This window comes from Psychrobacter pulmonis, from assembly GCF_904846465.1.
Lineage (GTDB): Bacteria > Pseudomonadota > Gammaproteobacteria > Pseudomonadales > Moraxellaceae > Psychrobacter > Psychrobacter faecalis.
In genome coordinates this window covers 1-57,671 of the sequence record NZ_CAJHAT010000006.1, presented here as the reverse complement: position 1 = coordinate 57,671, position 57,671 = coordinate 1, and the positions used below count along the sequence as shown (strand labels likewise).

The following is a 57,671-nucleotide window of genomic DNA, read 5'->3' as shown; positions in this document are numbered from 1 at the left end:
CCCGCCCATGGTTGGCGTACCGGTTTTGACCAAATGCGACTGCGGGCCATCATTACGAATCGCCTGACCGTATTTGAGCGCACGCAGGCGATTGATGACGCGACTGCCAAACACCATACTGAACGCCAGCGCAGTAATAACCGCCAACAACGCCCGTAGCGTCAACGAAGAAACCGCAGAAAACGGCGTATAATACTGACCAAGCCAGCCAAACAACCAAACTAACACCGCCTACTCCTCGACTAGCGCATTGATAAGGGTTTCCATTTCCATGGAACGTGAGCCTTTAAACAGCACCGTACAAGGCTGCGCCTGCTGTGCTTGTAAATAAGACTGCAAATAGGCCAATAAACTGTCTTTATCAGCAAAGGCATGGGCATTGATAGCAGAAATCTCTTGCGCGCCCGCCACCGTATAGGGCGCATATTGACCAACGCACAACAGCACATTGATGCCAGTGGTCGCAATGGTACGACCTAAGCTTTGGTGCTCACTGATCGCCGCCTCTCCTAGCTCGCCAATATCCCCAAGTACCATCACCTGCGTACCCGTTTGCGCCGCCAGCACTTTAGCAGCTGCGCGCACCGAATGCGGATTGGCGTTATACGTATCATCAATCAAGCGATGCATACCAAGGAGCTGACTATTCAAACGCCCTTTTGCAGGACGTGCGTTTTCAAGCCCGACGACGATATCGCTAATATCGATATTTAGCGCATGGGCACAAGCAGCAGCCGCCAACGCATTATTGACATTATGCTCGCCTGCTAACGGCAAATTAATATCATGGACTTGGCTACCAATATGCAGCTTAAACTCACTGCGCTCAGGCTCAACATCTAAATGACTGGCACTCACATCGGTATTACCAAAGCCTATAACGTTTGGGGTATGCTTTTCAGCGATACGGCGCAATTGATTGGTAAAATCATCTTTATCAGGAACTATGGCAAATTGGTTATCATGTAAGGTATGGTAAATTTCAGCTTTGGTTTGGCAAATGCCTTCGCGGCTGCCAAATTCTCCCAAATGCGCGGTACCAATATTTAAGATACATGCCACGTCAGGCTGCACAATCTCAGCAGTATAAGCAATCTCACCGATATGGTTTGCGCCCAGCTCCAAAATGGCATAGCGATGATGATCGGATAATTCGAGCAACATCATCGGCACGCCTAAGTCATTATTGAGGTTGCCACGGGTAATCAGTGTTGGTGCTAAGCGACCAAAGATACTACCGAGCATCTCTTTACAGGTGGTTTTGCCGCTTGAGCCCGTAATGGCAATGACGGTCAAATCTTTGTGCTGCTGCCGACGATAAGCCGCCAATTGACCGAGCGCCAAACGCGTATCATCGACAACCAATTGCGCAATATCAGCAGCAATCGGACGTGAAACGATAGCCGCAACCGCACCTTTTTCTATAGCAATATCAAGATAATCATGTCCGTTAAAATTATCACCGGTTAATGCTAAAAAGATATCACCCGCTTTTATAGTGCGAGTATCGGTAGCGATACGCGTACTACTAATGGGTTTGTTTGCGTCATTGTTCGACTCTACAGGTACTGCCCCAAATTGCCAATGGCCAGCGAGAGTTTTGGTTGCCGCAAGCAGATTGTCTGCTTGCCAAACATACAGCCCTTGCGACTGAATGCTGTTATCGTTGTCGGCTGTCATAATGATTACCTTATATATGATGACTACTTATCTTTGATATTTTTAAGTATAGGTTTTTTAAAACGTACAAAAAATGAATGGCAGGCGCTATTACTTCGCTATAAATACTATAAACGTCCGGCTTGCTTAAGGGCATGTTGCAAAATAACGCTATCGTCAAAATCATAACGCACGTGGTTAATCTCTTGATAGGTTTCATGACCTTTGCCCGCGATAACGACAATATCAGCAGGCGCTGCTTGCTTGACTGCATACTCGATAGCAGTTTGGCGCGCAGGTTCAATATGAGTGCGCTCGTACTGTGCGCGGGTCATGCCTGCTTGCATATCTTGCAAGATTAAATTAGGGTCTTCGGTACGCGGATTGTCCGCCGTCAATACCACTTTATCAGCGCCCGCCAATCCAGCCTGCGCCATCAATGGACGCTTGCCGGCATCACGATCACCGCCGCAACCAAATACTGCCCACAGCTGACCTTTACAATGGGTTTTTAGACTGGCAAGTACTTGGCTTAATGCATCGGGCGTATGGGCATAATCGACGATAAAACAGCCATTAGCAGATGGCACACGCTGCATGCGCCCTACCGCGCCTTGTAGCTGCGGGATAACATTAGCAATACGCTCAAGGCTAATTCCTAAAGCTACAGCAGTGGCGATAGCAGCCAGTAAATTGGCAACGTTAAAACGCCCGAGTAATGGGCTAATGATATTAATGCTCTTGGTTTCTTTATTTTTAAAATCCGTACGCAGTGCAATCTCAACTCCTTGCAAGCTTGGCTTGATATCAGCGGCAACAAAGGTTGCAGATTTCGCTGGGTCTAAACTATAGCTCCAAACGGTCAAACCACTGGCATGCGCCGTATCAAGCATAATCTGGGCATGCTCGTCATCGATATTGATAATGGCGTGGGTTAACTCGGGGAAATTCGCTTTATCAAACAGCTTGGCTTTTGCCGCCGCATATTCTGCCATATCAGCATGATAATCGAGGTGGTCACGGCTCAAATTGGTATAAATCGCCACCGACACCGGCATACCTTGTAAACGCTGCTGATCGAGACCGTGCGAGCTCGCTTCTAAGGCCAATAATTGCGCCTTCTCGAGACCCATTTGATATAAGAACTGCTGTACCGCTAAGGCATCGCCGGTGGTATGGCTGGCTTGCACTAACGCGCCAAGCCTACCGTTACCTGCCGTGCCCATCACCGCGCTACTCATACCCGTCAATTGCGTCAATTGTGCCACCAATTGGCTGATGGTGGTTTTGCCATTGGTACCAGTCACCGCAACGACCGTCGGTAAGGTCACAGGCTGCTGATGCTGTAAGCGCGCTTGAATCAAGTCACCTAAAAAATCACGAATATTTGGTACGTATACTACTGGACAAGGCAGTGCTGCTAATTGCTGCTGCGCTTTAGAGCGATCACTATCGTTTGTGAAGGAAGTATTGGCGTGTGGCGGCACACTAGCGGTAGACAGCAAAGCGATTGGGTCAATTTCCGACAGGATAAACGCCGCCTGCTCAGCGGCTTGATATAAGTAGTCACGACTTTTTTGGCAATTTGGTGTCTGACTTTTTAATAACACAAAGACATCGTTTGCTACTAACTGACGGCTGTCTAGACGGAACTGCTCAAAGGGAATATGAGCAATCGAAGTTTTTGCTTTCGGTAGTTGACTGCTATATGTGCTTATCAGCGTTGTTAATGCTTGCGTTAAGCTATGGCTTTGCCTATCTCTATCGTTGCCACTGGTTTCAATCAGCTGTTGTAAGGTGACTGCGGTATTGCTTTTTGGCGAGGTAGACAGAGACATTGGCAAATCCTAAACGGTTAAAACGCATCAAATAGTTAACAGCTGAAACATGGAGCTTAGTCATGAAGCTTAGTCATGAAAATTGGTCATAAAACTCAAGCATGGAATTTACTTTTTTAGCTACGGCTCTTCAGTTTTCAATGGTTTATCTAAAGGCACATTATATAAACGTAGCGCCTCTTTCATAACATTATGAAAGACAGGGGCTACCGTTAAGCCAGCATAAATCTGACCACGCGGGTCTTCGATAAGCATCACCCCGACCAGCTTAGGATTGGACGCGGGCGCCATACCGGCAAAGACGTTTCGGTACTGGTCGCTATAGTAACCACCTTTGGGGTTAATACGGCGTGAGGTACCTGTTTTACCCGCCACACGATAGCCATCAATAGCCGCGGCTTTGGCGGTACCGCCCGGCTCGGTGACACTTTCTAGCATCTGTACGATAGACATGGCTTGTTCGTGCGCCATGATACGTTTGCTAGGCTGTTTTTTGTCATCTTTAATCAAGGTTAATGGGTGCATTACCCCACCAGCGGCAAGCGCCGAATACGCCTGTGCGACCTGAGCTAAGGTGACTTGTAGGCCATAACCATAACTGACCGTTGCTCGTCTTGACGTTTCTTTTTCTTTTGGCGTAACGACAAGACCACTGCCCTCGCCGGGGAATTGCAGCGGAGTTTTTGCCCCAAAGCCAAACTGTCTTTGCATATTGGTAATGGCATCAGGCGGCAAGGATAACGCAATCTTGGTTGAGGCGACGTTACTAGATTTTTGTAGTAATGTCGCAAGCGTAATGCGTCCCAGATTATTGTGGTCGCGAATGGTATAACCGCGCACACGAATAGAGCCAGGATTGGTATCAATCAAAGACGTGGTGGTATATTTACCTGAATCCAATGCTGCTGCCACGGTAAATGGCTTCATGACCGAACCCGGCTCAAAGACGTCGAGCAGCGCACGGTTACGCTGGTTTTCACCCGTCATCTCGTTCAGATTATTAGAGTTAAAGGATGGCCACGTCGATAGCGCTAGCACTTCGCCCGTTTGTACATCAACAATCATACCAGTCGACCAGCGCGCTTTTTGCAGGCGACCGGCTTTTTCAAGCTCTTTATAGAGCAGATACTGTAAGCGCGAATCAATCGTTAAGGCGACATCTTTACCCGGTACTTCTGGCTCGACTTGCTTGATTTCTTTTAAGCTATTTTGCTTGGCGTCTTTTAATACCAGCACCTTACCATCTTCACCCGCTAGCTCCGTTTCATACTGACGCTCAATACCAGCACGGCCTTCATAACCGCCTTCAGGATCATTGGCGTTTTGCCCCATGAACCCTAATAACTGTGAGTTTGGTTGCGGCTGCGGATAATAGCGCTGAAAGAAGTTTTTCTCATAGACACCCGGAAAATCAAGCGAGCTGACACTTTGGGCGATCTCAGGCGTGACTTTATTAAGAAGCGGCAGATAATGTGAACCTGCGCCCGATGGTAGCGCCGCTTTCACCGCTTCTTCATCGGTGACATCAATACTGTCATCGATAGCCGTGACTTTTTTCAGCTCAGTAACTGAGATATTGGCCGCTGCTGCAAGCGTGGTTAAATCCATATTATCTAAACGCTTTTGCATACGCGCGACAAGCTGAGGACTATCAGGGTTGGTCAAGATAATACGCTTCAGCTCATAATATTCGCGCGCATAATCGTGCGGGCTAAACGACACGGTCGCAAGCGGCGCACTGACAGCTAAAGGCAAATCATTACGATCGGTAATCATACCGCGATAGGATTTTTGCGTACGCACGCTGGTAATCAGCTCATTGCCTTTATCTTGATAAAACTGCGCATTGGCGACTTGTATATAATAAGCACGGCCAATTAATAAGCCTAAAATCACTAACGATATTGCCCAAATGGTACGAAAGCGGTTTTTATCCTGCTCGACACCGCCGCGCGACGACGCCCCAGAGGCTTTACCCAAAAAGGCTCTTTTGCTTTTTTGGGTTTTTACACTGGTATAAGCGCCCTGCACTTCGTTCTTTTTTAGGCGGCTAAATAGCTTAGCTTTGCGGTTATCGGCCGCTTTATTGTCAGCTTTGCCGCTTGTTTGTCCAGATTTGGCAACACTGGCACGGCGTAGCGGCTTAGTGACTTTGCCGCTGGCGGATTTTTTGCTGTTATTTTTGGCGGCTTTATCGTTTTTGGCGGTGGGCTTTTTATCAGTCATCGTCCTGCCTCCGCAGCGTTAGCATCCGCCTCAAAAAAATCTGTTTCATTGGCAGCAGCAGCATCTGTGCCATCGTCCTCGAGCACTGGCGCGACGGCAACTGCCGCTCCCGGCTGAATAATCAGCTTGTCTTTAAGGGTTGGCGAAAACATACCCAATTCAGCAACGGCGCGACTGGCAATTTGCGGGGTCGCACTAAAGGTTTGCTGCTCGATAAGCAAACGCTGGTGTTCTACCTGTAGCTTGCGCTCTTGTTTTTTCATATCTTGCAAGGTTTTATAATCCTGATGATATTGCTGCACGCCTTCTGCCGTCTTGATGCCGCTCCAGACAATAGCCGCCGCCAGTAACACTAATATGACCACGTAAATACTGACCACGTTAAATCGGCGCACGAATAATTCGCCAACATCAGTATTAGCAGGCATTGCGGCGCGGCGGTTTACAGGTTTGTCAGATATTGCCATGACGATCTCAAAAAAGTGAACTTCAAAATAAAAAAAGCGCTAAGATTTGCGAGTGAACACACCCTCATGAGCCATCAGCACCATCAATAAAAATAACTATCAAAAAACACATAACCAAGCAAAAAGTAACTGCTGAGCCTAGCAGAGAATGTTTACAGCTTTTTAACAGCCGCGTAATCATTAAAACATTCAGTCATATTTTACCCACATAACTGAATAGCAAGTTTTAAGACTTAGCTTAAGAATTATCATCTGCTTTATAATCCGTATCGCTCCGGGTCGCCATGCGTAGCCACGCACTACGCGCGCGCGGATTATTGCTTATTTCAGCCTGACTGGGGCCGACGCGTTTTGGCTTACTAAAATAACGCGGACGCTTGGGCGGCATCGGTAAGTTTTCATCTTCTGGATACTGACCTTTACTATGGCGCTGCAAAAATTGCTTGATACGGCGATCTTCTAACGAATGAAAGCTAATCACTGCCAGCTGACCGCCCGACTTTAAAATCGGAATACTTTGTTCCAAAAAGTCATCGACATCGCCAAGCTCATTATTGATAAAAATACGCATGGCCTGAAAACTTTGCGTCGCTGGGTGCTTACCACGCTGCCAATTTGGATGCGCTGCTTTTATCACTTCTGCCAGCGCAAGCGTGGACTCATAGCTGTCCATCTGCTTAATCGCACGGGCAATACGGCGGCTGTGACGCTCTTCGCCAAACTCATAAAGCACATCGGCCAAGGTTTCATCGTCGACTGTCTCGAGCCACTCGGCAACCGACTGCCCGCGACTGGTATCCATGCGCATATCGACCGCGCCATCGCGCATAAAACTAAAACCACGCCTACCGTCATCAATCTGCGGCGAGGAAATACCCAAGTCCGCCATCAGACCGTCCACTTTCGTGATACCCATCGCCGCTAGGCTATCGGTCAAGGTTGCAAAGCTATCATGCACCACTTTGACGCGGCTATCAGATTTTGCCAATTCTTGCGCAACGCTAATCGCTGTTGGGTCTTTATCAAACACAATTAAGGTTGCATCATCAGCAAGCTGACTTAATAGCAGGCGGCTATGCCCACCGCGCCCAAAAGTTGCATCCACATAAATGCCACTTTTTTGTAAGCTGTTTTGACGGCTGTCATCTGTTTGTTTGGGCAGCGTTTTGACACCCAATACCGCCGCCACCGTTTCTTGTAGTAGCACGGCGTCATGGACAAAACTTAATTCACTAGAACCCGCTTGCTGTATGACGGGCTCTTGAGCAGAATCATTTTCAACAGTAGACGAATTGACCTCTGACTCAGAACTATCAATGACTGAAGAAGGGGGTTCTTTAGAATTTAACGTGTTTTTTGACTTTGGATTCGATATGGACACAAACGACTCAGTAGATGATGACCTTTTTGGCCAGTAATAGTAAAAAATCAGATGAAAATAAACAAGTTATGACTCACCTAGCATTATTATCGCAAGGATATACGGCGAGTCAAGCGCTAGAGAGGCTTTTCGTTAAAAATATCTCAGCTCTCTGTTATACTAGCGCTATATTTTACGCTATTTTTCTACTGTGACGGCGACTGTTTCACCCGTATTTTGACTCAATTTCTCTATTCGCCTTGAACTTTAACTTTTCTCGCCATTTTATTCATTCACCAGCATATTCTGAGATTTTTATGACCCAAACATCATCCCAAGCCAACCTTGATAGCAAGCGCTCTATTCGTACGCGTATTGCGCCATCTCCAACTGGTTTTCCGCATGTCGGCACCGCTTATATCGCCCTATTTAATTTAGCCTTTGCCAAAGCCCATGGCGGCGAGTTTATTTTGCGTATTGAGGACACCGATCAAACACGCTCAACCGAGCAATCTGAACAAATGATTTTGGATGCGCTGCGTTGGGTCGGTCTTGACTGGGCGGAAGGACCAGATATCGGCGGTCCGCACGCACCTTATCGTCAGAGTGAACGTAGTGATATTTATAAAAAACATGCCGAGCAGCTGATAGAAAATGACCATGCGTTCCGCTGTTTTTGTACCCCTGAAGAGCTTGATACCATGCGCGCTGAGCAAATGGCCAATGGCGAAACGCCGCGCTATGACGGTCGCTGCGCACATTTAGCGCCAGAAAAAACCGCGCAATTGGTCGCTGAAGACAAGCCTTACGTTATTCGTATGCGTGTGCCAACCGAAGGCGTCTGCCAGATACATGACATGCTACGCGGTACGGTTGAGATTCCTTGGACGCAAGTCGATATGCAAGTGCTGCTAAAAACTGATGGCATGCCAACGTATCATCTCGCCAACGTCGTCGACGACCATTTGATGGAAATCAGTCATGTCATGCGCGGTGAAGAATGGCTCAACTCGGCACCGAAGCATCAGCTGCTTTATGAGTATTTTGGTTGGGAGATGCCCGTTCTTTGCCATATGCCGCTACTGCGTAACCCTGATAAATCAAAGCTATCAAAACGTAAAAACCCAACCTCTATCACTTACTATCGTGATGCTGGCGTGCTACCTGAAGCCCTGCTAAATTATCTCGGTCGTATGGGCTACTCAATGCCAGATGAAGCGGAGAAATTCACCTTAGAGGAAATGATTACCAGCTTTGATATTCAACGTGTATCGCTTGGCGGCCCTATTTTCGATATCGAAAAACTCAACTGGCTAAATGCGGAATGGCTACGTGCGCTTACCCCTGAACAGCTTAAAAACAAAATCCTTGAGTGGGCAAGTGATAGCGATAAACTGACCGCGATTGCCGCGGCGATTCAACCACGTATTGAACTGCTGTCTGATGCGGTTAACTGGGGCGGCTTTTATTTCCAAAATCTGCCTGCTATCACCGCTGAGAGCTTTACCCATAAATCGCTGACGCCTGAGCAAATTACCGAGATGCTACAACTGGCGCTTTGGCAGCTAGAAACCTTGCCGACGTGGACGGAAGAAAACATCTATGCCACCCTAAAAGGTCTTGCCGCGCATCTTGATATCAAGATGCGTGACTTTATGGCGCCGTTCTTTATCGCTATCGCTGGTAGCACCTCATCGACGCCCGTCATGAACTCGATGGCGATTATCGGCGCTGATATGACCCTGACCCGTTTACGCCATGCGGTTGATGTACTGGGCGGTCTAGGTAAAAAGAAACTGAAAAAACTTGAGAAACAAGCGGCAGAGTTGCCAGATTTTTTGGCTGCTGAATAGCTCAAACAGTACAGTATTAATATAAGAAAAAGTGGATTTTGCGATGTCAAAATCCACTTTTTTTATTTTTTAAGTGCTGAGCCTTTTAATAAAACTAGAATCTTGTAAACTATGCAATTAGTGAGTTAGCCAATTTAATAAATTTGGAGATGATCGATTTGAGTATTATAAAATTCTTAGCACCTATCTTTATAAGCGGTATTTTGATCATGCCTAGTCATTCGACAGGCTTCCAAACACCTTTTTCATGGTCACAGCGTGACAACGGAAGTGCAGCAGTTATATATACAAGTGACTATAGCGATGATGCTAAATATTTTGAATCAGAAATAAGCCACTCAAAGTCAGGTAGTCAGAGACTTTACTTTGATGACTATTATATTTCAAACCTTAACACCTGTAACTATCAAACCACTGTACCTGATAACACAACTATAGTATTTAACGGTCAAGCGGTTAAGATGTTACGTTGGTGCAAAAAATTTGGAGATGCAGATAAATATTATTATAGCTTAACGCCTGAAACAGATCGTGGTCACAGCTATGTCGTTAATTTATTCAAAGTAGCCTCGTCAAGTATCAAAATCCAATATAATAATGATACCTTATACTTTCCAGTAACAGGCTTTACTAAGGCTTGGAATAGTGCTGGTGGCAATGCTATTTAGTAAGTTAGTACAGATGATATAATAGTAAAAACTGCAGTCTTTAATTTAAAGCTGGTAAAACAGAGGGGTCAGGCTATTACTGGCCCTTTTTTTATATTCATCTCCGTACTAAAGTGCCCATAATTAGCCATTTAAATACTTTTACTAACTTTTTTTGCATTATTTTGCATTATTTTTAAAATAGCGGTTGACAAGACTGCTGGTCTTACCTAAAATACGCACACTCTTAGCGAGGGGCTATAGCTCAGTTGGTAGAGCACTTGCATGGCATGCAAGGGGTCAACGGTTCGACTCCGTTTAGCTCCACCATACTATTTATCGCAACGTTCAGTTTACTGACACTTTGATAAATACTCGCTAGTAGGACGATATCAGCACCTAGGCAAGGCTTGCTCTATTAATAGATAAGCACTCTGATATTGTGAAGTACCGTTGTAATGCTATTGTAAAATAGTGGTTATGACACTCTATGCGTCCCCATCGTCTAGAGGCCTAGGACACCGCCCTTTCACGGCGGTAACGGGGGTTCGAATCCCCCTGGGGACGCCACTATTCGGCGTCAATGATTAGCACTTTTGCTTAGCGCCTTTAAGCATCAGATTAGACTAATAAGCGCACAATAAAAAATCCCAGTCATCATACGGTGACTGGGATTTTTTATGTCTGTGATTTATTATAGACGTTTAATGCTATCACAAGGAAATATTGGCTATGTTTGGTATCGAGAATTACCTAGGGTTTGTCTTGGCGGCTATCTTGTTAAACCTGACCCCTGGCAGCGATAGCATGTATATCATCACCCGCAGTATTTCACAGGGACAAACGGCGGGGTTTTATTCCGTGCTTGGTATTATCTCAGGGATTTTAATACATACATTATTGGCGGCGCTGGGCTTATCCGTTTTACTGGCCAACTCTCCTACCGCATTTATGATTGTTAAATATATAGGTGCTAGCTATTTGTGCTATCTAGGCGTCAAAATGCTTATGAGTAAACAGCAGCCCTTACTTGCCAGTAATTTGCTTGATGACGAAAAAAAGGCGACTGCTCGACAGTTAGACAGATGGCAAATATATAAGCAAGGTATGCTCACCAATACCTTTAATCCAAAAGTCGCGCTATTCTTTTTGGCTTTCTTTCCGCAATTTATCAATCCTAACTATGCGAATAGCACCTTGTCCTTTTTACTTTTGGGACTAACCTTTGCCGTCACTGGTTTTATATGGTGTTTATGTTTGGCATTACTGGCGTCAAAATTCAGTGAAAAGCTGCGAGAGAATCCAGCTATCGAATCTATTTTAAATAAAATTAGTGGAGTGGTGTTTATTGGCTTAGGTATTAAGCTATTGACTGAGAAGGGTTAAAGGTAAAAATAACGAATTAAAAAGTATTGCGCATAAAAAAGCCCAATCATCACGACCGGGCTTTTCTTATTCTCACTTTAATTAAATATTACGCTGCGTTTTTACTTTCAGCTGCCAATTGACGTAGTACATAGTGCAATACGCCGCCATGACGCACGTATTCGCGCTCTTTTGGCGTCTGTAGCATGACGTTTACCTCAAAGGTTTCAGTTGAACCATCAGCACGGGTCGCCGTCACTGTTGCGGTTTTACTCTCACCATTATCAAGGCCTGTGATACTTAGCACTTCAGAACCGTCTAGGTGATAAGTATCGGCGTTTTCATCATCTTTAAAGGTTAATGGCAACACGCCCATACCAACTAAGTTTGAGCGGTGAATACGCTCAAACGAGCTGGTCAATACCGCTTTTACGCCGAGCAAAATCGTACCCTTCGCTGCCCAGTCACGGCTTGATCCAGACCCATATTCTGCACCGCCAAGTACCACAAGTGGGCGCTGATCTTCTTTATACTTCATTGCCGCATCATAGATGGCCATTTCTTCGCCGTCTTGGAGTGTGGCGTTGTCACCTTTAAAGTAGTAAGTATAGCCACCCTCTTTACCGCCCATCATCTGGTTTTTGATACGGATATTGGCAAAAGTACCGCGGGTCATGACCGCATCGTTACCACGACGTGAGCCATAACTATTAAAGTCGGCTGGCATCACACCACGCTCTTGTAAGTACTTACCCGCAGGAGAATTTGCATCGATATTACCGGCTGGCGAGATATGGTCAGTGGTGATTGAATCGCCAAATAAACCCAAGATACGCGCGCCTTCGATATCAGGGATACCTTCTGGCTCCATGGTCATGCCATCAAAGAACGGTGGGTTTTTGATATAAGTAGACTTTTCGCTCCATGGATACAGCTGACTATCGGCTGAGCTGATGGCGTTCCATGCGGCACTACCGTCAAACACTTCGCCGTAGTTTTTACGGAACATATCGGCGTCGATATTATTGGCAATTAGTTCATTAATTTCATCGGACGTTGGCCAAATGTCTTTTAAGAACACATCGTTGCCGTCTTGGTCTTGGCCTAGCGGATGCGTGGTCAAGTCAATATCAACCGTCCCTGCCAACGCATAAGCAACCACCAGCGGTGGCGACGCCAAGTAACTGGCCTTGACGTGCGAGTGAATACGCCCTTCAAAGTTACGGTTACCCGATAACACCGCAGCGGCAACCAAGTCGTTTTCTTTGATACCTCGTTCAATCGACTCTAAGAGCGGACCTGAGTTACCGATACAGGTGGTACAACCATAACCAACCAAATAGAAGCCTGTTTTCTCTAGCTCATCCATCAGTTTGGTTTTTTCAAGATAATCGGTAACGACTTTTGAGCCTGGTGCCAATGAGGTTTTTACCCAAGGCTTAGCTTTTAAACCTTTGGCAGCGGCTTTTTTCGCCACCAAACCAGCGCCAATCATCACCGCAGGGTTTGAGGTGTTGGTACAAGAGGTAATCGCGGCGATAACCACTGAACCATCACGCAGTTTGTGGCTCTTATCATCGATATTAACGTCAGAGAAGACATTAGGCTTGGCATACAGTCTATCGGCTTGCTCTTGCTGCGCACCTTCTTGATCAAAGCGCACTTTACCATCGACTTCTGACTTACGGTCTTTGGTCATTTTCTCTAGCGTTTCGCCAAATTTTTCATGCATATCAGATAAATTGATACGCTGCTGTGGCAAGTTCGGACCGGCAAGGGCTGGTTTCACCGATGATAAGTCCAGCTCAAGCTTACTTGAATACGTCGCCGCTGGCGTATCGGCATCATGCCATAAACCTTGTGCTTTGGCATATTTTTCAACCAGCTCAATCTGGCTTTCTTCACGACCTGACAGACGCAGATAATCAATCGCCATTTGGTCAATCGGGAAAATACCGCAAGTCGCACCGTATTCTGGTGACATATTAGCAATGGTTGCACGGTCAGCGAGTGGCATACTGTGTAAACCTTCGCCGTAAAATTCGACAAATTTACCAACCACACCATGAGCGCGTAACATCTCAACCACACGTAGTACCAAATCCGTTGCGGTCACGCCTTCGGTCAATTTGCCTTTGAGCTCAAAACCGACCACTTGTGGAATGAGCATTGAGGACGGCTGTCCAAGCATCGCCGCTTCCGCTTCGATACCGCCAACACCCCAACCGAGTACGCCGATACCATTAATCATCGTCGTGTGACTGTCTGTACCAAATACCGTATCTGGATACGCGGTCAGCTCTCCGTCTACTTCAGCAGCCATTACTACACGCGCTAAATATTCTAAGTTAACCTGATGCACGATACCGGTTGCTGGTGGCACAACGACAAAGTTTTTAAAGGCGTTTTTGCCCCAATGCAAAAACTCATAACGCTCGTTATTACGCTTAAACTCAATTTTCTCGTTTAAGTCTAGCGCATCTTCGCGGCCATAAGCGTCGACCTGTACTGAGTGGTCAACCACCAACTCACTTGGAATAAAGGGGTTAATTTGCTCGGCACGACCGCCAAGCTCGACGACCGCATCACGCATCGCTGCCAAATCCACCACTGATGGTACACCAGTGAAATCCTGTAGGACCACACGCGCTGGCATAAAGGCGATTTCTTTTGACGCTTCTGCGCCAGCATCCCAATTGGCAACGGCTTCGATATGGTTTTTGCCGACAGATTGACCGTCGTCTTCATTACGCAGTAGGTTTTCTAAGACGATTTTCATGCAAAATGGCAATTTGCTAATGTTCTCGTAAGTGTCAGTCAGCTTTGGCAAGCTATAATAAGCATGCTCCTTGCCAGCGACTGCAATCGTGTCTTTTACATTAAAAATATCACTCATGGTAGCTTCCTTATCGTTGTTATAGATCCTAAGCATAAATCCTTATGCCATTAATACGATTGTGAATGCATGGCAATTTATGCTGATAACTGGTGGCTTATTTCTTCTTAATTTAAATGAATGTGCTTAAATCGAATGGCGACAACTATTTTTTAATAAACGCTCGTTTTTAACAAGTGCTAAGTACAATAGTTAGCGGTGCTTTTATTTGAATAAATGTTTATTGATAACGGTGAGGTGAACAAAATCGCCGTTAACAAAAGATATATGCATCTGTTTAGCGTTTAACTGTAACGTCCTTTTACCATAACAAATAAGCAGCACTTTGTTAACGACTAGATGGTGTTGAATCGTGGCACAATCGTAACCACGACAATGCTTTAGCAGTTAAAATTCAACGTTTACCGGACAAGGTGTGCCCGTATCTTTTAACCTTGACTACGACGACCGCTCCGAAAGACGTGACTATCATCATAAAAGCTCGAATTAGCATTTTCTGCCCAATAGTATGGCACGCCCAAAATGGGCAATGGCGACAGTTTGCGCGGGGACACATCTGGCTCTGATAATAACGCATCCATATAATCGGCCACTTTTTGATCCAAATGATTGATACGCTCAGATAGCGATAGGGCAAAAAATTCTTGCGTGACATTTATCACGATACTATGGGCGCATAATGCTTTGCGTGGGTACAGTAGCTTTTCTAACAGTGCATGACCAAAAATATAAACTGCTGCTTGAGCTTGTTTATTAAGTTGCTTTGGCTCGTCCCATTTGTCACGCGGTGCAACCAAACTTTCCTGCCAATCGAAATCAACCAACGCCTTACCGATACTAGACTCAGCGGTGACCAATATCGCGCCATTTTCATCAAAGACGGTAATGGTATCGCGGACACGGCCGCGACTGGCGCCAATACCTTGCTCCTTAATCTCAAGCATATGATAATAATTCAGCAGGGCTTTAGTCTTGGGAAAGGTGAGCCAAATACTACCGTTAAATAAATCATGCAAATTATCACGGGTCGGGATATTACCGGTGGTGCCGATAAAGCGCTCGTACGCTTCGTCTTCTGGCAGCGCCTTTTGTGAAACGAATTGTAAGGTTTGGGCTTGATTGTTTAGCGCAGGTTTGGTTTGCGGTAATGGCTGTTGTAAATCATCAGCATGCTTCTGTAATGCGCTATTTAAAACCTTAGCGATGATATCAGGTGTGTTTTTTATTTTATCTGTCTGAACAGAGTCATCTCTGGAAGCACTCATCTGAGTAATAACTTCACTAATATAGCCCAATTGCTTTAAGTGACACAGCCATGGCACTTGCCAATCAATAGCAGCAAAGCTGTCATCACGCGTGCTGGCGCATGCAGATGGTTTATTAATAAATGCATTAGAAGTAGTATTTCGATAAGGCTTGGCAGGTAAATCGGTGGCGGTCATGTTCATTATCTCTATTAGACGACTGGCGTAGCTATGGTATCATGGAGCGCTTTTTTACGGCTAGACAAGCCGCTTGAAATACAAATTTCGTGCGCTATTTATTGATGAGTTTTTATGGCAAATTTTAACACCCACTTAAATGTTGCATTCATGGTCAGTGGTACGATGAGTCTAACGGTTTATAAAGCCGGATTGATTGATGATTCAGGGTTCTTGATGTGCGTGGCACTCGGTACCATCGGTGGGTTGCTGCCTGACTTGGATTCTGATAATTCGACGCCGATTAAGCTTGGTTTTAATATTACCTCGTTTATTTTTGCCTTTGGTCTGGTGATGCATTGGCGTAGTGAGCTGAGTTTACTGGCGCTGATAGCGTTATGGTTGGCCGGCTACGGCTTTATGCGTTATGTGGTGTTTTCGATTTTTACTAATATGACCGTGCACCGCGGTGTCATTCATTCGGTGCCCTATATGGCGATAATGGGGCTTGGAATGACCTATGTCAGCTACGATATTTTAAACTTACCTTTGACGGTTAGCTGGTTTTACGGCTTGTTTTTATTTGGCGGCGCGATGGTACATTTGGCATTGGATGAGCTATATAGTGTGAATTTGTCCAATATGAAAATGAAGCGCTCATCGGGTACAGCGATGAAGTTTTATCAGCATAAAGATAAATGGTGGTATCTGCTCCTGTACGTCATCCTTGCGCTCTTGGTATATTTTGCGCCGCCATTTGCTGAGTTTTGGCAGCAGCTGCGTGACCCCGAACCTTGGGCAAAGCTTAAACTGGGACTATGGCCAGAATTGATAAAAAACTGGCTCAATTAAAATTTATAGTACCGTTAAAAAATGAATAATAACGCGAGTAAATAATGTCACTTTCCCTACCAATTTGCCCTTGCCAAATTAACCCAGCCTCAAATGCAAATGCTATTGGCGTACCGCTACTTTATCAAGATTGCTGCCAGCCTTGTCATGACGGGCTTTTAAATAACGAAGCTGATAAAATTGACGGTGCAAAGCCAGACTCTGCTGAGCGTCTAATGCGGTCGCGTTATAGCGCTTTTGTCTTAGTTAAACCAGAATATATCGTTAAAACCACTTTGCCTGCGCAGCAAAATTTACTAGATATTCAGGCTATTGAGAATTGGGCAAAAGAGACGGACTGGGCAGGATTAGAAATCATTACGCATACGCCAAAGCTAGGTAAACGCCATGCGCAGGTTGAGTTTAAAGCTTACTTTAATATCTCTGATAATAAAGATGACGGCATACAGGCGCATCATGAATTATCTGCCTTTGTAAAAGTCACAGACAAAACCAATAATGAGGCGCGTTGGTACTTTCTCGACCCGACCGTTTCTATGTCTGTCAACCAAAAACAGCGCTGTATTTGTGGCTCGGGTGAGAAGTTTAAGCGCTGTTGTGGCGCTTATATCTAACTGATATTTAATCAACGTTAAATACTTGCCAATTCTAAACACTCGCCCCAACCGCCCGTGCTACCGCAATGCCTTCGTCAATGGTTAAAAACTTACGCTGGCTTGGACTGTCTTTATAAATGACATCGCCATCTTGGAATATCAGGCATTCATTGACGGCTAACTGTTGCCACTTTTCATTTTCAGTCAATGGCACGGTGACCAATATCGTGACTTTATCAGTATCTGTAGTCACATCACCAAAGTTAATGGCCAAATCATCATCTGCTAATTTTGCTTCGCCAAACGGCGCTTGTCGCGTGAGATAAAACAATAAACTGCCCGCATACGCCAATTGCCATTGACCATTTGATATCAGGCAATTAAACAAACCGTTAGCAGAAAGGTAGCGACATTGGGTGGTCAAAAAGTTAAACAACGTTTGGTCATCGGGGCGGGTTTTAAAGCTGCTTTTTAGGCGATTGACCAAATAGCAAAACGCCATTTCAGAATCGGTGTTACCGACTGGCTGGCAATGTGAGGCATTGCCATTATCTTGCAGGCGCTGACAGCGTTTAATAAACTCGCTATTCATCTGCCCATTATGGGCAAATACCCACTGCTCGCCCCACACTTCACGGACAAATGGATGGGTATTCGCCAAGCAATTCTGCCCTTGGGTCGCCTTACGGATATGGGCAATGACGTTCATCGCTTTAATTGGATAATTATTAACCAAATCAGCAACGGGCGACAAATGACTTGGTCGATTGTCATGAAACAGACGCAGACCAGTCGAGGCATTGTCTGTTTTATCATTATTGGCGCATTCACTGCGCTCGAAAAACGCAATGCCAAAGCCATCTTCATGACTGTCAGTCATGCCGCCGCGACGCCGAAAGCCTGCAAAGCTAAAGCCAATATCGGTTGGGGTATTACAGTTCATTCCTAAGAGTTGACACATTTATACTTCACCGCCGTTGTTGTCGTCTTGTGCAGGATTTAAAGTAGGGTTTAGAGTAGCTTCTGACACTTCATCAAACATCTCATAAGGCGTGGCCCCATCGGTGTCAATATTCGCCAAAATACGCTGTGCATGCGCCAAATCCGTATCTTGTATCCACAGCACAATCCCAGAATTCATACCGGGCATGGCACTTAGCGGTTGCAGAGACACCGTAATGCCATTATTTCGTAGCAGATTGGCATGCAGCTCGCCTTGCATATTGGTATTGTAGCGCGCCAGTTTGTGCCAGTTATCAACTTGATCGGTCATGGGATCCGCCTTTATGGTTTTGATACAGGAATGGTCGAACAATAACAATCTATGCCAATTGGTCGAGCGTATATTCTTTGATTGCAAAATCACTGCTATTACTTAATTTATCACGTGCTTGCTCAGCTTGGGTGATATTGCTAAAAATACCGATTATCTGAGTGTTTTTTTGCGCCGCTGATTGATTATCTAACAATACAAAGACCGTATTTTGCGCTTTTTCAACATGTGACCAATGATAAGCAGCAAGGCGTTTCATCAGGTCAGGGTTTTTGACCATGATATTATCGCCAGTACGCCCTTCGGTACGGTTATAGTGGATAACGTTCAAACGCAATAGCCAAAAAATCACCGCCGCTTTGGCGAGCATCACTGGTAAGGCACGTTTTTCATCTTCGCCAAGCTGACGTTTTGACTCATAGCCTTGCAAAAATGCCGCCATTTTACTGCGGTCAAAATTGACGGTTTCGCCCTGCTCGGCATCGCCCCAGGTGGTACAAAAATCATTAATGGTAATGGCAATATCCATCACATAATGCTCAACGCTGACTTCGGTAAAGTCTAGCAATCCCGTTAAACGCTCTGCGCCTTTTTGGCTATTATTTAACGATAAGTCCCATAAGGTATTATCAGCGAACATGTCTAAATGACATAAGCCTTTTGGCAAAGTCGCAAGCGGTAATTCGCTATATGACTGCCAAATATCGCTCATCAGCTTGGCTTCGTCACCCGGCATAAACTGCATTTCACGGTCGCGTACTTCCGCCCATGGATATAAAGGTACGCCATATTCTTCCGCAGGCTGTAATGCTTGTAGGGTCTCATGCAGCATCGCCAAAGCGGCACCAATCTCATGACACATCGCTTGCGTGGTTTGTTGTGGATGCGCGCCTGCCAAACAAGGCACTAGCGTAATCGCTTTATTATCGTAGCGTATGACATAGCATTTTTCTGCGCTATCAGCGCCTAAATCAAGCAATGCTAACGGCGCCGCTACTGGCAATTTACCATCCAATTGATTGAGGATAACCGCCATCTTTTCGATGTCTTCTGGTGGACGCTCTTCAAATAAAGTAAACACATAAGAGTGCGCGCCATCTACATCATCAGTCGTCTGAATAAACCAGTTAGAGTTTTTGATACCTTGGGTAATCGGAATGGCACGCGCAAATGACACGCCAAAACGCTGGCAAAAAGCGGCAAACTGGTCATCGGTTAACTGGGTATAGACGGACATGACATCTCACTTATGGCAATTAAAAGAAGGTAAATAGGATAAATATCGACGGTAATGACAGTGATTGTACCGCGCATGAGCAAACTTTGGTTAAAAGCATAATAATCTTGCGAAAAGCTGCCTGATATGGCGGCGATTTTGCTAGACTAGCGCTTAGGGATAAATTGATTATAAGGTGAAAGACCCTATGTTAGCAAAGCGTATCATTCCTTGTTTGGATGTGGATAATGGCCGTGTGGTCAAAGGCGTACAATTTGTCGATATCAAAGACGCAGGTGACCCGGTTGAAGTCGCCAAACGCTATAACGAGCAAGGCGCCGATGAGATTACTTTTTTAGACATTACCGCGACCAATGATGAGCGCGATACCACTTATCATACCGTTGAGCGTATGGCTGAAACCGTGTTTGTGCCACTAACGGTCGGCGGCGGTGTGCGTAAAATCGCTGATATTCGTAATTTGCTCAATGCAGGCGCGGATAAAGTAGCGATTAATTCAGCAGCGGTATTTACCCCTGAGTTCGTTGGGGAGGCGGCACAGAAATTTGGTAATCAATGTATCGTCGTGGCTATCGATGCCAAACGCGTTGCAGATATAATGGTTGATGGCATCATCATGCCGCGTTGGGAAATCTTTACTCACGGCGGGCGTAAACCAACGGGTATTGATGCCGTGGCTTGGGCAAGTAAAATGGCGGAGCTTGGCGCTGGCGAATTGCTGGTCACCTCAATGGATGGTGACGGTACCAAAAAAGGCTATGATTTGGCTCTAATGCAGCAAATAACCAGCCGCGTGAATGTGCCCGTCATTGCTTCGGGCGGCGTTGGTAACTTACAACATTTAGCAGAAGGCGTATTAGAAGGCGGAGTCGATGCCGTACTTGCGGCCAGCATTTTTCACTTTGGCGAATATACCGTGCAAGAGGCCAAAGCATATATGGCCGCGCAAGGCATACAGATGCGTCTTTAAGATTGCTAAAATATCAATGCCTATGCAAAAAATGGTATCATAGCGCTACTTATTTATTTTTTTCAGTTAACTATTGAAAACAATCGAGATTTTACATAAAAATTTTGTTTTAAACGCTACTTACCCAAAGGATTTTCTTATGTCAAATTTACAACAGCAGCGCAATGATATTACCCATATCGATGGCAATTTACATCAAAATGAAGATGCCCGCATTGGTATCGTCGTCGGTCGTTTTAACGGTTTTGTCGTTGAGTCATTGGTAGATGGCGCAATCGATGCCCTACTTCGCCATGGCGTATTGGGTAGCAACATTACCGTGATTCGCGTGCCGGGTGCTTTTGAGTTGCCACTCGTTGCTCAGCGCGCCGCTGAGTCTGATCGCTTTGATGCCATCATTGCGTTAGGTGCGATTATCCGTGGTAGCACGCCGCATTTTGACTTTGTGGCGAGCGAATCTGCCAAAGGTTTAAGCAGCGTTGCAATTGATTATAATATCCCTGTTGCCAACGGTGTATTGACCACTGACAGCATCGAGCAAGCGATTGAGCGCTCTGGTACCAAAGCCGGTAATAAAGGCTCAGAAGCAGCGATGGTTGTGCTTGAGATGCTAGCGGTTCTATCACAGCTAGATATTGCTGATGACTATGATAATAATGAAGACGGACAATAATGATGACGCATAATTAAGTCCTCATTTTATAAAACTTTATTCGTTATTTAATTGGCGCGGGCGTTTATGTCATCTTTGATATAAACCCTAGCGCCAATGCTATAGTAAAAAGCACTATAAACAGTTCTATAAAGCACCGTTTTAATATCCGACTGTCACAGCCTGCCAGTCGTCTACTATTTAACAACTTTTATACTATTTCTTACAACTTGCTGTCTTTGCCAAGCTTGTTATTTGCGCCAAGATAGATGTTTAAAATGATAGTTATTTAAAATTTAGGTATTGACCCCCTATGACTGACCAACTCAAGCGCGCCATTAGCGCTGCAAAAACCGCCCAAGCCAATGATGCACAAGCTGAAGCTACTCGTATCGCGAGCAGCAGCGCGGGTGAGCAAACCTTTGATATGAGTGAAACGACTTATAAGACTAGCCACACTGCTGTGCGTAAGGCTCGTCGCTTTGCGATGCAAGGCCTATATGAGTGGTTGGTTACCGATCGCCGTTTTGATATCGATGGCAAGCTTGGCTGGAAGGACAATGCGCCGCATGATATCGCTGCCCGTACGCGCGCGACCAATGCCATGCATACCGTTCATATCGGCTACTATCATGAAATGATGCGCGATATTCCAGAGCAGATTGACGCTCTCGATGCGCTAATCAGTCAACATCTTGATCGTGAAATCGATAAGCTTGATACCGTCGAGCACGCCATTTTATTAATTGGTGCTTATGAACTACAAAACCGCTTAGAGATTCCGTATAAAGTCGTGCTTGATGAGGCGATGAAGCTGAATAATCACTTTGGCGCTACAGATGCGCATAAATTGATTAATGCTGTCCTTGATAAAATGGCGGTTGAATTGCGTGTGCTTGAAGTAGACGCAGATAGCAAAGCCAATCTACGCACGTCACAAAAAGCGGCGACTCAAGCAAATACTAAGCAGACTGAAGCTCAATCTACTGCTGTTGAAGAAGCTAGCGAAAGCACTGCTGAATCTGATGTCGATAGTACGTCTACCGCCTCAAACAAACCGCGTATCAGTGCCAATAACGCCAGTGTTAAACGCAATAGCGCGAGTAAAGCTCTAGCAAATATTATGGACTATAAGATCAATAAGAAAAACGACGCCGCAAAAAATGAAACGCCAAATAATATCGTTAATGACAAATCTGCAGAAGAAAGCGCTTTAGAAGAAAACTCTTTAGAAAAAAAAGGGGCTACTAATGGTGTTAGCAATGATGAGAATAGTGACGCAGCTGACGTAGGCTTACATGATTCAAATCTTATTACTCCTGATGAAAACAATAAAGACTAGCCATGAACGAATTTGAGCTGATTGAGCGTATATTTGCGCAAATACAAGCTGCACCGTCATTGTCCAGCACTGCCGAAGCACACAATATCGAAAAAGGCATTGGTGATGATGCGGCGGTAATGAGCTTGCCTGCAGGTGCACACTTGGTTAGCTGTATTGATACCCTCGTTCAAGGGCGGCACTTTAGCGCTGATTGGAATGACGTAAACGAATTAGCCTTTCAAATCGGCTATAAAGCGGTCGCAGTGAATGTCTCAGACATTGCTGCGATGGGCGCAACGCCGCATAGTATTCTATTGGCCTTGGCCTTACCTGAGCATTTGGCGAATGAGCAATGGCTGACTGAATTTGCCAAAGGTTTATTTCACGCCTGCCAGCTATTTGGTATCACGCTTATTGGCGGTGATACCACGCGCAGTGATAGATTAGTGCTTAGTGTCAGCGCGCAAGGATTACTGGCTGCAAACATTCCGGCTGTCTACCGCTCAGGCGCGCAAGTCGGCGATAAAATCTATGTCTCAGGGTCACTTGGCGATGCTGCTTATGCGCTACAGCATCCTAATACTGCTATCGGTATTGAGCTTGCCCATCGGTTGCATATGCCAACGCCGCGTATTGCCTTAGGGGCAGCAGTGGCAACAATTGGCGCAACTTCGATGATAGATATCTCTGATGGTCTGTATCAAGACCTTGGGCATATCTGTGAGCAAAGTGCCGTTGGTATGCGCGTCCACCTTGAGCATCTGCCTACCAGTAAAGTATTATCAAGCGTTGGTCTATCTGAACGCTTATTATGTCAGTTGGCGGGCGGCGATGATTATGAGCTGGCTTTTACCTTGCCTGCCCATATCGAGCCACCGATTGATAATAATAGCGACACGCCTGTGACCTGTATCGGTGAAGTCATAGCCGCAAACAAGGCAGATACTGCTAAAAATGTACGACCCGAGATTTTTTATCAAGGCCTAGCAGTCACACCGACGCATCCCGCCCCATTTCCTACTTGGCCCAATCTGACGGGTTACCAACATTTTGCAGGTTAACCCATGATTGATCACAACCTATCTAAGCCTGATATTCGACAAGCCAATGATTGCCCGCCTCTACCCGCCAATGCCAGCGCGTTTGATCGTTTGGTTTATTGGCTTGGTATCGGTCTAGGTAGCGGTCTGCCGCGCCGTGCACCCGGCACTTGGGGTACGGTTGGCGCTTTAATCGTTGCGATACCATTATTAAGCCTAGGCTTTGTGCCGTTTTTGATGATTACCATTTTAGCTTGTTTGCTTGGTAATGCGATATGCGGTCGTACCTCAGAGCTGATGGGCGGTCACGATAACCCGCACATCGTTTGGGATGAGTGGGCTGGTATGTGGCTTACCCTCCTGCCGCTATCTTATATGGGTATCGCCAACGGCAGTTTTTGGCAAAATTTCACTCAAATACCTACTATCTTAGCCATCATTATTGCCTTTATACTGTTTCGCTTTTTTGACATTATTAAGCCGCCGCCGATTGGCTGGGCAGATAAAAAAGTCGCGGGCGGTCTGGGTATTATGCTCGACGATATTATTGCGGGAGTGATGGCGGCAGCCGTTTGGGTGATTATTTATACCTTTATCTTCTCTTTTAGCTTTTAATCTTAAGTTTGTCCTTTAAACCTCAAATAAATGTTTTTACCATAAATAATTCTACTTTATCGCCTTTTATATCGCTCACCTATTTAGCGGTTAGATTTTCTGAACGCCTGCTGTTTAATTTATATCTATAGACAGCTAATGTCATAATCAGTTTACAAAGATGTCACGACATAGCGTTTTAGTTAAGTCGTAATTTGCGTTATAATTCAGAATTATATTTTGTTACATTTGTAGGCTCTTTTTTAGGAATACTATGACAGCTCCTCTTTCAGTAATTATCCTCGCGGCTGGTAAAGGCACGCGTATGCAATCAGCCAAGCCAAAAGTGCTACAGACACTGGCTGGCAAGTCATTATTGGGTCATGTGCTTGATACTTGTCATCAATTGACCGTTGATGACACCATTATTGTCCATGGTTTTGGCGGCGAACAAGTCCAAGCAGACATTAATGAGCAATATGCGCATTTGCCGATTACGTGGGTTGCCCAGACTGAGCAGTTAGGTACGGGCCATGCAGTAAAAGTCACCCTATCTGAGTTACCAAAAGAAGGCCAAAGTCTGATTTTATATGGTGATGTGCCATTGGTCAGCTGCCAGACGTTAACAGCTTTAAAATCTGCCAATACTGATGGTATGTCGATGTTGACGCTAACAGTAGACAACCCATTTGGTCTTGGTCGTATCAAACGCGATAAAGAGGGCAATATTGAAGCCATCGTTGAGCAAAAAGATGCCAACGCCGATGAACAAAAGATCCAAGAGATTAATAGCGGTATTTACTGCGTTGATAATGCATTATTGCATAAATATCTGCCAAAGCTGTCTAACGACAATGCGCAGCAAGAATACTATCTCACCGATATTGTTAAGATGGCGGTTGCTGAAGGCATCAATATTGTCGCCATCGAGCCTGAACATAGCTTTGAGATTGAAGGCGTCAATAACCGCCAACAGCTTGCCAGCTTGGAGCGTACGTGGCAAGGTAAGTTGGTTGCTGACCTGCAAGAAGCTGGCGTCCAGTTTGCCGATCCGACGCGCGTTGATATTCGTGGCAGCTTGATCGCAGGCCAAGATGTATTCGTCGATGTGGGCGTTGTGTTTGAGGGTGATTGTGTCTTAGGTGACAACGTTTATATCGAAGCTGGCTGTGTGATTAAAAATGCGCACATTGGTAATGCCTGTCACCTAAAGCCGTACTGCGTCATTGACAGTGCGCACATTGGTAACGGCGTCGATATTGGACCTTTCGCCCATTTACGCCCTGATACTGTTTTGTCTAATAACAGTAAAGTAGGTAATTTTGTCGAGATTAAGAAATCGACTATCGGTCAAGGTAGCAAGGTCAATCATCTAAGTTATGTGGGTGATGCGACGGTTGGAACAAATGTCAATATCGGTGCGGGCGTGATTACCTGTAATTACGACGGCGTCAATAAATCGCAAACCATCATCGAAGACAATGCCTTTATTGGCTCTAACGCCAGCTTGGTTGCGCCAGTTACCATTGGTGATACCGCTACGGTTGCGGCAGGCTCAGTGATTACCAAAGACGTCGATGATAGCGCCTTAGCCTTTGGCCGTGCGCGCCAAACACAAAAAAATGACTTTCAGCGCCCAACCAAAAAATAAAGGCGGCGCTGATAGTTGACTCGATAAAATGATGGTAAAACCACTAAAGCAGTACGACAATAATTTGTGGTGCTGCTTATTTATATTTACAGATTAATGATTATCCATGTGTTGGCAACTTTCAAAATCACATGGTATGAAAACATAAAATTTAAGGAATAATTATGTGTGGAATCGTTGGAGCAGTTGCTGAGCGGAATATTGCCAATATCTTACTTGAAGGCCTTAAACGCCTAGAATACCGTGGTTATGACTCTGCTGGTCTGACTGTTATCCGTAATGGCGAGCTACATCGCGAGCGCCAAGTGGGCAAAGTACAAGCGTTGGTCGATGCCGTCGCCGTCAATCCTGAATTTTTCGACGGTCATATCGGTATTGCACATACGCGCTGGGCCACGCATGGCGAACCTGCACAGCGTAACGCCCATCCACATGTATCTGGTAAAATCGCCGTGGTACACAATGGTATCGTTGAGAACTATGCTGAGCTAAAAGAAGAGCTGATTGCTAAAGGCTACGAGTTTACCTCGCAAACTGATACCGAAGTCGTCGCTCATCTAATCAATGATATCTACAAAAATAAGCCTGATTTACTAGAAGCGGTACGCGCAGTTATTCCGTTATTACATGGCGCGTTTGCCCTTGGCATTGTGCATATTGATTGCCCAGACGAGCTGATTACCGTCCGTTTAGGGTCGCCTTTGGTCATCGGTGTAGGTATCGGTGAGAACTTTATTGCCTCTGATCAATTGGCGCTTTTGCCTGTGACCAATCGCTTTATGTACCTAGAAGAAGGCGATATCGCCAAATTAACCCGCAATAGTATTGAAGTTTATGCAGACGGCGTAAAAGTAAAACGCCAGATACACGAGATTGATGCCGCCCAGCATAATGCTGATAAAGGCGAGTTCAAACATTATATGCTCAAAGAAATCTATGAGCAGCCAGATGCGGTTGCCCGTACGATTGAGATGGCAATAGATAGTGATGCACCATCTAAGCTGCGCGATGACTTTTTGCAGCGTCATGAAGCGCAGTTAAAAGGTATCAAGAATGTTCAAGTCATCGCTTGTGGCACCAGCTATCATTCAGGTTTGGTCGCGAAATATTGGTTTGAAAGTCTAACCCGTGTGCCGTGTTCGGTTGAGGTTGCTAGTGAGTTCCGCTACCGCAATCCAGTGGTCGTCGATGACACCTTGGTCATTTGCATCTCGCAATCAGGCGAAACGGCGGATACCTTATCGGCGCTACGCGATATCCAAAAACATACGCCAGCAGGCCTCGTCAGCTTGGCTTTATGTAATGTACCGACCTCATCTTTGGTACGTGAAACCGATATCTTTTTACCAACGCTTGCCGGCCCTGAGATTGGCGTTGCTTCTACCAAAGCCTTTACCACTCAGCTTGCCGCGTTGATGTTACTGGTATTAAAAGTGGGTGTTGTACAAACGCGTATGACAGGTGAAAAATTAACCACCTTGCTGGGCAAATTACAAGCGCTACGCGGGCAACTACATGCCAGCTTACAACTCGATGCGCCTATCAAAGTCATGAGTGAGCACTTTGAATATAAGAAAAGCTGCTTATTCTTAGGTCGCGGTTTACAGTTCCCCATCGCCTTAGAAGGCGCGCTGAAACTAAAAGAAATCTCTTATATTCACGCAGAAGGCTACGCCGCAGGTGAGCTAAAGCACGGTCCATTGGCGTTGGTCGATAAAGACATGCCAATCGTGGTGCTCGCGCCAAAAGACAGTATGTTTGATAAGCTAAAAGCCAACATGCAAGAGGTACATGCGCGTCACGGTGAGCTGTTTGTATTTGCTAGTGAAGAAAGCAAGATGGTCGCAGAAGATAGAATGCACGTGGTTTATGTCCCTGAGGTTTGCGAGACGCTTGCCCCTATCGTTTATAGCGTACCGGTGCAGTTGTTGTCGTATCATGTCGCAGTGATGCGTGGTACGGATGTTGATCAGCCACGTAATCTCGCAAAATCAGTCACGGTCGAGTAAGATAAGCGTTTGATTTTAAAATATTTTTTATCTTAATATTGTATAACACTAAATACTTTGCTGTCTAGTACCATATAGATAGCAAAGCATTTTTTTATAATGGACATAAAAAATTTCAATAATTTGGATATATCTCAGTATATATATTATATTCAGCAGCAAAGTAACCCAGAATTGATTATGTCCCTATTTCAATTTCAGAGTCAGCCTTATTTAAGTTGTCGCAAATGTCTTTGGTGACCTCAAAACTAGCCACTTTACTATCATCTAAATCGTAATAGCTATACTGATAATCAAATCCCTTATTTATCCCTTGCATAACTTCTGCTTCTGCACAGGCTAACCCAGTACGTTCATCGCTCATTTCCGTTTCAAGCTCTTTTCTTTCAGAAGCATTATAATCAGATATCTTTAGCCGATAACCGAAAGTAACCGTTGTTCCATCAAAATCAATCTTTTCTAACGTAGTGACTTCATCAATTACGCTTGGCAGCTCTCTTTTTAATGTATCAATATTATGATACATCTCCTGTACATCGCGCTCGTGATTGCTAGCTGTGGTAACCTTTTCATCACGAGCTAAAACCGAATTATCATTCGAACAGGCAATGACTGTGAGAAAAGATAAAAGTAGAATCAATGCTTTAAGTTTATTGAACATAATTATCTTTGTTGAACCTAATTAGCCAAAATAATATGATTAGGGCGCATCCTCATTCTAAATGAAAACACGCCCTATTATACAAACATGAATAATTAAACCAGCCCTTTATACAGAAAATAAAATCCCACCACCGTTAATAATACCGCAAAGCATTTTTTTAATAGTTCTGGCGATAGTATATGAGCGACTTTTGCGCCTAATTTTGCGGTAAAAAAGCTCATAATACTAATGCCTAAAAAGGCATAAATATGTACAAAGCCAATGGTATTAGGCACATCGACTTGCTGCTGCATGCCAAAAAACATAAACCCTAATGCACCGGCTATAGCAATCGGCAACCCGCACGCCGCTGAAGTCCCAACCGCTTTTTGCATCACCACATTATAACGCGTGAGATAAGGCACGGTTAAGCTGCCACCGCCAATACCAAAGATAGCAGAAGCGACACCAATAACCCCGCCTGCTGCTAATTGCTTAGGTTTTGAGGGGAGTACTGGATTGGCGTAGTTGGCGCTACTGACACCATTAGCGCCACTAGAATGATTAGCAACAGGTTTTTTACCGGCAAAAAACATCTTATAAGCAACCCACAGTAAAAAAACCCCAACAATCAGCTGAAGATACAACCCAGATATCTGCCCTGCGATTCCCGCGCCTAAGAAGCAACCTAGCGCTAAACCTGGTGCCAGATTTTTAAACACCGGCCACATCACAGCGCCTTTTTTATTGTGTGCCATAAGCGAGCTGATAGAGGTGACAATAATAGTCGCCAATGACGTCCCTAATGCTAAATGCATAATGCTGTCAGGGCTGTAATCCATTTGGGTAAAAACGACAAACAATAAAGGCACAATAATCGTGCCACCGCCCACACCAAAAAGCCCGGCAGCAAATCCTGCTAGCGCGCCTATTATTAAAAAAATGAGTATTTCCACAGGATAATTACTTCTCAGTTAGCTATAGTTTTAGTTAAATAACAAGGGCTTTAAAAGTAGGTTAAACGATTTCTGTTTGACCCACTTGATGGTACGAGCGATTGAAATACACCAAACTTTCATCGCTCACACCTTGTTTGATGGCGACCACGCGGCACATAAAAATACTGTGTGTACCGACTTGTTGAATGTCATCAATTTCACAATCAAAACTGACCAGCGCATCCTCTAAAACAGGGGCACCTGTGGTTAATGTCGTCCAAGCACCGTGACAAAAACGCTCTTCTGAGCATAGTTTGGAGGCAAAGGCATTAGATATGGGTTCGTGCTGCGTACCTAAGACATTGACACTTAACGTTTTGTTTTCAAGAAAATGTTCGTGTGAGCGCGAGCTCTGATTCATACAGACAAGCAAGGTTGGCGGTGTATCGGTCACGCTACAGACCGCCGAGGCGGTAAACCCATGACAGCCAGAGTCACCTTTTGTGGTGATCACATTGACCGCTGTCGGTAATAGAGACATGGCATCTCTAAAATCAGTTGCTTCAATCATGACTTAACTCCTAAATTTTAATCTTTAAGTACTTTAATCTTTAAGTACATTGATAACTGAGGTCACTCATGGGTTTAAACAAGGTAAGCTTTGTTAAGAAATGCTAAACGCTAAGCTCTTTACGTACAATAGCTGCACCTGCGCTCAAGGCTTGCAATTTACCACGTGCCACTTGACGAGATAACGGTGCCATGCCGCAGTTGGTCGAAGGATAAAGCTTATCTGCATCGACAAACTGCAGCGCTTTACGTAACGTATCTGCTACTTCTTCCGGTGTTTCGATATTATTGGTTGCCACATCAATGGCGCCGACCATTACCTTTTTACCGCGAATCAGTTCAATCAAATCCATCGGTACATGCGAGTTTTGACACTCCAGCGAGACAATATCGATATTTGACTGCTGCAATTTTGGAAAGGCTTGCTCATATTGACGCCACTCTGTCCCTAAAGTTTTTTTCCAATCGGTATTGGCTTTGATACCGTAGCCGTAGCAAATATGCACCGCCGTCTCACACTTTAACCCTTCGATAGCACGCTCTAAAGTGGCAATACCCCAGTCGTTAACATCATCAAAAAACACGTTAAACGCTGGTTCATCGAATTGAATGATGTCCACACCAGCCGCTTCTAAATCTTTCGCTTCTTGATTTAGAATTTTGGCAAATTCCCAAGCCAGTTTTTCACGGCTTTTATAATGACCATCATATAAGGTATCAATCATCGTCATTGGGCCGGGCAACGCCCATTTGATAGGTTGATCGGTTTGCGAGCGTAAAAATTTGGCATCGTCAACAAACACAGCTTTTTGGCGACTTACGCTACCCACAACTGACGGAACACTTGCCTCATAACGATTGCGAATTTTAACCGTTTCACGCTTTTCGAAATCGACACCATCAAGATGTTCAATAAAGGTAGTCACAAAATGCTGACGTGTCTGCTCGCCATCACTGACGATATCAATCCCTGCCTGCAATTGCTCTTGTAATGACACCCGTAGCGCATCTTGTTTGGCTTCGAGCAGTTGCTCGCCCTCTAAAGCCCAAGGTGACCAAATTTTTTCCGGTTCAGCTAGCCAAGACGGTTTTGGCAAGCTGCCAGCGGTTGAGGTTGGTAATAATCTTTGTGTCGATAATAACTTTTGTGTTGGTAATAGCAGTGTCATAACATTTATCTTCTTATTTATTGGTATTCTCATTCCAGCTAGATTGATAGTATTTAAATTGAACGTATCTAGGTTGAAAATAGTTAGGCAGCGTACTCTTTATCTGCACATGCTTCTGCCGCGTGCTCATTCACCTCATAGCTTGCCGCCCATTCTTCAAGAATCGCTTGGTAAGGCTTGATAAACTGCTCTTGCGTAAACTTACCTTGCTTCACTGCCATCTGGCTACGCTCTTCACGGTCATAAACGATTTGCGTGAGTGAATAATCTTGGTACTTCAAACTGGGCTGATATACCTGACCTGCCGTCGAGTTGGCATTATAAATTTCAGGACGGTAAATCTTTTGGAAGGTTTCCATAGTTGCAATCGCACTGATGAGCTCAAGATCGGTGTAGTCACTCAGCAAATCACCAGCAAAATAAAACGCTAAAGGCGCAACACTACCAGCAGGCATAAAATAGCGCACGGTTAAGCCCATTTTATGAAAATAATCGTCAGTTAAAGAATATTCGTCTTGTCGGTATTCAACCCCTAACACCGGATGCTGGTTAATCGTACGATGATAGGTTTTACTGGTCGATACACTTAGGCAAATCACCGGCTGTTTATTAAACTCAGCTTGATAGGTTTCTGAATTCAATAAATACTGAAACAGTTTGCCATGTAAGTCACCAAAATCTGCCGGCGGTGGCGATGACGGGTTTTTATCGAAATGCTCTAATAGGACAACGCTAAAGTCATAATCGCGTACATAAGAGGAAAAACTATTACCAATCATACCGTCGATACGGGTATTGTCTTTATGGTCGACGATCGTGGTTTTTAGCGTTTCGATGACCGGAAAAGTATCGCCATTACCTTCAATATCTAAATCTGCTGAAATAATATCAACTTCAACCGAATAACGGTCGGCGGTTGGGTTATCCCAATGCGCCAAGGCGTTAAAACGATTATTGATCATTGTTAACGTTTTTTGCAGATTTTCTTCACGCTGCTCACCGCGCGCCAAATTGGCAAAGTTCGTCGTCAAACGCGTGCTATCTGCCGGATGATAGTTTTCATCAAAACGAATGCTCGAGATGGAATATGTAAATTGTTTACTCATGATAATCCGCTACCCTAATCTAATCTCATAGTCTGAGATAAAACCAAATTTGTGTATGAGATAAATCATACCCGAACGCGATCATGAATAAAAATGATACTATTTAAATCTAAGATGAGTTAAATTCACGTTGATAAGACAAGGTTATGGAATAGGACTTGATAACTAGGAGCGTGGCAGAAGGTTTTATGAATAATGATATTTTGAGTGATTTTTTTGCATTAGAAAATAATTAACGTTTTATATTCATATAAAAGAATGTAGGGTAGTTAATTATGGATGATAAAAAATTTCTCTGGCAGGCATTATGCGTGAGCGCTCTAATTTTTATATTAACAGCCATGCTTGCGGTTAGGTTTCTAGATATGTTGTAGTCAGCATGGCTTTAACTTGTGCTATGCCTTAAGTTTAGGCAATATTCTAAAAAGTTGATAGTACTCCTAACCCTTATGATTAACAGGGTGCAAAACCCTAAATCAACTACTTTCCGTGTGGTTGATCTAGCAGCTTTACCAGCACAAATTATTTTTCAATAACGACGCTTTCCTTCTCTTTACCATGCGGTATCAACCATTTGCCAAACCATCCTGATAAGTCGTCCATCAAGGTATAAACCACGGGAATGACTACGAGGCTTAATAGGGTTGAGGTGGCCAAACCGCCCAATACCGCGGCAGCCATCGGACGACGGAAGGTAGGATCGGCATCTCCCCAACCAAAGACCAATGGCAACATGCCAGCGCCCATCGCAATGGTGGTCATAATAATTGGCCGCGCACGCTTACGACAAGAATCGATAATGGCATCAAAACGCGCCAAACCTCGGCGCTGAGCAATCAATGCGTAATCGACTAATAAGATAGAGTTTTTGGTAGCGATGCCCATCAGCATGATAAAACCAATCATCGATGGCATCGACAGACTACTTTTGGTAATCACCAAGCCGACAAAAGCGCCACCGATAGACAGCGGCAGAGCCATCAAAATGGTAAATGGCTGTAATATCCGCCCAAATAATAAAATCAGCACGCCTAAGATACAGACCACACCGACAGACATCGCAATCACAAAGCCACTAAATAGCTCAGCCATATTCTCGGCTTGTCCTTGGTCAATAATAGTAATAGAGGCCGGCAGCTGCTGCATACTGGGTATGGCTTTAACTGCTTGCACCAAGTCCCCAAGCTCGCCATTGGCAGGCTGCACCGTAATACTAATCGCCCGCTCACGATCAAGGCGGCTGATTTGTGCAGGTCCGGTACCAAAGTTTAACGATGCCACCTCACCTACCCGTACGCCTTGTCCCGGTGGTAAGGCGCTTGGCACATATAAGCCTTCTAATTGACTGACATTTTGTTTGGCAACATCTGGCAGGCGCACCACGATAGGAATCTGGCGTGTATCGAGATTGAGCTTAGATAATCGCTGCTCATAATCACCAACAGTCGCCACACGTAAGGTAGTGGCGATATCTTGCGTGGTCACGCCTTTATCCGCCATCGCCAGTCTGTCTGGAGTTACCGTTAGCTCTTGACGCGGTAGACTGCGGTCACTGGTGACAGCGCCGGCACTTGGTAATGCACGAATCTCTGTCATTATTTGCTGCGCGGTTTGCTCGAGCAGTTGCGGATCGGTACTGGTCAAAGAAAAATTATAACCGGTCTCACCGCCACTCGATAAACCAACCGTAAAGCGTGCGCCGGGTACTTCTGAGAGCATGCTGCTTATCTGCCGTTCAATCTCTTGCTTAGAGGCACGCTCTGCGCGCGGAGCAAGTACGATATCTAAGCCCGCGATATTTTCAGCTTTGCCGCCTGAGCTGGCCTCCATTGCCGCTTGCGCTTCGCCTACCGAGGTAAAAATATGGCTCACTTCAGGCATGGCCAATATACGCTCACTAGCCATCGCCGCCACACGTTCGGTATCTTCTAGCGCTACATCTGGGGTTAGCTCAATCTCAACCCGCGTTTGGTCAATATCATTATCAGGAATAAAGGACGTTGGTAGTAATTTTACCAAAGCAAGTGATGCTACAAATAATATTAGCGTCGCACCCATGGTAATCCAGCGGTGATGCAGCGTCCAAGAGACCACTTTTAGATACCAATCCATGAGCGCGCTTTGTTTTTCGACATGCTTTTTTTCTGGTCGCAATATATAAGCGGCCATCATCGGGGTGATAAGACGCGCAACCATTAACGACGCAAATATCGATAAGGCGGCAGTCCAACCAAATTGCCGGAAAAACTGCCCGACAATCCCGCCCATAAAAGCTGTCGGTAAAAACACTGCAATTAGGGTAAATGTGGTCGCGACAACGGCTAAACCAATCTCATCAGCTGCTTCCATTGCTGCTTCATAAGGCGTCTTGCCCATGCGCAAATGGCGGATAATGTTTTCAACTTCTACAATCGCATCATCGACCAAGACCCCGATGACCAATGACAGCGCCAATAACGAGATAATATTAAGACTAAAGCCGAATAAGTACATCCCTAAAAAAGTAGGAATAACTGACAACGGTAACGCCACGGCCGCCACAAAAGTCGCGCGGATATTGCGTAAAAATAAAAACACCACGACCACGGCAAGCAAACCACCTTCTATCAGCATGCGTAACGACGCTTGATAATCCTCAGCGATTGGCGTAGCACGATCATAGACTTTTTCAATATCGATATTGCCGACATCGGCTGACAGCTTGGCAAGCTCGGCGTCAACCAGCTCCATCACTTCAACCTCACTGGCACCGCGCGAACGGGTGATATTAAATGCCACCACTGTTTGCCCATCAAGCTTAGCAATCGAGCTTGGGTCAGCAGCGCCATCGGTAATTTGCGCCATACGTCCAAGCGCTTGCGTACCACCTGTCGGTACCGCGACTTGTAAATTGTTCAAATCACTGGCACGTTCAACCGCACCAAGTACCCGAATAGTTTGGGTGGTTTTACCTACTTCCGCTTCACCGCCTGAGCTGTCTTGTTGAATACCGGTGATTTGTTCTGATAACTGCGCGATAGGATATTTCAAACCGCTCAACGCAATTGGGTCGGCGGCAACGGTGATTTCACGTTGCAAACCACCGATGCGGCTAACGGTACTGACCCCTGGAATATCGGATAAACGCTTGGTGACCGTATCATCGACGAACCAAGATAAGTCCTCGACATTCATATTGTCGGAGGCAACAGAGTAAGTGACGACGGGAAACCCGGCCGTTGAGACTTTGGTAATGATTGGATCATTGGCCGCAGCTGGCAAATCGCCACGTACCTCACCGACCGCCGAACGTACATCATCGACTGCTTCTTGTATGTCTTTTTCTAGGACAAACTCGGTGACCATGGTCGCGGCACCCGTTTGTAAGGTGGTACGAATATGCTTAACGCCCTCAATACTGGTGAGCTTATTTTCTATCTTTTTGGCAATGTCGTTTTCGAGCTGCGATGGCGCGGCTCCCGGCAAGGTCACCGTCACCACCACCGCTGGCAGGTCAATATCAGGGAATTGCTGCACCTTCATTTGCATAAAACCGTAGATGCCGCCCAAGGTCAGCAGCACAAACAGCAAGATGGCAACTAAAGGATTTCTAATCGAGTAAGCGGAGACATTTAAACTCATGAGCGTGCCTGCGTGGCTGTGCCCGTACTTGCAGTGTTTGCAACTTTACCAGTTTGGCTGCCTGATTTATCATTGGCGGTATTTAGACCATCAACGATACGTACCAAGTCGCCATCATTTAAAAAGCTACCGCCTTGCTTTACAAGTCGGCTGTCTGCCGGCAGTGGCTCTGTCAGCGCCACGTTATCACCAAAGCGCTCACCCAAACTCACGCGTTGTTGCTTGATACGGCCAATGTTTTGACCGTCTTGGCTCTTAATATTGGTCACTAGCATCACGTAATCATAGCCGTCATTACTGACGATAGCGCTATTGGGCACCGTTTGCGCGCTGGTACTACCCAATAAAAACTCGCCCGTTTGATACATGCCCGCGCGTACTTTTGAGTTTGGCGCAAGGCTCGCATAAATGGTGATTTGGCGATTATCATCAGCCGTTGGTGCAATACGGTTAACTTTACCCATGACCGAATCGCCGGCTGGCAAGCTGACGCGCACTGGCGTACCGACACTGACTTTACCGAGCAGCTTAGGATCGATATCAGCACGCCACTCTAAAATACCACCTTTGATAATGGTAAATAATGGCTCACCACCAGCAACCATACCGACTTCAGCCATTTTTTCACTGATGACACCGCTGACCGGTGCGACCACATTGGCGTTTTTCACACTCAAGCGCTGGGTACTAAGACGCGCTTTCGACGCTTGCAATGCCGCTTCTGCTTGTAGCTTTGAGGTACGATAGCGATCCGCTTCTTGCCTACTGATGGCATCAATCTCAATTAGCGGTAGGACGCGAGCGGCATCGGCAGTTGCATTAGCAAGCGTTGCTTCGGCTTCGGCAACATCGGCCTCCGCCTGCAAGACTTGCTGCTGCATGGCATCGGTATCAAATATCGCCAGGACTTGCCCCGCTTTGACCCGATCGCCTTCTTCAACCAACACCTGCTCGATAGCCACACCATTTACTTTGGCACTGACATTAGCGACATCTTTAGCGTTGATGGTGCCATCGGCACTGAGTGTGTTACCAATACTGTCTTGGCTTGGCGACACCGTTTCGACCGACAACACCGCTTGCGCGCTGCTAGCACCGTCTGGGTTTGCGCTAGCGTTTTGCACACTGTTAGCAGCTGGCGACTCATTACTTACCGCTTTATCACCGCCCCAGTACTTGCCGACCAATACCCCAATGACAAGCACGATAGCCAATACCGGCAACAACCATAAGGGAAATTTTGACCTTGGTTTAGGCGCTCGCCCATCAGCTTGGCGGTAAGGTAGTAGCTCAGATTCAACTGGCAGCTTGTGGTCTTCAACATCGCTCATGATAACTCTCTGTCAATACAGGCAATTAGAAATGGTATAAGAAATATAATGTTAGAAACATAATAGGAAAAAAAACAGACTAGCGTCAATCAAAGCTGCCTAATAAAGCCATACAATAAACAATAGGGTTATGCGTTTTTAAGCTTAAAAAATAGCAGCTTATAAATACTCTACCCATGCTCACAGTCAACCTTTAACCCGCGCAGCACTATTTATGATTACATTAGTCTGTAAATTTATTGAGGATAGCATATATCAAGTCATCATCTTATTTTTATATATAGTGTCTTAGGTTCGTAAGTTTAGCGTCTACTAATAATAGGCTCATGTAAAAACTCTCAAAGCGAATATGATAAAAGCAATAAACTAGCAGAACGGCTTGTTAATAAATTTTAAGCGACCGACATTATCTTTTATCATCTATATAACTTATAAAAACCATAAAGAAAAGCCATTATTCCTAAAAGAATAATGGCTTTTCTTATGTCAATCAGTAATAGAAGACTTCTTGCGTTAACCAGTATTAAGCATTGGTATAGCGACTGGCCTCTGGCATCCAGCGGTGTATCAATTGGCTTACGTCGGCTTTACGTGTCGGATCGCTAATAAGATGTTTTGCTAAGCGCTGCGCAATGGCAAATAATTGCTCATCACGAATAAGGTCGGCCAGATAATAACCGACGTTGCCAGTTTGGCGTTTGCCTAACAGCTCACCAGGACCACGTAATTCTAAGTCTTTTTGCGCAATAACAAAACCGTCAGTACTTTCGCGCAGGACGTTTAAGCGCTCCGTGCCCGTCTCTGATAACGGCTTTTGGTATAATAGTACGCAAAAGCTTTTGGTCGAGCCGCGCCCAACGCGCCCGCGTAACTGATGTAATTGCGATAACCCTAGCCGTTCGGCATTTTCGATGACCATTAACGACGCATTAGGAACATCAACACCCACTTCGATGACCGTTGTGGCAATCAGTAAATCAAGATTGCCAGTCTTGAATTCTTGCATGATGGCTTGCTTATCAGCGAACTTCATTTTGCCATGTACCAAGCCAATGCGAATATCCAAGCGCTCATTTAAGTCTTCATAAGTCGCTTCTGCTGCTTGCGCATCAAGCACGCTAGATTCTTCTACCAATGAGCAGACCCAATACGCCTGCCTGCCTGCTTCACAATTGACCGCAATACGCTCAATGACTTCATCGCGGCGGTTACGGTCAATCGTCACCGTGGTAATTGGCGTACGCCCCGGTGGCAGCTCATCAATGATAGAGGTATCCATATCGCCATACACACTCATGGCGAGCGTACGCGGAATCGGCGTTGCCGTCATAATCAGCTGATGCGGAGTACTATTGGCCACGCCTTTATTGGTCAAGGCCATACGCTGCTCAACGCCAAAGCGGTGCTGTTCATCAATAATGACCAAGCCCAATTTGGCAAACTGTACCTGCTCTTGAAATAATGCATGGGTGCCAACGACCACTTGTACCGTATTTTCCGCCACTGCCGCTAAGGCTTCGCGGCGCTGCTTTGCCGTTTGTTTACCAGCGAGCCAGCCAACGCCGACCCCTAACGGCTCAAACCAGTTTTTAAAATTCACCAGATGCTGCTCTGCTAAAATTTCCGTTGGTGCCATGACCGCAACCTGCCAGCCACTATCGAGTGCATAACCTGCTGCGCCTGCCGCGACCAAGGTTTTGCCTGCGCCAACATCGCCTTGTACCAGTCTTAGCATCGGAATAGAAGTCGCCATATCTGCCGTGATATCTTTCATGACTCGTTGCTGCGCACCGGTTAAATCAAACGGCAACGCCGCAAATAGCTTATCCGTCAGCGGGCTATTCATAGTACATTTAGGCGCTTTATACTGATGTAATTGCTGACGGCGATATAACAAACTAAGTTGATGCGCGGTCAGTTCTTCAATGATTAGACGCTGACAGGCAGCATGGGTGCGGGCGCTTAGTTGCGTAAGCAGCTGATATTGTCGTCCTGCATCGGTATAAGTTGGCGGCGTATGCAGCAATACTAAGGCTTCAAATATCGTTAGGTTATAAACGTTTTGATTAGCCATGTCATTAACTGCAGTTGTGTTGCCAATATTGCTTATTGAATTGTCAGGCACACGACGCGCAAGGGTTGAGAATATATCGTCTGGAAAATCATCTTCTGCCATTGCCAATTTAGCAGGCTCAAAAGGCGCTAACGGTAAATCCGCAACCACCCCAAAGTCAGCAGGCGTAAACAAGGTCATCGGTAGACCTTGGGTGCGCACCGTTTGCAGCGCAAGCTTAATTAGCGTACGCAGCTTATTTTGATGTAAGCCTTTCACGCTCGGATAAATCGGCTGTAACCCTGTATTGACGATGGCTTCATTGCTACTGATCACTTGGTATTCAGGATGATGTATCTGCTTACCGTAACGACTGACCTTTACTTCACCAAATAATTGTAGCTGCGTGCCAATACTCATCGTTTGCGCAAGGCCACGATAGACCTTAAAAAAACGCAGCGATATCGTGCCAGTATCATCATCAACCACCACCGTCATACCACTGCGCTTGGTATCGACATGCACCACCCGCCCTGTAATCAAGGCGGCTTGTCCATGCGCCACATCAGCTATCGATACCAATCGGCTACGATCTTCATAATCACGCGGTAGATGCAACAGCAAATCAAAAATGCGCTCGATACCTAACTGGGACAACTGCTCCGCCACTTTTGGCCCCACGCCCGCCAGTGCCGTTACCGGCATATCAAGCGCCGAAACGGGCATCTCAGGCCTTATAGCGTCTGCTGAGTTCAAGGTAGTAGTGCGGCGAACCGATGTGGGCATCAATAATCCTAATGATGGTTATGATTTAACGTATATTTGGTCTTATAAAAGCTATAATCATCAACCTCTATAAAATATTTAATCATGATGATTATAACTGACAAGCTACCTGCCTATGCTAAGCTATTTAACGATATGGCGTCTAGCTGATTTCTCAGTAAGCGACTGATGAATGGCTTATCGTATACCTCTTTATTGCTCTATGGTGATTTTTGCATATGTTTTTATCTACTCATTATAATGGCTATCGTCATTTAGCACGCTTGCTGCGATTTAGTATGCTTGGCATATTGGGCGTGTTTATTAGTGCTTGCCAAAGTTTACCATCAGTTACTAAAACCGTCGCACCTATAGAAAAACAGCCAAAGGTCACCTTAGTCTTAGGCGGCGGCGGTGCCAAGGGCTTTGCCCATATTGGCGTGATTAAAGCCTTAGAAGAAAACGGTATCACGCCAACGCTAGTGGTCGGTACCAGTGTCGGCAGTCTGATTGGCAGCTTATATGCCAGTGGCTATAACGCCAAGCAGCTTGAGCGCTTAGCGTTAAGTACTTCTGACAGTGAACTAACAGATTTCACCTTATCCAATCAAGGCTTTATTGAAGGTATTAAACTTAAAAACTTTATTAATGCAAAAGTTGGCGGACGCGATATAGAGGACTTTCCTATCAGCTTTGCCGCGGTTGCTGCCGAAAAATATACGCTAAAAAAGGCCATTTTTAGCAGTGGCGATGCCGGACTTGCGGTGCAAGCATCTTGCAGCGTACCCAATATTTTTATCGCGCCGCGCATTCCTGAAAAGATTGGTAAAAAATATGTTGATGGTGGCGTGGTCAGCTTAGTACCAGTCGACACCGCCCGTGATTTAGGGGCCGATATTATCATCGCCGTTGATGTGACAGCGGCGAATGCTAATAGTCCTGCTAATAACAAGATACCGACTATCAATTCATTAAGTAGTTTTTGGGGTTTTCTTGAAAGCAATGTCATTACCAATTTTTCTAACGCAACCAATGTTACGAGTGTTAGCCAAGCAAGCACCAAGCGTTCGACAGCAATGCGCCGTGAACGTGAGCGCGCTGATATTATTATTATCCCCGATATCGGTCATATTAGCTCGCTAGATACCAGCCAACGACGCGCGCTAATGACAGCTGGTATGCAAGCCACCACCCCGCAGATTGCCGCCATTAAGCAACTTATGAAAGACAAAGCCCAGCAAGAAAAAGGTCTTGTAGAAAAGCTGCCAAGTAAATATGCCACGCTTTAATTTCAAAAGCACATTCAGCTGGTAAAAGCCATTTTACCAAATCTGAGTTAGTAAGTTGTTTATAAAAAAAGCACCACAGCCTAGACCTTAGACTGTGGTGCTTTTCGATTCGGCAGGCATTAGATAAATATCAAAAAACAGACTTATTTAACGCGTGCACGATATTTAACCACAACGGTATCATTCAAACCAACGCCTTCTAAATCCCAACGTACCGCTTTATAGTATTTTAACGGAATTTCTTGCAATTGATTATCAACCTTACCGCGTAATGGCATACGGGCAAAAGTATTGCCGTCAGCACTACCATAAGGGAAGTCAGGAGAAACGGCACGTAGCAATTCTACTTGCTCAGGAATACTCATAGTGACGGTCATTTTACGTACGCGATCAGCATTGGTATTGGTAAAGTAGCCTTGATATTCTAAGACATTCCCTGACTGCAGGCGCGTATTGGCATTGACTGGAACCAGTACTTCCTGACCATTTGCATCAACACTAATCAATGAGGCGGTGATTTTACTATTGACCGCTTGCGCCGTTGAAGTGCTGACTGGGTTGGCATTCGACTGGATTGCCACTGAATTATCAACGGCTTGCTCTGGCGTTGGCAGCATTGCTGAAGCCTGCGTCACTGCCATCACGCCAACGAGCGTACCAGCGACAACATGAAATAAGCGGTGGCCGCTCCACGCACTGAATGGGTTTGCAAAATGGTTACTTTTCTTCATGACATTCATTATCCCTAGTTAATGTATCGGTAAAACAGTATAGCGGTAAAACAATTTGTTAATAAAGCGTCGGTCAACAACATGGTTATTTTTATCAATTATCTGCGTAAGCTGGTGCTAAAGCAATAGCGCTTAGCATAACAAAAAGCGTTTGGCGGTACACCAATCCCGTGTTGAGGTTGTGTATATCATCTATTTGCTACCAAGATTCATTAAAGTGGCTAAAATAAAAGATAGCTCATAACGGTGTTTTTTGCTATGGTAATTCATTAGCGACACGCTTTTGCTGTCACGCTCTTTTTCTTATTCTAACAACTATTGCACCCATTATGACTACTAGCGCCATGCCACAAATTAATCCTGAATACGTACACTGGTTCCGCAACTCTGCCCCTTACATTAACACCCATCGCGGTAAGACTTTCGTGATTATGTTTGGCGGTGAGGCGGTCAATCATCCCAATTTTAGTACCTTGATTCACGACTTTGCTTTATTGCACAGTCTAGGTATCAAACTGGTACTGGTACACGGCGCGCGACCGCAAATCGAAAAAAACTTGAAAGATGCGCAGATTACTTCTCCCTTACATAAAGATATTCGCGTGACCCCGCGTGTTGCTATGCCGGCTATCTTACAAGCGGTTGGTGCAATTCGTTTGCAAATCGAAGCCCAACTGTCGATGGGCTTAGCAAACTCACCCATGTATGGCTCGCGTATTGACGCGGTTTCGGGCAACTTTGTCACCGCCCGTCCTTATGGAATACGTGACGGCGTTGATTATCAGATGACTGGTGAGGTGCGCTCAATCGATGTCGAAGCCATTAAAAATAACCTGTTACATGACCATATTGTGATTTTAGGCTCGATGGGTTATTCAGCAACGGGTGAAGTTTTCAACTTATTGGCGGAAGATGTAGCGCTTAGTGCGGCTGTGGCGCTCGGTGCTGATAAGCTGATATTCTTAGGCGAAGAAGCCGGCATCAATCATGACGACCGCTTGTTGCGTGAGATGATTCCAAATGAAGTCGACCGCTTTTTACGCGATCGTGATTTAAATTGCGAGATTAATTACTTCTTAAGCTGTGCTAGCAATGCTTGCCGTCAAGGCGTACATCGCACCCATATCATCTCTTATGCCAAAGATGGCGCGTTACTCGAAGAGCTATTTACCCGTGATGGTTCTGGCACCTTGATTAGCCATGACCCGTATGAAGAGATTCGCCGTGCTGATATTGACGATGTGGTTGGACTGCTTGAACTACTAACCCCGCTAGAACAACAAGGTATCTTAGTCAGCCGCTCGCGCGAGCGCTTAGAACAAGAGATTGACCACTATAGCGTCATTGAGCGTGATGGTATGATTCTAGGCTGTGCCGCGCTTTATCCACTGGATGCAGATTCAGCGGAAGTGGCTTGTGTGGCGGTGCATCCTGAATATCGTAGTGGCAGCCGCGGTGCTGACCTGCTGGCGTTTTTGGAGCAACAAGCGCGCAGCCATGGTTTACATAAGTTGTTCGTCCTGACCACTCGTACTGCACATTGGTTTGTCGAGCAAGGTTTTGCGGAAGTTGATGCTGCCGCTTTACCGGAGGCGCGCCGTGAAAAATATAATAACGGTCGCAATTCTAAAGTGTTCCAAAAGACTTTATAATTCAAAATAACTTTATAAGCCGCGAGTTAATTGGTTAGCTAGCCCTTCATTCATTAATCAGTTGATAACCTTTAACTACCGCGCATAAAAAGGCCCTCATATATGATGAGGGCTTTTTTATTGTCTTTAACCGCTTTAAATTTAAAGGGTGAAAAATCTGGTAACGCCTTATTTTACTTTTAATAGCTCAACGGTAAAGATAAGCGTACTGTTAGGCTCGATACCAGCATTACCCGCTTCGCCATAAGCGATATCAGATGGGATATAGAATTCGTATTTGCCGCCCTCTTTCATCAACTGTAGACCTTCTGTCCAGCCAGCGATGACTTGGTTAAGTGGGAATTCAATTGGCTCACCGCGCTCATAAGAGCTGTCAAATACCGTGCCATCAAGCAACTTACCTTCGTAGTTGACTTCGACCACGTCAGTCGCTTTTGGCGATTTGCCAGTACCAGCGGTCAATACTTTATATTGCAAACCAGAAGCGGTGGTTTTCACGCCTTCTTTTTTACCATTTTCTGCTAAGAATGCCGCACCTTTGGTTTTGTTATCTTCAGCTTTGCCTTCCATCTCTTTGACGAACTTTTCTTCTTGTTCTTTTTGATAAGTCATCAACACTTCTTGCATTTGCTCTTGCGTCAATGCTGAGTCCTTACCTTCGTAGCCATCGCGGAAGCCTTTTTCAAAGGTATCAAGGTTCAGATCGCCGACCGCTTCTTTATTACCTTCTGCCATCATATAACCCAAGCTGTAACCCACTTTTTCATTGGCTGGGCTTTTTTCAGTCACTGAAACGCTTTTGCTGGCGCTTTCTTTATTGCCATTACTAGCATTACAGCCGGTAACTAATAACATCGCACTAGCAAGGGCACTAATGCTTAAGGTAGTAATTTTTTTCATAGAATACTCTCAAATTGTAAGGATAGTGGCGAGATGTCACATTGTTCTATCATAGCAAATCTTAGTTTTAGGAGCTACGATTCCCTTGAAATTATCGGTCAAATGTACAGTCTGTGTTAATATCTGCCGCCAAATTAACAACTTATCACACAACTATAGTAAGCCGTTAAGCTTTCTGTCTTTAAATACCTCATTACATCAGCTAAGCTAAATTGGTTAAGGTAAGAAGTAACAGAAAGTAGATTTTGTTAACAATCTGCACAGAATGTTGGCTCGGGTCTTATAAAAAACACTTCTTGAATAATATCAATTAAAAATATTAATAATTAGCCATGGGTTCGTTACCAATAATCAGGCTTATATTGTAGAGCAGAGATTATTTGATAAGGAATGCATGATCATTAAAGGAGGACAGGATGAATCCAATGTATACATCGTTCAACGGTTATCTGGGTGGCCCTATTGGTTCCATCATCGGCGCTATTTTAATTTTTATCATTGGTTGGCTTGTGGCACTGGGTATCGCTGCCCTTGTACGTGGTGTGTTGTCAAAAGTAAATCTTAACCAACGCATGAATTCTTCAACCGGTAAAAGCTACGATTTAGAAGGCATTATCTCAAAAATCGTCTTTTGGTTTATTTTCATCATTGCGATTTCAGGCGCGTTAAGTCAGCTGAATCTAAATTCTATCTCAGCGCCATTCGCTAATATGGTCAATCAAGTCTTGACCTTTATTCCAAACCTTATCGCCGCGATTGCTGTTGGTGTGATTGGTTGGGTCATTGCGACCGTTGCGCGTACTGCCATTAACGCAGCATTAGCAAAAACATCAATGGATGAGCGTTTAAGTGCCAAGGCAGGCGTAAAACCAATGAGCAGCACCATTGCTGATATGGTTTACTGGTTCATCCTTTTGGTTGTATTGACCATGGTACTTGGTCAGTTAGAGCTTGATGGTTTATTTGCGCCATTGACCAATATGGTTGATAAAATCTTTAGCTTTATTCCTAATATTCTTATTGCTGGTGTGGTCTTCGTGGTGGGTTATATCATCGCCAAAGTCGTACGCGGCATTGTGACCAACTTAGTTTCTACTTTCGATGTACAGAAGCTTGCATCAAAAGCAGGTCTAAGCGAACAAAACAGCTTGCCTAATATCGCAGGTTCATTAGCGTTTTTAGTGGTTATCATCCCAACGATTATTGCCGCTTTAAATGCGCTAAAAATCGATGTGATTGCGCGCCCTGCAACCAACATGCTGAACAAAATCATGGAAGCATTGCCAAATATCTTTATGGCAGCAGCGATTTTAATCGTGACCTTCTATGTGGTACGTATGGTCGCTAACATCATCAAAGGTTTGATCGAAAACACTCAAATCAACCAATTACCTGCGAAAGTTGGTCTGCAAGAAACCATGGGTGATAAGAAGATTTCTGATCTTGTCAGTTATGCAATTATCTTCTTTGCCATGCTATTTGCTGCGATTGCCGCCGCTGATCTATTAGGTTTCGAGCCTATCTCAGCCATCATCGCTATGTTTATTGCTTTTGGTGCCAATATTATTTTGGGCGCAATCATTCTGTTCATTGGTTTTTGGCTTGCCAATATCATCGCTGGTGTCGTTGAGCGCTCTGAACAAGGTTCGCAGTTCTTAGCAAACATTGTACGTGTCTTAATCATGGGCCTAGTACTGGCGATGGGTTTAAAAGCGATGGGTATCGCTGATTCTATCGTTAACTTAGCATTCGGTCTAACCTTAGGTGCGGTTGCGGTTGCATTTGCCCTATCATTTGGTCTTGGCGGTCAAGAAGCAGCTGCTCGCTTCCTACGTAAAATGCAAGATAAGATGGACAGAGAACGTGACGAAGAAAAAGCGAAATCTGCTCTGACGCCAAACTCATCGACGCAAGATAAAGTTGCCGCGTCAGTGCGTGAGAATACGCCAACGGCTAAGCCTGCGACTACGTCAACTCCTGATATTCATACCGATATCGTTGATACAACACGAGTGAATACGGACACTATCAATACTTCTGACATCAACAACACTGCCAATACTAACGTAAATAACAACGTTAATGATGGTAGTATCACTGATGATGATATTGCTAACAATAACATCCTGCCTGGTAGCGGTTTATACGACGATACCAATAATAAATAAGCAGTGATTATATTTTAAGTACAAAAAAGACAGCCTAGGCTGTCTTTTTTTATACGCGTTTATAAATATTTCTAACGAGGTATAGTGAGTGAAAAGCAATATCGATACATCATTCACTGCTGATATTAATTTTTCTTGCTTGCTGTGTCTGCGCAGACAGAGGCTACAAAAAATTGATATCAGCAATACCTTAGCGTTTTTAGGATATTTTAACGATAGCTAGAACAAAGCGCATTTTATGTTTGGTTCTGCTCCCACTATCGGTTTAGATTTTGCTGTTGCAGCTGCTGTATTTGTTTGGTCAGCTGGCGCTCGCGTTGGCTCATGGCAGCAACTGGCTGTATCCATAAATCAATATCGATAAAGGTCTCATTCGCCTTATCAATGAAATCTATACCGAGTACAATCACGTGATGCAGCTCCGCTATCGGTAAGCGCGTGGCCACATCCAAAGCGATTTTCGCAAGGTTTGGCTGTATGGTTTGTTTACTATGTTGCCCTTTGACATCTTGCCCATAAAATATCAGCATATAATGCCGACCTAAAGACTCATAAGAATGATGATGGACGACATAGCCTTGTTCTCGTAATTGCTGTTGTTGTTTGGGATGTTTATACAAGGTACCAATCAGCTCATGGCGTGAAAACAAAGACTCATCGAGTATTTGCTGCTGCCAATATGCAAGATTTATTGCCGAGAAATCTTGCATATTCTTTTTTTGCCCATTATCGCTATACCGCTTTAGCATTTGGCTAATCATTTGCGACCATAACACAGCCGCTTGCGCCATATGCTGTTGATACATTTGGCTGGTGGTACTCTGACTTTTTTGCGCTAGCGCCATCGCAATCAAGGCGGAATTTGGCTTATCTTGCATCTTATATTTAATCAGCGCGTTGTCTATAGCGATAGCCTGCGCAAATACGGCAGGGTTATTTAGAAAACCAGCAATCATCGCCTCTTCAGACTTAAGACTATCTATACGTCTGTTATCAGTATGTTGCCATTGCTCTAAACGGTATTGTAAAAATCGCCATAGCTCGCATGGCGTATGCAGCGCCCTTAATATCAATTGCCAATCATGCCAGCCAAACAGCTGTAATGGCGGTTCGCTTACATTGATTTCTAAACTTAAACCGTCTATAAACGCATTGCTAATAAGGTTATTTTTTACACGTTTACTTGTGTTCTGATAAATGTTTCTAAATTGAATATCAAAAACCACAGCATATGTCGTCGCTTCTATCTTATCTTTGTACCTAGTTAAATAGTCGTTGCGCCATGCCGAAATCGATTCAATAGCCGTTTTACGTACGTTTTCAATATGTCCTGCGACAATATCTTCAGGTAAATAAATGCTTAGATTTAATAGCTGCAACTGACCTAGGGGCAATTGATAGTCATATTTTTGCGCCTTATATTGGCCGTTATAACTAGTAACAAGCGCTTGAATAGTAGGCAGTTCAATCTCTAATACTTCAGATTGCAGGTAACAGGCTAACTCATCGCCAAGATAACCTTCATCAGATATCACCGTAGTCAAATTGGACACAGCCGCAACCTTTTCTTATTAGATAAATATAGCAATTTATACCTTGTCATAACTTTTAGCGATAAATTGAACAACATAAACGCCATTATACCTAGTCGCATTCATCGCAGTGAGTTGTTATGATGACATAAAAGCTAGCAGCTTTGCACCGCGTTTACTGGGCTATAAATTGCCACAGCACTTATGGGCTTGCTTAATATTTCCATTTATATAATAACACTCGTATGATAACAAGGACTGAACATCATGAAACGCTTTAAAGAAAAAACCGTCATCGTCACAGGCGCAGGCTCTGGTATCGGCCGCGCAACCGCCATTCGTTTTGCTCAAGAAGGCGCTAACGTGGTGTTAGTTGGACGCACCGCTGCCACCCTAGAGGAAACGGCAAAAGCGTTCCCACAAGATCGTACTTGGATTCATACTGATAATTTTTTGACCGTCGTCTGTGATATCAGCGTAGAGGCTCAAGTACAAGAAATGATGAAAAGAGTCGTCGATAAATTCGGCAAAATTGATGTCTTGGTAAACAATGCCGGCAAAGCCATGCAAGGCAAAATTACTGAGCTGTCTTCTGAAGATTGGAAATTGGCGATTGATGTCAATTTAAATGGCACTTTTTATGTCTGTCAGGCTGCCATGCCGCATTTGATTGCAAGTAAAGGCAATATAGTCAATGTCTCGTCGCTTTCTGGCGTCGGTGGCGATTGGAATATGGCGGCTTATAATGCGGCCAAAGCCGGTATTAGCAACCTAACGCGTACGCTCGCGCTAGACCACGGCGCCGATGGCGTACGCGTCAACGCTGTCAATCCAAGCGTGACAGCAACTGAGATGACCACCGCTATTCAAGATAACGACAGCAAAACTGATAAATTCTTAGACCGCTGCCCACTTAAGCGGATGGCGAAACCAGAAGATATCGCCGCTACCATTACTTTTTTAGCCAGTGACGACGCCGCTATGATTACCGGTGTTAATTTGCCTGTTGATGGCGGAGTCAGTGCCTCTAATGGGCAACCGCATTTTTAGTAGCCAATCACCTACTAGAACCATTTAATAGCAAACTTAAATGTTTAACATTAAAAAAGCCTCTGATAGCCCAACTATCAGAGGCTTTTTGATTGCAATCGTTATTAAAAATTATAAAAGCGTTAGTCAGCTAAATGATTGATATCCTGTAGTGGCTGCGATAATCGCTCAGGATATCGCGGTACAACGCCGCGATACTGCGCATATATTTTTGGCAAATCGACGTCGATATCTCCTGTCGGATAGACGGGCGACATAAAGCGTATTTCTTTGGTTTTATAGTCCATCGCTACGGGTAAAATCGGCACGCCGGCACCTAATGCCAAATAATAAAAGCCAGTCTTCCAGTCTTTGGTATATTGGCGTGTACCTTCTGGCGCTAAGCCTAAAAATAGCGGTTTGCCAGTTTTAAATTTATCAATACTCGCCTGCAGCACCGAGCCTTTATTACCACGGTCAATAGGAATGACGCCAATCCACTTTAACAGCTGTGCAAACAACGGCACCTTAAATAGCGTATGCTTGCCCATGATGCTAATTTTTAAATCTAGAGCAAATAAGCTTGGTATGGCGTAAATACCATCGACGTTGGAGGTATGCGGCAGCGCCAAAACCACCGCCTGCGGGATATTTGGAATCTCGCCCACGGTACGCCAGCCTGCTGCTTTTAACAATACCGAGCCAATCTTTGGCGCAAACTTATTACCACGTTTTGGTACTAAATCACCTAACTGCTTTTTGCTCAAACTTGGTAGTACTTTTGAGCGCGTAGGATTAGAAGCAGCCGCTTTAGAACGCTTAAAAAATTTTGATGTCATGACGGCACCATATAGTAAAAGATACCTCTATAATATCATTAAGCGTCTGCTACTACATTGAATTTTATAGGCTATTATCACCTACCAGCTCACTTTTTTATCTACTTATATATAGTGAGCGAAAAGTAATATCGTTAGATCGCGCACTGCTGATATCAATTTTTTTTGCTTTCTGTTCTTACGCAGACAGAGGCTACAAAAAATTGATAACAGCAATACCGTAACGTTTTTAGAATATTTTGACTATACCTAAAATATAAGAATAAAAAGTAAAGCACACAAATCTATAAAGCAGCTATCAGATAACTGCTAAATTACCTTTATGCTCAAGCCATGACTTACGATCAGACGCGCGTTTTTTAGCGAGCAGCATATCCATGACACTATTGGTTAATATCATATCGTCCATATCTAACTGTACCAAACGGCGGGTATCGCGGTTCATGGTGGTCTCGCGCAGCTGTTCGGCACTCATTTCACCCAAACCTTTAAAGCGCGTAATTTGGGCTTTTTTATTGCCCGGTACATTGGCCAATATGTGCTCAAGTTCTGACTCATCTAACGCATAATGTACCTCTTTACCGACATCAACGCGGTACAGCGGCGGCATCGCGACGAATAAATGACCGGCATCAACCAACGCTGGGAAATGCTTAACAAATAACGCACAGATAAGCGTGGCAATATGGAGACCATCAGAGTCAGCATCAGCCAAAATACATATTTTGTCATAGCGCAGCTCAGATAAATCATCCGACGCTGGATCAACCCCAATGGCGATGGCAATATCATGAATCTCTTGGCTTGATAATACCGTATCTGACGACACTTCCCACGTATTTAAAATCTTACCGCGCAATGGCAATATCGCTTGATAGTGACGGTCGCGTGCTTGCTTGGCACTACCGCCTGCCGAATCCCCTTCAACCAAAAATAGCTCTGCGCCGTCACGTAAATCACCGCGACAATCCGCCAACTTCCCAGGCAATGCAGGCCCTTGAGTAATTTTTTTACGCGCCACTTTTTTGGCTGATTTTAGGCGGCGACCGGCTTTATTAATCGCCAATTCTGCAATCTGTGTGCCCATCTCGGCATGTTGATTGAGCCACAAACTAAAAGCATCTTTTGCTAGTGTTTGTACCGCGCCTGCCGCTTCACGGCTAGAAAGCCGCTCTTTGGTTTGACCAGAAAACTGCGGCTCAGAAAACTTGAGCGACAAGATATAATTGACGCCGTCCCAGACATCTTCGGCTGTTAATTTAACATTACGAGGCAGTAGATTATGGATATCGCAAAACTCACGTAGGGCCTCTAAAATACCAGTACGTAAGCCATTAACATGCGTACCGCCCTGTGCGGTTGGGATAAGATTGACATAGCTTTCTTGAATCGGCGTGCCACCATCCGGCAACCAAGACAAAGCAAAGGTGATAGCCGCACGCTCACCAGCTTTCGCCTCATGATTGTAATAAAATGGTGCTTCTGGTAAGGTTTCTAAACCATCTAGCTGCTCGTTTAGATACTCAACCACCCCATCGGTAAATTGCCAAACCACTTTTTCATTATTGATATCATCGACAAACTCAATTGTCAGACCAGCGGCTAGAACCGCTTTGGCTTTTAGATTGTGTTTCAGCTGCTTAACGTTAAACTTTGGCGTATCAAAGAAACTACCATCGGCCCAAAACTTAACTCTAGTGCCACGCTTACGTTTATTGGAGCTGACCGTTTCGGTTAAAGAGGTGACCGCTGCGCCATTCTCAAAGGCCATCTCGAACTGCGTACTATCGCGCCAAACCGTTACTTCAACTCGCGTTGATAACGCGTTGACGACAGAGATACCCACACCATGCAAACCGCCCGACACCTCATAGTTGGAAGTTGAAAACTTACCACCCGCATGCAAACGGGTCAAAATCAGCTCAATACCTGATTGGCCAAATTCAGGATGGATATCGGTTGGCATACCGCGGCCATCATCTTCGACCGATAGCGAGCCATCACTATGCAGCTGCACCTTGATGGTTTTTGCATAGCCCGCCAACGCTTCGTCGACTGAGTTATCAATGACCTCTTGGGCTAAATGATTAGGGCGCGTGGTGTCAGTGTACATCCCAGGGCGACGACGAACAGGCTCCAGCCCTTCTAAAACTTCTAACGATTGCGCATTATATTGACTCACAAATGCATCCTTAATTATTCATGTGCGATTAATTCTATTAACCCATTATAACGAAAAACAGTGGCCTTAAGGTCAATACTCATTTGCTTACGTCAGATAATGTCGTTTAGTTAAATCCGTGTGAGACTTTGCAGCATCTCAATCACCGTAGGTAATTGCACAATAAAGTCACTAAAGCGATGATCGCCACCCGTTTGCATCGTTACGCTTGCTCCTTGCGTTTGATAAAACTGTTTAGACAGTTCAGGATTAAGCAGCTCATCTCCTTCCTTAATGAGGACAGCAATTTTATTAGGATAATTAACGGTTGATAGTTGGTGCGCTGCAAACCATTGCAAATCTGTTCGAGTAATATCCCAACCGCCCGCTGTTGCATGAATAACCTGCTTGCCCAAATCCTCGTCTTTAACATTGTTTTTTAGCGCAAAATCTTTGGCAAACCGCTGCAAAGTAATATGGGGCTGGATGCTTGGATTTAATAATAGCGCTGGGCAACCGGTATGATTGCTAACCACAGTAGAAAAATAACCGCCTAAGGAGCTACCGACCAGTACGGTAGAAAAAAATTTATTTGGCTTATCTTGCGCCTTTTTATTTTGACCGTCTAAACGTTCAATTAACGAGAGTATTTGCTTAAAAACTTGCTCAGGAGTCTTGTTCAAATCAGGTCGTAATACCTTGATATCGGGATGATACTTTTGGCAATAATCCTCCAATAATTTGCCTTTCGTAGAGTTGGCATCACTGTCTAAGCCATGGATATAAATAATATTCACGTAGAATCTCACTGATTGGTTTTGTTATGATTGCTGTATATGGCGGTGCAAAACTTAGCATAGCACTGACGCCACAAAAACAGTAACGATAAAATGGCACAGTATTATTCGCTATTTGCGCCATAATAGTATTTACGGTGAGACGAGACAAGCAATCGGGCAAGTTAAAGGAATAACGTAATAGCGATGGAGCCGCCATGAATCAGCAGTTTGAACTGTTCGAGATTGCCAATCCATGCATTGGTGTTTGCCAAAGCAATAAAAAGGGCTACTGCTTTGGCTGCCTGCGTAGCCGTCCTGAGCGCCAGCTATGGCATGAGATGACGACCGAACAGCGCCGCGAAGTACTAAGGCTTATAGCAGGGCGTAGGCAACGTATCGAGCAGCTACGACAGCGTAAAGGCGAGCAACTGGGCTTTGATTTTGATGAGACAATAGAGACAGGAAGATTATTTTAACAAAAATGAAAGGTTAATATATACTTAATATTTAAAGGTAGTAATGTAAAAAAACTACATAGTATTCTATTGAAATTTATTTTATTATCACTATATACAAGTAAATGAATATTGATAAACCAAATGGTTTTTAAGGATAATATAATGAATCATACTGTCAGGTCTGATATAAAAGACACAGTGAAAAATTCGCGCCAAATTGAATACCTTTACGCTGGCGTCGATACCCAAGACGGTGCTGGGGTTAAGCTGACACGGGTACTGACCCAGCAGCTACAAGAGCGTCTTGACCCGTATTTGATGTTAGACAACTTTAAAAGCGATAATCCAGACGACTATGTTGCCGGTTTCCCCAATCATCCGCATCGTGGTTTTGAAACCATTACCTATATGATTACTGGTCGTATGCGCCACCGCGACAGCGCCGGTAACGAAGGGCTATTACAAAATGGCGGCGTCCAATGGATGACGGCGGCGAGCGGTGTGATTCATTCAGAATTGCCTGAACAAGAAAACGGCGCAATGGAAGGTTTTCAGCTTTGGCTTAACCTACCTGCTAAAGATAAAATGAATGACCCTTGGTATAAAGATTTCCAAAGTGACGATTTGCCAAAATATAGCACGGAAGATGGCGTAGACGTCACGGTAATTGCGGGTCAATCGCATGGTATTGAAGGCGCGGTCACACGCGACATCACTGAGCCGAGTTATTTGGATATCCATCTACCAGCAGGAACGAGTTTTAGTCAGGCGATTCCGGCTGACCATAATGCTTTTGTTTTTGTCTATCGCGGTACCATAGAGATTGCAGGCGAAACGGTACCAACTAAAACCATGGCTATTCTTGAAAATAACGCGGATACTGATGGCGTTACCATTACAGCCGATAGTAGTGAGGATACCAAAGTGATTTTAATCACTGGTCGCCCACTAGGCGAACCGATTGTGCAATATGGCCCCTTTGTGATGAACAATCAGCAAGAAATCATGCAAGCGGTTACTGATTTTCAAAGTGGTAAATTTGGTGAAGGCGCTTAAAGCTTAGCTATTAGCTAAGCTTTAGCCTTGTTTATTTAAAATACTCTCTTGAATGTCAAAGCCCGTATTAGTTCGCTAATACGGGCTTTTTTTATGATAAGAAAAGCAAATCTGCTGCTTTAACCATGAACTTAAACTGTCTAGTTGCACGGAGTAACCGCTCTCATCACCTAGAATGACTCATTGGCAAACTTAAGCCACATCAACTTGGCGTTCACGGCGATAGTGACGTAACTGATGCTCCAAGCGCCGACCCTCACTAAAAGCGGATACCCGCTTTAAATAGCCAATGATACGCGTAGCATGATCAACATCGTTTGAGCCACAAGCCTCACAGTGATAAAGGGTACGCTTATCAATATGCTGACACTCATTGCAAATGGTGATACGCACGTTAATACAAAAGTACTGACACCCTGTGGTTGCCGCAATATCTAGTAATTTACGATACTGCTGCTTATCGAGAGTTTCATCCAAATTCAAATGTAAGGCCGAGCCACCATCGAGCCACTGCGTGAGCTCACGCCCATGCAGCATAAACTTATCCAAGGTATTGGTTGTTTCATCCTCTACCAGATACAGATAGGAGTTATAGCACTCACGCTGCACTTCATAGCCATCTCGTTTGTCCCATTTGGCATTTTTAACGCCTAAGTTTTCTGCGGGTACAAACTCAGTATTAAATTTCAAACCATACTGAATACTGGCTTTTCGATTTTCATCATAAATGGTTTTTAGGATGTCGTTAACGAAAGTATGATATTGCTGATTATTACCGACTACTATGCCTTGACTCTCCGCCGCTTCTGCCATGCCATTGATACCGAGCGTCAAGAACTGCTTATCTAGTTGAATAAACCCTGCATCATAAACAGGTAACATGCCAGATGCTTGATATTGTTCCATCAGTTTACGATAACTGACCTGATACTTATGAATTTTTTGTACCTCTGCCGCCAAATCTTGTCCATTTTGAATCATACGATTTAGATTAAGGGTGATAACATTGATTGAGCCGGTAGCCACGCCACCTGCGCCCAAAGTATAAGAGAAACTGTGATCAGTGATTTCATTGCGCAGACGACAACAAGAGGCTAAAGAATCCGGATTATCACTTTGATAAATAAAGAAGCTGTTTTTTTCTGCCAACTCGGTCGCTAGCATATCGGCATATTCTTCATCTTTACATTTACCGTTTTCAGTTAGCATAGCGCAGGTAACGACCGGGAAGGTTAAGATTGCACGCTTACGCTCTTCATTAAACCAGATTAAGAAATACGCCTGTAGCTGTTTAATCGTTTCCCAGCACGTTCTTTCACCATCAGGAAACACAAAGTTGGCAAACATGGCATCGAAATAATGTTCGTCGTATAAAGAGATATTCCAAAACGCGCTCTGATAGCCACGCGCAGCAGCAGGTTGATTAATGGAATAAACCACTTGCTGGAAACAATTTTCAATCAATGATTTATGAGTGTTTAAATAATCACTACCATGGTCTTTACGAGCAAAGTAATCGAAATAGGCAAGAAACTCAACCGTTGCCACTGCTCCCGCGAATTGCGAACTAATGGCAAATATCAAGTTAATGAAAGAGCCACAAAACGACGCTAAGTGCTGCGGTGGACCGGCCTCACCTCCCAACTTCTTTAGGCCATCCAGCAAAAATGGATATAACGATACTGAGACGCAGTAAGGTTTTAGGCTGGTCTCGTCATGGACATAAATTTCATGAGCTTCAATTTGGCGCAAATACTCATCTGCCAAATCACTATCAAAACATGCGTGAATCTGCTGTTGTACTTGACTGCGATTAACCTGAATAAAGTAATCTTTCATAATTTCGCTTTCTAACGTGGCAATATTCTTTACCGTCACGTTGGCATTGGCGTCTACATGAGAGCCATCTGCTGCATTATTGGCTTGCATATAATCTTTGATAAAAAATAATTTATCGCCCAACTGCTCTGAATTCAACTTACTCATAATTCCTCCAAAACAAATGATTTAATACTTCACCGTTAGTACAATCGATAAACCTTTGATTAGTGGTTGGAATGTCTAAACCTCCAAGCTCCATAATCCATGGTCCTGTTTTTAGATAAGTTAGCTCTGCTTGCAAACTGGACGGTATGGCATCCAAGCCTGTGTACAGTGCCGTTTTCAATCCGGAGTGTCGAATCTGCTTGAGCGCAGACAACAAGGCGGACGGTTGCCATTCACCACCCATAAACAGCACACAGCTGATGAGACCTTTATAGCTTTCCAATAACCCCGCTAAAAAGTCATCAGTTAAAGGCGTACCTTTCTCTTTTTTCCACGTATCAGCACGACTACAACCTCGGCACATTAAAGGGCAGCCAGCAACGGTCAACGCTAAGCTAATCTCTGTTGGTACTTCTTGAAAAACAATGTCATATTCAACAATATTCAACATCACTACCCCTTAAACCAAATCGCGGATACCTATATATAGTATATACACCTTTCTTATAACACAATATGTGGGATATTTAATTTAAATACTGCTCAGTAACCATATCTAAATCAATAATTTAGCTATAAGAAACACACTAAAAATCTACTCTTTAAGCGATCAATTAGAAGAAAATTGAGAAATTATTTGGAATAAAATAATTTTTAAAGATAAGTTTGAAATCTATAGATATGAAAGACAGAGGTAGTAAGGAGTATTTTTAAATAAAGAAAAACCCTTTCATAACGGTATATGAAAAGGCTAGAAAGAATTGACTATAACTTCAGATAAGTAAAGTAAGCATTAGATAAGTAAAGTAAGCATTGGTTGGAGTAGGCAATTAATGGTTTTTTAAAAAACCCAAACAAAGAAAACCCCCTTACGCATTCACGTAAGGGGGTAATCGGAATAGAGAGCTGACGATGACCTACTCTCACATGGCCGGGGCCACACTACCATTGGCGCGATGATGTTT

Annotated in this window: 45 protein-coding genes and 2 tRNA genes (1 of these 47 running past the window's edge); 20 read left to right on the top strand and 27 right to left on the bottom strand. The window is 44.5% G+C overall.

Annotation, left to right across the window (positions count from 1 at the left end; translation table 11 throughout):
* From mraY to rsmH, 6 genes are all read right to left on the bottom strand, one after another.
* Positions 1–228, bottom strand: the 5' end (the start) of a protein-coding gene (gene mraY, locus JMX70_RS10520) for a phospho-N-acetylmuramoyl-pentapeptide-transferase (protein WP_191690664.1). The gene continues 891 nt to the left of window position 1, outside the view; the window shows 228 of its 1,119 coding nt (coding positions 1–228); it begins with the start codon at positions 226–228; its stop codon lies off the left edge, out of view.
* A 3-nt stretch (positions 229–231) separates the two neighbouring features.
* Positions 232–1,680, bottom strand: a complete 1,449-nt coding sequence (locus JMX70_RS10515) for a UDP-N-acetylmuramoyl-tripeptide--D-alanyl-D-alanine ligase (protein WP_201591937.1) — start codon at positions 1,678–1,680, stop codon at positions 232–234.
* Positions 1,681–1,787: 107 nt separating this feature from the next.
* On the bottom strand, positions 1,788–3,497 hold the full coding sequence (locus tag JMX70_RS10510; protein ID WP_201591934.1) for a UDP-N-acetylmuramoyl-L-alanyl-D-glutamate--2,6-diaminopimelate ligase: 1,710 nt from the start codon (positions 3,495–3,497) through the stop codon (positions 1,788–1,790).
* Positions 3,498–3,617: 120 nt separating this feature from the next.
* Positions 3,618–5,723 (bottom strand): peptidoglycan D,D-transpeptidase FtsI family protein, encoded by a 2,106-nt coding sequence (locus JMX70_RS10505; RefSeq protein WP_201591931.1) that lies wholly within the window; start codon positions 5,721–5,723, stop codon positions 3,618–3,620.
* Positions 5,720–6,190 (bottom strand): cell division protein FtsL, encoded by a 471-nt coding sequence (ftsL, locus tag JMX70_RS10500; RefSeq protein WP_201591928.1) that lies wholly within the window; start codon positions 6,188–6,190, stop codon positions 5,720–5,722. Before ftsL ends, JMX70_RS10505 begins: the two co-directional genes overlap by 4 nt.
* A 238-nt stretch (positions 6,191–6,428) precedes the next feature.
* The gene (gene rsmH / locus JMX70_RS10495) at positions 6,429–7,442 is read right to left on the bottom strand and encodes a 16S rRNA (cytosine(1402)-N(4))-methyltransferase RsmH (RefSeq protein ID WP_227671253.1); all 1,014 of its coding nucleotides are present in this window, start codon (positions 7,440–7,442) and stop codon (positions 6,429–6,431) included.
* 425 nt (positions 7,443–7,867) lie between these two features.
* On the opposite strand from rsmH, the gene gltX reads away from it, so the two are divergent.
* The 5 genes from gltX (at position 7,868) to JMX70_RS10470 (ending at position 11,436) form a co-directional block, all read left to right on the top strand.
* Positions 7,868–9,403, top strand: a complete 1,536-nt coding sequence (gene gltX, locus JMX70_RS10490; protein ID WP_201591923.1) for a glutamate--tRNA ligase — start codon at positions 7,868–7,870, stop codon at positions 9,401–9,403.
* A gap of 158 nt (positions 9,404–9,561) precedes the next feature.
* The gene (locus tag JMX70_RS10485) at positions 9,562–10,071 is read left to right on the top strand and encodes a hypothetical protein (RefSeq protein ID WP_201591921.1); all 510 of its coding nucleotides are present in this window, start codon (positions 9,562–9,564) and stop codon (positions 10,069–10,071) included.
* Positions 10,072–10,304: 233 nt separating this feature from the next.
* Positions 10,305–10,380: transfer RNA gene (locus tag JMX70_RS10480), tRNA-Ala, on the top strand.
* 164 nt (positions 10,381–10,544) lie between these two features.
* Positions 10,545–10,620 (top strand) — tRNA-Glu (locus JMX70_RS10475).
* Between the two features lie 162 nt (positions 10,621–10,782).
* Positions 10,783–11,436 carry a LysE family translocator gene (locus JMX70_RS10470; protein ID WP_201591919.1) on the top strand — a complete coding sequence of 218 codons (654 nt, stop codon included), beginning with the start codon at positions 10,783–10,785 and terminating at the stop codon, positions 11,434–11,436.
* 88 nt (positions 11,437–11,524) lie between these two features.
* On the opposite strand, the gene acnA is transcribed toward JMX70_RS10470, so the two are convergent.
* Entirely contained in the window at positions 11,525–14,311 is a 2,787-nt protein-coding gene (acnA, locus tag JMX70_RS10465; protein ID WP_201591917.1) for an aconitate hydratase AcnA, read from the bottom strand.
* A gap of 428 nt (positions 14,312–14,739) precedes the next feature.
* On the bottom strand, positions 14,740–15,753 hold the full coding sequence (locus JMX70_RS10460; protein WP_201591915.1) for a DUF3025 domain-containing protein: 1,014 nt from the start codon (positions 15,751–15,753) through the stop codon (positions 14,740–14,742).
* A gap of 114 nt (positions 15,754–15,867) precedes the next feature.
* On the opposite strand from JMX70_RS10460, the gene JMX70_RS10455 reads away from it, so the two are divergent.
* Together JMX70_RS10455 and JMX70_RS10450 are read left to right on the top strand one after the other, a co-directional pair.
* Entirely contained in the window at positions 15,868–16,584 is a 717-nt protein-coding gene (locus tag JMX70_RS10455) for a metal-dependent hydrolase (RefSeq protein ID WP_201591913.1), read from the top strand.
* 44 nt (positions 16,585–16,628) lie between these two features.
* A complete protein-coding gene (locus tag JMX70_RS10450; RefSeq protein ID WP_201591910.1) occupies positions 16,629–17,198 on the top strand; it encodes a YchJ family protein in 570 nt (189 codons plus the stop codon).
* A gap of 34 nt (positions 17,199–17,232) precedes the next feature.
* Here the strand turns inward: JMX70_RS10450 and JMX70_RS10445 are convergent, their stop codons facing one another.
* Genes JMX70_RS10445 through JMX70_RS10435 form a run of 3 tightly spaced genes read right to left on the bottom strand, consistent with a single transcriptional unit; the run spans position 17,233 to position 19,690 of the window.
* Positions 17,233–18,141 (bottom strand): class II glutamine amidotransferase, encoded by a 909-nt coding sequence (locus JMX70_RS10445; RefSeq protein WP_201591907.1) that lies wholly within the window; start codon positions 18,139–18,141, stop codon positions 17,233–17,235.
* Entirely contained in the window at positions 18,142–18,453 is a 312-nt protein-coding gene (locus JMX70_RS10440; protein ID WP_227671246.1) for a hypothetical protein, read from the bottom strand. It abuts the gene before it with no gap.
* A 49-nt stretch (positions 18,454–18,502) separates the two neighbouring features.
* On the bottom strand, positions 18,503–19,690 hold the full coding sequence (locus JMX70_RS10435) for a homoserine kinase (protein WP_201591904.1): 1,188 nt from the start codon (positions 19,688–19,690) through the stop codon (positions 18,503–18,505).
* 187 nt (positions 19,691–19,877) lie between these two features.
* Here JMX70_RS10435 and hisF point away from each other — a divergent pair, with 187 nt between their 5' ends.
* From hisF to glmS, 7 genes are all read left to right on the top strand, one after another.
* Entirely contained in the window at positions 19,878–20,660 is a 783-nt protein-coding gene (gene hisF, locus JMX70_RS10430) for an imidazole glycerol phosphate synthase subunit HisF (protein ID WP_201591901.1), read from the top strand.
* 139 nt (positions 20,661–20,799) lie between these two features.
* A complete protein-coding gene (gene ribH / locus JMX70_RS10425) occupies positions 20,800–21,333 on the top strand; it encodes a 6,7-dimethyl-8-ribityllumazine synthase (RefSeq protein ID WP_201591898.1) in 534 nt (177 codons plus the stop codon).
* A 292-nt stretch (positions 21,334–21,625) separates the two neighbouring features.
* Positions 21,626–22,654, top strand: a complete 1,029-nt coding sequence (nusB, locus tag JMX70_RS10420; protein WP_201591895.1) for a transcription antitermination factor NusB — start codon at positions 21,626–21,628, stop codon at positions 22,652–22,654.
* 2 nt (positions 22,655–22,656) lie between these two features.
* Positions 22,657–23,697, top strand: a complete 1,041-nt coding sequence (gene thiL / locus JMX70_RS10415; protein WP_201591892.1) for a thiamine-phosphate kinase — start codon at positions 22,657–22,659, stop codon at positions 23,695–23,697.
* A gap of 3 nt (positions 23,698–23,700) precedes the next feature.
* On the top strand, positions 23,701–24,291 hold the full coding sequence (locus JMX70_RS10410; RefSeq protein WP_109592018.1) for a phosphatidylglycerophosphatase A family protein: 591 nt from the start codon (positions 23,701–23,703) through the stop codon (positions 24,289–24,291).
* A 253-nt stretch (positions 24,292–24,544) separates the two neighbouring features.
* Positions 24,545–25,921, top strand: a complete 1,377-nt coding sequence (gene glmU, locus JMX70_RS10405; protein WP_201591890.1) for a bifunctional UDP-N-acetylglucosamine diphosphorylase/glucosamine-1-phosphate N-acetyltransferase GlmU — start codon at positions 24,545–24,547, stop codon at positions 25,919–25,921.
* A gap of 164 nt (positions 25,922–26,085) precedes the next feature.
* Positions 26,086–27,930, top strand: coding sequence for a glutamine--fructose-6-phosphate transaminase (isomerizing) (glmS, locus tag JMX70_RS10400; protein ID WP_191690643.1), 1,845 nt, complete (start codon positions 26,086–26,088; stop codon positions 27,928–27,930).
* 178 nt (positions 27,931–28,108) lie between these two features.
* On the opposite strand, the gene JMX70_RS10395 is transcribed toward glmS, so the two are convergent.
* The 8 genes from JMX70_RS10395 to recG all read right to left on the bottom strand — a co-directional run bounded on the left by JMX70_RS10395 (position 28,109) and on the right by recG (position 40,147).
* Positions 28,109–28,591 carry a hypothetical protein gene (locus tag JMX70_RS10395; protein ID WP_201591888.1) on the bottom strand — a complete coding sequence of 161 codons (483 nt, stop codon included), beginning with the start codon at positions 28,589–28,591 and terminating at the stop codon, positions 28,109–28,111.
* A 95-nt stretch (positions 28,592–28,686) separates the two neighbouring features.
* Positions 28,687–29,529 (bottom strand): sulfite exporter TauE/SafE family protein, encoded by an 843-nt coding sequence (locus tag JMX70_RS10390; protein WP_201591886.1) that lies wholly within the window; start codon positions 29,527–29,529, stop codon positions 28,687–28,689.
* A 61-nt stretch (positions 29,530–29,590) separates the two neighbouring features.
* A complete protein-coding gene (locus tag JMX70_RS10385; protein WP_068406101.1) occupies positions 29,591–30,082 on the bottom strand; it encodes a flavin reductase in 492 nt (163 codons plus the stop codon).
* 103 nt (positions 30,083–30,185) lie between these two features.
* Positions 30,186–31,250 (bottom strand): methionine synthase, encoded by a 1,065-nt coding sequence (locus tag JMX70_RS10380; protein WP_191692307.1) that lies wholly within the window; start codon positions 31,248–31,250, stop codon positions 30,186–30,188.
* An 83-nt stretch (positions 31,251–31,333) separates the two neighbouring features.
* A complete protein-coding gene (locus JMX70_RS10375; RefSeq protein ID WP_201591884.1) occupies positions 31,334–32,356 on the bottom strand; it encodes a DUF1852 domain-containing protein in 1,023 nt (340 codons plus the stop codon).
* A gap of 522 nt (positions 32,357–32,878) precedes the next feature.
* Positions 32,879–35,977 (bottom strand): efflux RND transporter permease subunit, encoded by a 3,099-nt coding sequence (locus tag JMX70_RS10370; protein WP_201591881.1) that lies wholly within the window; start codon positions 35,975–35,977, stop codon positions 32,879–32,881.
* Entirely contained in the window at positions 35,974–37,308 is a 1,335-nt protein-coding gene (locus tag JMX70_RS10365) for an efflux RND transporter periplasmic adaptor subunit (protein WP_201591878.1), read from the bottom strand. The genes JMX70_RS10370 and JMX70_RS10365 overlap by 4 nt, the downstream gene beginning before the upstream one ends.
* A 523-nt stretch (positions 37,309–37,831) precedes the next feature.
* The gene (gene recG, locus JMX70_RS10360; RefSeq protein WP_406947876.1) at positions 37,832–40,147 is read right to left on the bottom strand and encodes an ATP-dependent DNA helicase RecG; all 2,316 of its coding nucleotides are present in this window, start codon (positions 40,145–40,147) and stop codon (positions 37,832–37,834) included.
* A gap of 218 nt (positions 40,148–40,365) precedes the next feature.
* On the opposite strand from recG, the gene JMX70_RS10355 reads away from it, so the two are divergent.
* Complete coding sequence (locus JMX70_RS10355; protein ID WP_201591875.1) at positions 40,366–41,415, top strand: patatin-like phospholipase family protein; 1,050 nt, start codon at positions 40,366–40,368, stop codon at positions 41,413–41,415.
* Positions 41,416–41,558: 143 nt separating this feature from the next.
* On the opposite strand, the gene JMX70_RS10350 is transcribed toward JMX70_RS10355, so the two are convergent.
* Entirely contained in the window at positions 41,559–42,146 is a 588-nt protein-coding gene (locus JMX70_RS10350) for a hypothetical protein (RefSeq protein WP_144298015.1), read from the bottom strand.
* Between the two features lie 329 nt (positions 42,147–42,475).
* Between JMX70_RS10350 and argA the strand changes: the two genes are divergently transcribed.
* Positions 42,476–43,798: an amino-acid N-acetyltransferase gene (gene argA / locus JMX70_RS10345; RefSeq protein WP_191692313.1), complete on the top strand. Its 1,323-nt coding sequence runs from the start codon at positions 42,476–42,478 to the stop codon at positions 43,796–43,798.
* A 168-nt stretch (positions 43,799–43,966) separates the two neighbouring features.
* Here argA and JMX70_RS10340 read toward each other — a convergent pair whose 3' ends face one another.
* Entirely contained in the window at positions 43,967–44,698 is a 732-nt protein-coding gene (locus tag JMX70_RS10340; RefSeq protein ID WP_068406129.1) for an FKBP-type peptidyl-prolyl cis-trans isomerase, read from the bottom strand.
* Between the two features lie 416 nt (positions 44,699–45,114).
* Between JMX70_RS10340 and JMX70_RS10335 the strand changes: the two genes are divergently transcribed.
* Positions 45,115–46,866 (top strand): mechanosensitive ion channel, encoded by a 1,752-nt coding sequence (locus tag JMX70_RS10335; RefSeq protein ID WP_201591872.1) that lies wholly within the window; start codon positions 45,115–45,117, stop codon positions 46,864–46,866.
* A gap of 257 nt (positions 46,867–47,123) precedes the next feature.
* Here the strand turns inward: JMX70_RS10335 and JMX70_RS10330 are convergent, their stop codons facing one another.
* Positions 47,124–48,419: a hypothetical protein gene (locus tag JMX70_RS10330; protein ID WP_201591869.1), complete on the bottom strand. Its 1,296-nt coding sequence runs from the start codon at positions 48,417–48,419 to the stop codon at positions 47,124–47,126.
* Between the two features lie 246 nt (positions 48,420–48,665).
* Between JMX70_RS10330 and JMX70_RS10325 the strand changes: the two genes are divergently transcribed.
* The gene (locus JMX70_RS10325; protein WP_144298020.1) at positions 48,666–49,448 is read left to right on the top strand and encodes an SDR family NAD(P)-dependent oxidoreductase; all 783 of its coding nucleotides are present in this window, start codon (positions 48,666–48,668) and stop codon (positions 49,446–49,448) included.
* Between the two features lie 122 nt (positions 49,449–49,570).
* On the opposite strand, the gene JMX70_RS10320 is transcribed toward JMX70_RS10325, so the two are convergent.
* The 3 genes from JMX70_RS10320 to JMX70_RS10310 all read right to left on the bottom strand — a co-directional run bounded on the left by JMX70_RS10320 (position 49,571) and on the right by JMX70_RS10310 (position 53,224).
* Positions 49,571–50,266, bottom strand: coding sequence for a lysophospholipid acyltransferase family protein (locus JMX70_RS10320; protein ID WP_201591866.1), 696 nt, complete (start codon positions 50,264–50,266; stop codon positions 49,571–49,573).
* Between the two features lie 298 nt (positions 50,267–50,564).
* Complete coding sequence (gene parE / locus JMX70_RS10315; RefSeq protein ID WP_068406145.1) at positions 50,565–52,448, bottom strand: DNA topoisomerase IV subunit B; 1,884 nt, start codon at positions 52,446–52,448, stop codon at positions 50,565–50,567.
* 110 nt (positions 52,449–52,558) lie between these two features.
* Positions 52,559–53,224, bottom strand: coding sequence for a YqiA/YcfP family alpha/beta fold hydrolase (locus JMX70_RS10310; RefSeq protein WP_201591863.1), 666 nt, complete (start codon positions 53,222–53,224; stop codon positions 52,559–52,561).
* Positions 53,225–53,421: 197 nt separating this feature from the next.
* Between JMX70_RS10310 and JMX70_RS10305 the strand changes: the two genes are divergently transcribed.
* Positions 53,422–53,682: a DUF1289 domain-containing protein gene (locus JMX70_RS10305; RefSeq protein WP_201591860.1), complete on the top strand. Its 261-nt coding sequence runs from the start codon at positions 53,422–53,424 to the stop codon at positions 53,680–53,682.
* Between the two features lie 144 nt (positions 53,683–53,826).
* The gene (locus JMX70_RS10300; RefSeq protein ID WP_201591857.1) at positions 53,827–54,720 is read left to right on the top strand and encodes a pirin family protein; all 894 of its coding nucleotides are present in this window, start codon (positions 53,827–53,829) and stop codon (positions 54,718–54,720) included.
* Between the two features lie 192 nt (positions 54,721–54,912).
* Here the strand turns inward: JMX70_RS10300 and nrdD are convergent, their stop codons facing one another.
* Both nrdD and nrdG read right to left on the bottom strand, forming a co-directional pair.
* A complete protein-coding gene (gene nrdD / locus JMX70_RS10295) occupies positions 54,913–56,706 on the bottom strand; it encodes an anaerobic ribonucleoside-triphosphate reductase (RefSeq protein WP_201591854.1) in 1,794 nt (597 codons plus the stop codon).
* Positions 56,699–57,157: an anaerobic ribonucleoside-triphosphate reductase activating protein gene (gene nrdG / locus JMX70_RS10290; protein ID WP_050324481.1), complete on the bottom strand. Its 459-nt coding sequence runs from the start codon at positions 57,155–57,157 to the stop codon at positions 56,699–56,701. Before nrdG ends, nrdD begins: the two co-directional genes overlap by 8 nt.
* Between the last annotated feature and the right edge of the window lie 514 nt (positions 57,158–57,671).

Excerpts from the sequence above, each read along its gene's own strand:
- JMX70_RS10385 (WP_068406101.1), bottom strand. The coding sequence starts at position 30,082 with ATGATTGAAGCAACTGATTTTAGAGATGCCATGTCTCTATTACCGACA.
- JMX70_RS10460 (WP_201591915.1), bottom strand. The coding sequence starts at position 15,753 with ATGACCGCCACCGATTTACCTGCCAAGCCTTATCGAAATACTACTTCT.
- JMX70_RS10335 (WP_201591872.1), top strand. The coding sequence starts at position 45,115 with ATGAATCCAATGTATACATCGTTCAACGGTTATCTGGGTGGCCCTATT.
- nusB (WP_201591895.1), top strand. The coding sequence starts at position 21,626 with ATGACTGACCAACTCAAGCGCGCCATTAGCGCTGCAAAAACCGCCCAA.
- JMX70_RS10350 (WP_144298015.1), bottom strand. The coding sequence starts at position 42,146 with ATGAAGAAAAGTAACCATTTTGCAAACCCATTCAGTGCGTGGAGCGGC.
- nrdG (WP_050324481.1), bottom strand. The coding sequence starts at position 57,157 with ATGTTGAATATTGTTGAATATGACATTGTTTTTCAAGAAGTACCAACA.
- JMX70_RS10395 (WP_201591888.1), bottom strand. The coding sequence starts at position 28,591 with ATGTTCAATAAACTTAAAGCATTGATTCTACTTTTATCTTTTCTCACA.
- JMX70_RS10380 (WP_191692307.1), bottom strand. The coding sequence starts at position 31,250 with ATGACACTGCTATTACCAACACAAAAGTTATTATCGACACAAAGATTA.
- acnA (WP_201591917.1), bottom strand. The coding sequence starts at position 14,311 with ATGAGTGATATTTTTAATGTAAAAGACACGATTGCAGTCGCTGGCAAG.
- nrdD (WP_201591854.1), bottom strand. The coding sequence starts at position 56,706 with ATGAGTAAGTTGAATTCAGAGCAGTTGGGCGATAAATTATTTTTTATC.
- glmU (WP_201591890.1), top strand. The coding sequence starts at position 24,545 with ATGACAGCTCCTCTTTCAGTAATTATCCTCGCGGCTGGTAAAGGCACG.
- ftsL (WP_201591928.1), bottom strand. The coding sequence starts at position 6,190 with ATGGCAATATCTGACAAACCTGTAAACCGCCGCGCCGCAATGCCTGCT.
- ribH (WP_201591898.1), top strand. The coding sequence starts at position 20,800 with ATGTCAAATTTACAACAGCAGCGCAATGATATTACCCATATCGATGGC.
- gltX (WP_201591923.1), top strand. The coding sequence starts at position 7,868 with ATGACCCAAACATCATCCCAAGCCAACCTTGATAGCAAGCGCTCTATT.
- JMX70_RS10300 (WP_201591857.1), top strand. The coding sequence starts at position 53,827 with ATGAATCATACTGTCAGGTCTGATATAAAAGACACAGTGAAAAATTCG.
- JMX70_RS10355 (WP_201591875.1), top strand. The coding sequence starts at position 40,366 with ATGTTTTTATCTACTCATTATAATGGCTATCGTCATTTAGCACGCTTG.
- JMX70_RS10440 (WP_227671246.1), bottom strand. The coding sequence starts at position 18,453 with ATGACCGATCAAGTTGATAACTGGCACAAACTGGCGCGCTACAATACC.
- JMX70_RS10445 (WP_201591907.1), bottom strand. The coding sequence starts at position 18,141 with ATGTGTCAACTCTTAGGAATGAACTGTAATACCCCAACCGATATTGGC.
- JMX70_RS10370 (WP_201591881.1), bottom strand. The coding sequence starts at position 35,977 with ATGAGTTTAAATGTCTCCGCTTACTCGATTAGAAATCCTTTAGTTGCC.
- JMX70_RS10410 (WP_109592018.1), top strand. The coding sequence starts at position 23,701 with ATGATTGATCACAACCTATCTAAGCCTGATATTCGACAAGCCAATGAT.
- hisF (WP_201591901.1), top strand. The coding sequence starts at position 19,878 with ATGTTAGCAAAGCGTATCATTCCTTGTTTGGATGTGGATAATGGCCGT.
- glmS (WP_191690643.1), top strand. The coding sequence starts at position 26,086 with ATGTGTGGAATCGTTGGAGCAGTTGCTGAGCGGAATATTGCCAATATC.
- JMX70_RS10375 (WP_201591884.1), bottom strand. The coding sequence starts at position 32,356 with ATGAGTAAACAATTTACATATTCCATCTCGAGCATTCGTTTTGATGAA.
- JMX70_RS10510 (WP_201591934.1), bottom strand. The coding sequence starts at position 3,497 with ATGTCTCTGTCTACCTCGCCAAAAAGCAATACCGCAGTCACCTTACAA.
- JMX70_RS10435 (WP_201591904.1), bottom strand. The coding sequence starts at position 19,690 with ATGTCCGTCTATACCCAGTTAACCGATGACCAGTTTGCCGCTTTTTGC.
- recG (WP_406947876.1), bottom strand. The coding sequence starts at position 40,147 with ATGCCCACATCGGTTCGCCGCACTACTACCTTGAACTCAGCAGACGCT.
- JMX70_RS10325 (WP_144298020.1), top strand. The coding sequence starts at position 48,666 with ATGAAACGCTTTAAAGAAAAAACCGTCATCGTCACAGGCGCAGGCTCT.
- JMX70_RS10320 (WP_201591866.1), bottom strand. The coding sequence starts at position 50,266 with ATGACATCAAAATTTTTTAAGCGTTCTAAAGCGGCTGCTTCTAATCCT.
- JMX70_RS10365 (WP_201591878.1), bottom strand. The coding sequence starts at position 37,308 with ATGAGCGATGTTGAAGACCACAAGCTGCCAGTTGAATCTGAGCTACTA.
- JMX70_RS10515 (WP_201591937.1), bottom strand. The coding sequence starts at position 1,680 with ATGACAGCCGACAACGATAACAGCATTCAGTCGCAAGGGCTGTATGTT.
- thiL (WP_201591892.1), top strand. The coding sequence starts at position 22,657 with ATGAACGAATTTGAGCTGATTGAGCGTATATTTGCGCAAATACAAGCT.
- JMX70_RS10455 (WP_201591913.1), top strand. The coding sequence starts at position 15,868 with ATGGCAAATTTTAACACCCACTTAAATGTTGCATTCATGGTCAGTGGT.
- JMX70_RS10470 (WP_201591919.1), top strand. The coding sequence starts at position 10,783 with ATGTTTGGTATCGAGAATTACCTAGGGTTTGTCTTGGCGGCTATCTTG.
- JMX70_RS10340 (WP_068406129.1), bottom strand. The coding sequence starts at position 44,698 with ATGAAAAAAATTACTACCTTAAGCATTAGTGCCCTTGCTAGTGCGATG.
- argA (WP_191692313.1), top strand. The coding sequence starts at position 42,476 with ATGACTACTAGCGCCATGCCACAAATTAATCCTGAATACGTACACTGG.
- JMX70_RS10505 (WP_201591931.1), bottom strand. The coding sequence starts at position 5,723 with ATGACTGATAAAAAGCCCACCGCCAAAAACGATAAAGCCGCCAAAAAT.
- JMX70_RS10450 (WP_201591910.1), top strand. The coding sequence starts at position 16,629 with ATGTCACTTTCCCTACCAATTTGCCCTTGCCAAATTAACCCAGCCTCA.
- JMX70_RS10305 (WP_201591860.1), top strand. The coding sequence starts at position 53,422 with ATGAATCAGCAGTTTGAACTGTTCGAGATTGCCAATCCATGCATTGGT.